Source organism: Paenibacillus glucanolyticus NBRC 15330 (assembly GCF_004000885.1).
Taxonomy (GTDB): Bacteria; Bacillota; Bacilli; order Paenibacillales; family Paenibacillaceae; genus Paenibacillus_AQ; species Paenibacillus_AQ glucanolyticus.
Genome location: NZ_BIMC01000022.1, coordinates 57672 through 115342 on the forward strand (window position 1 = coordinate 57672; position 57671 = coordinate 115342).

A 57671-nucleotide genomic window follows, 5' to 3' on the forward strand; every position below is an offset into this window, starting at 1 on the left:
GGTGTCAAAGAAGTGCATGCGGTTGATGCTGCCGGGGTTCACCCCCTGCTGTTTGCCATTGGCAGCGAACGCTACACCCCCTACCAACAAGTAAAACAGCCGGCAGAGCTGCTCACGATTGCCAATCGGATTCTAGGCACCGGCCAATTGAGTCTGGCCAAATATCTGTTCATTGCCGCTGAAGAGAAACAAGCGTTAAGCACGCACCATATCGAGGGGTTCTTGACGTATATCTTGGAGCGCATCAATCTGCACCGGGACATCCATTTTCAGACCAATACTACAATCGATACCCTCGATTATTCCGGAACCGGACTCAATACTGGCAGCAAGGTTGTCTTTGCAGCGGTTGGGGATAAAAAAAGAGAGCTCTGCCATGAAGTGCCTGAAACCTTGAAGGATCTGCCAGGATTCTCCCCTGCCCGATTGATCATGCCAGGCATTGTGGCTATACAGGGTTCCCCATTTACGAGTTATTCCGATGTGCAGCTGGAAATGGACGGACTAAGCGAGGCTATTCGAGCTAGAGGTCAACTCCCCTCATGTCCGATGATCATTCTATGTGATGACAGTGAATTCATGAGTGCGGCTATCAGCAATTTTCTCTGGGCGACCTTTACGCGAAGCAACCCTTCCCATGACATTCACGGTGTGAACGGCTACTATGAGCACAAGCATTGGGGCTGCGACAATATCATTATCGATGCCCGTTCGAAACCGCATCAAGCACCGCCCCTCATTCCGGATGCCGCAGTCGAACAACATATCAAGCGCTTGTTTACAGACGGCGGCAGTTTAAGCCGCATTCAAATACGCTAGCAGCCGTAAACGTGCTTTGAATCGTATTACCTTCAAATGAAAGCAAACCTAAAATGGGCTGGTCCTTAGTCATTACTGACTTTGGATCAGTCCATTTATTATGCCAGCACCCTCAGCACATCTTCAATCTTCTTCCCATGCGAGATCACCCCATAATTCATCCAGGTCAGAAAATCGACCTCGTACACGCAGCCGCCCTGTACAGCAGGTAGTGATTTCCATTCTGACCAGTCCAGCATACTCCGTTCCTCCCCTTCCCAGGAAGAATGACGCTTATCAAACGTAATGAACAGATGATCGGCATCCAGCAACTTCAACCATTCCTTGGTAAGGCTGGCTATCCTGGCCCCCCGGGACAACTGCAGAACGAGTGGATGCGGGGTCAGACCAAGGTCCTTGTACAGTATAGGTCCCGTATATCCGTGATCAGGACCCGCATAGAGACTGATTCCGAGGGCTGATATTCGAAGACAAGCAACGGTCTGTGTACGGACCGATTGCCTAAGAAGCCTCTTGGCTTCGCTGGCCTTATACTCATACTGTGAAATGATATCCAACACGCGGTCCTTCCTGCCCAACAGTTCCGCCGATTTACGCAGGGTCAGACGCCAATCCTCACCCGGGTGCGGGAACTGATACGTTGGAGCCAACCGTCCCAAACCATCGTCCGACATCCAGCGTTCAAACCCGATATTTATGATAATGCAGTCAGGCTTATGACAAGACAGTACAGCAATATCCTCGTTCTCAATATCAATAACCGGGACGTGCAGCAAACCGAGGTAATCCTGCTTACCCCATCTGGAGTGTGAGCACTGCACGACCGGGGTTATTCCGAGGGCCACCAGAAAATCTTCAAGGAAAGGTGCAAACACTCGCATATTCTCCTGTCGGTAGTGGTTACGGCGATATTGTCCAGGAGAAACACCAACAGTTTGTTTGAAACGACGGTTAAAATAATATTCGCTGTTAAAACCGACAAACTGTGCAATGTCCAGCAGTCGGTCATCGCTTGCCAGCAGCATATCTTTTGCCCGATCTATTCGAATCCCGTTCAGATAATCGAGGGGATACTGGGTCGTAATCTCTTTGAATATACGTGTATAATGCCAGCGTGCAACATTAGCTAATTCAGCCAGTTGTTCCACGGTCCATGGGTTTGCATAATGCTCTTTCAGATGTTCAATCGATAACTCTACAGCATGACGCATATTCAACGTGTAAGAATCGTTCTGATTCTGACGATATAGGAATAGCATGAACGCTTGAAAACAGACGGCTAATTCGAAGGATTCAAGTTCGTTACATGTATGCCGGTGCCGATAAAGGCTTTCCAGATAGTCGATGCATTGGGAGAACGGGCGGCACAACAGTTCCCCCTGCCGCAGAGAAGATTGAGAGCTCCGTACAGGCGCAGTTTGTCCAGGGTCATCTCCCTCACTCCGCCAGAGTTCATAAGTTAAATGATAGAAACACATGCCTTCTGTTTCAGAACGGAGACGTGCTGTCGAACCGGGAGCTATCAGATAACTCTGCCCTCCACGCATAGTGAGCTCTGTTTTATCCAAGACCCATTTCCCGCTTCCGGCCGTCACGATCAGCAGCGTAAACTCGTTGCCCTGCACGAAATCTTCCCGCCAATCGATGTACTCTGAACGAAGCTGAATATCCTTCAACACATAGAACCAAGTGGAGCGGTTTATCCTGCCGTTCTCATTCTTCATCTCATCTTCCCCTGACCAAGAAACTTTTTTCGAATATAGTGCAAAGAAACAGAAAGCTCATCCAGCGCAGCCGGCAGCTTTCTGTTTATATTCTAGTTTACGGACGATCTGCTTATTGGACAAACCATTTCAAGAGATCATCAACCTTCATCATATTAGCGGTAATTGCGCCGGATTGCCAGTGCGTCCGATTGCCTTTATAGACATGTCCATTTTTGACTGCCGGTACCGACTTCCATAGCGGGCTATCAAATACTTGCATCGCTTCTTGGTTCTCCTCCGAGTCCCATCCGCCGTTCGATGGGAATACGATGATATGATCTGCATCCAGCTCAGGAATTTTCTCTTGCGACAAAATGGCCTGATAATCGGTCATGTTTCTCACAAACGGATGAGGGATCAATCCCATCTCTTTATAGATGTTGCCGGTAAAACGGTTTTCGATACCAAACAGAGCAAGCGTCTTATCCCCGATATTCAGCCTGAGGACGGCAACGGTCTCTTCGCCAACGGCCTGTTTCAGCTTCGCTTTGGCGTCAGCGATCTTCTCATTGTACTCGTTAAGCGCACGTTCAGCTTCTTCAGGAATACCGAGCACATCCCCTATCGTTTTCAGGATTTCCGTTGGTTTCTGCAGAATGGACTCCGGCAGCCGATAGGTGGGGGCTATTTTGGAATACAGTTCATATTTTGCTGCATCCACCGCACCGTCAACGATGATCAAATCCGGGCTTGCCTCCAGCAGCCCTTCCATGCTCCCTGTTATATCAAAGGTTGGCACATCCAGATCCAAGTAATCCTGTTTCCCCCAGCTCGGATGATACCACTGAACAACTGGCGTAACGCCGAGAGCCAAGAGATAGTCCTCCACATAAATACCCGCTACCCGTTTCGGATTTACCGGAATTTCGACGTCGCCGAATTCATCCTTCATCACTTTGGTATCAGCCTCTGTCTGATCCATCTTATTTTGAGCCGCCTGCTTGTCCGCCGTGTCCTGCTGATTGCCGCATCCAGCCAGAACCATCATCAGTACAAGTAAAGCTATTATCCATCTGGCGCTCTTGTGATGTGTCCTTATCCCTAACATAAAAACCATTTCTCCCCTTGCCTGTTGTTGATAATCATTCTCATTTCGTTCAGATACATTGTATCCCACTCAATATCACCAAACAATGCACTTTCTCAAAATATTTCTTATACAAACTCAAAAGAAAGGCCTCCTGCTAGGAGCCCCTCTTCTCTTATCCTATGAATATTAATATAATGAATAGTATTCAGACTGTTAATTTCTACCTGGGAGGGAAAGCATGTTTCCACGATTAGAGACAGAACGATTGTTACTGCGAGAAATTCACCAACAGGATGCTAGGGCTCTTTATGATTGCTTCTCGAATGACGATGTTGTCCGCTACTACGGACAAGACAAGCTGACTTCCCTCGACCAAGCGCTACAGCTGGTTGATTTTTTCGCCAAAAACCATGCCGAGAAACGCGGCCTTCGATGGGGAATCGAGCTCCAAGGGACGAGCGGTTTGATCGGAACGATCGGATTTAATCTATGGTCTCCAAGGCACAAGAGGGCCGAAATCGGCTATGAACTTCATCCTGAGTTCTGGGGTCAGGGTTATGCAAGCGAAGCTGCTTCGGCCATCATTGCCTATGGGTTTCACACGCTGGATCTGTCCCGTATCGGCGCCGTTGTTTTGATCCAGAACCAGGCATCCCGGACGCTCCTAACCAAGCTCGGTTTTGAAGCGGAGGGAATTCTTCGCCGATATATTTATCAAGACGGTGTTCCGCATGACACCCAGATGTACTCCCTATTAAGAGAGTAACCGGACGGGCATGATAGGGCTCCCCTATTGTCGTTACGTGTTATTCATCAAGCGATTCCGAAGCATCCAGGAAGGGTTTATTTACAAAATAATACATAAAGCCCATAAGCAGCACGCCTCCAACTAAATTGCCGAGCGTCACCGGAATCAAATTGTGCAGCACACCATCAAATGAAATCGTGCCCGGATGGTTCAGAACCAACGCAATGGCAAACGTACACATATTCGCAATGCTGTGCTCATAGCCGGAGATGAAGAAGCAGAATACAAACAGCATCATCGCGAACATTTTGGCGCCATCGCCCTTCAGTGACATGGGGATAAAAAATGCAAGGCATACGAGCCAGTTGCACAAAATCGCCCGGAAGAACAGCTGCACCATCGGGGTTGTCATTTTTTGCTCAACCACATGCAGCAGGAACCCGTTCACGGACGAATCCATAAAGAGTCCCGTCAAGAAAATCAATAACGCAAACGCGCATGCGCCCAAAATGTTCCCGATGTAACTGAAGATCCACAGTTTGACAACCTCAATCCACTTGAGCTTCTTGCGCAGAGCGGCGTACGTGTAGTAGAAGGTATTCCCGGTAAACAAATCTCCTCCCCCATACGCAATCAGAATGATGGCGGCGCCAAACGTAAGGGCAGCCATCGGGTACGTCAAGGGGGAATGCTCCAGATAAAAAAAGTTCCCTGTCTTAAACGCGACAATGACGCCAAAGCCAATGAACATACTGGCAAGCATGGACCGTGCTAAATATCGAAGCTGGCTTTGCTTAAATATTTTGTGTTTTTTCAGAGCAAGCTGCTCCACTTTGAATAGCGATTTGGTTTCCATAACTCCTCCTGAAGAAAGACGGTTCTATATAGATTACACGATTTTACATATAATTCATATCATCTTGAGCATTATCATATGGAAAATGCCCCGCTTATAATGAATCTTCGATCGGCCTCATCATCTCTTTCCGCAGCCGGTGTACCCGTTTGACGTGTGGTAATCACAGCTTTCTGCAAACCAGCTTCGCTTTTGAGTATCAATTCTGAGACTCCATCTTCATAGAATCGTAACCTAATATTTCTTCGCTTCCACTATCATGGGAGGATAAGTCCGGAATTCATGTTTGATAAACGGAGCATGTGGTAAATACATGTTACAAAGGAGAGGATACAACATGAACATGAAACAGCCAGCTAAAAAAGCAATCGTCACCTTTACCATGGCAGGGGTTGTCGGCCTGAGTGCTTTGGGAGTGAATTATACCGTTTTCCCTATTCACCAAGCAGAAGCGGCCACAACGGCAAGCACCGGTAATTACGCTTCCGAACAGGCTCTTCAGAAACTCAACAGTTTCTATAAACCCGCACTAAAGGGCCAGTTTCCTGGTTCAGTCAGCGGTTTAACAATCGGTAAAAGCACAAAGCAGGATGTTTACAAGACGATTGGCGAGCCTTCTTTACCGGGTAAGGATGCAGACGCCTTTGACTTGTACGGTGCCAACATGGGGAACCCGGGCTATGCCTTCTCCTATAAACTGAACAAAATCCGCGAGATGCGTTATTTTGGAACCAATGTGGAACGACAGACTAATATCGGCGGCATTACGATGAAGATGTTAAAGCAAAACTGGTTTGCTCCGGATGCCACATCCACTTTCAAAAACGGCAAGACCACTCAAACCAAACTCACCTACAATCGGGGTGATTACAAATTAGAGTTTATCTTTAACAGCAGTACGGAACTTGACCATATGAATCTGCTGAAAAAATAATGCAAAAAACCATGATTTTTTTAAAATCATGGTGATTACGTTAAAACCTGGTCTCTGTGAGAGTCCAGGTTTTTTCTTGGTTGCGTTTTCGTTTCATCGCTTAGCCTTACTTCTGCTTACATCAAATATTGATTCAACATGTCGTCCATCCACTCATGACTGTGTTCCAGACGTTTGCATCCTGCAGCCAGCGAACCCACCTGCTCCCTTAACACGTTGACATCATCCGTTCCTTCTATATAACGACTCATAAAGTGCAAAAACACATCGACCATGCGCAAGCGCATGAGAACCGGAATCGCCGTAATTTCTTCCGAACTTAACCGTACACGGCACGCAAAGCCTTCACAGAACCTCTTGATGAGTTCTCGCTCAAACTCAGAACCCAGAAAACCTGAAATCACAACCGCAGGCTCCATTGCTCTCACGTCCCGCGTGCAAAACTCAAAATCAAGCAATGCGACAACTTTGCTTGATTCCTCTGCGTCTACCAGCAGGTTAGAACAATTCAGATCGCCATGAACCAGCTGCTGCGGAAGCTTTTTCAGGGAGTCCAGCCTGCCGCATATATCAACATAGGCCTCTTCTAATATAAGAAGCGCTTCGCGGAGATCGCTTAACGGCTGTGGCGGGCGCTGGCAAACATCAAGAACAAAGGCCTCACTGCATAAAGGATACGATTGAAGCAGCTCATAATACGGCGGATACACCGGGGCCATACCAACTGAACAAACCGCAAGTGCGTTTACAAGCTCCCCCGTCTTCTCCCCGAAAGATAACACGGATTGAATCGAGTCTGCTTCCGGGCGCACTCCTTCAATGTAAGCAAATAGGCATGCGTATCGGTCGCTGCCATCCGATAATTGCACCACATGATCGCCTGATGTGGAGATGATCGGCACAGGAATCTTAAAACTTAGCGGCATCTGCTGCAGCGAGTTCAGAACAGCAAGTTCATACTGGATCTTGCCCTTATCCCGATGTGTATTGTACATACGCATGACAGAACGGCGATTCTCACGAACACGATGGATAAAACAGGTGGTATTGTTCCAGCCCGTAGGACCATTCACCGTGCTGCCGTTCCAGTCAGGCCAGTACGCTTCCATCAATCGTTGAATCATGATTATTACCTCTCCAACTCTTTGTAATCGATTCTTATGGCAGAAATCGGGGCTGGTTCACTTCCGAACCGGATTATACAACTTCAGTGCCATTCTAAAATAGGTTGTGTTGAAATAGGAGCCGGTTCCATGATTTCATTAACATGGGCGAGTCGGCTTTGTGGAGGACCGTTTTTTTGAGCGCCGTTTAATTACTCAGATTCCATGCTCAACATGATGATGAGCTCTCTTCCGTTTTAGCTACCACTACCTTTACACCGGTCTCCTGAATGCGTTTCACCACTTCCTGATCTGCCTTCTCATCGGTAATCAACACATCCAGATCTTCGACAGCACCAGCTTTAGCAAAACCATCCTGACCGATAACATGATGTGTCGCCATTCCAATTCTGCGGCGGGAGACGGCAGAAGCCGCACGTCCAAAAGCGGCTACTTCAGGTGTCGCAACGAAGATTCCCTCATCGGAAATGCCGCCGCCGGTCATAAAACCGATATCAAATTTGAATTGGCGAATAGACTCGCTCGCAAGCACATCCGTCATATTGCCGGATGGTTTAACCCGTCCCCCAATTAGATACGTATCTATCCATTCGCGTTCGCGTAAAGCTTCGGCAACATTCATGGAGTTCGTCACAATTGTCAGCGGCATCTGCTCGGGAAGATGCTTCAGCAGCAAGTAGGTCAGTGAACCGCTGCCGATAAACAACGTATCTTTCCCGCGTATATAGGAGACGGCAAGTTTGGCAATGGCGTTCCCTTCCTGCGTGCCTTCGCCATACCGTAGTTCCGGGGGTTGGGGTGGCTGCCTGACTTTCATGGAAGGAATCGCTCCTCCGTGTGTTTTCTGAAGTAAGCCCTGCTCCTCCATAATCGTCAGGTCCCGGCGAATCGAATCAATTGAAATTTCAAATCGTTCGGCCAATTCCTTGGCAATCACCCGTTTCTCTTGATGCAGCAAAGCAAGAATTTTCTGACGACGTTCCTCGGCAAACATTCCTGATTGATCTTGCATCATGCATTAACCCTCCATATTATTCATTATTTTTCCATTTACACCTCGATTATATTCATTTTTATTCTGTTTTGCAATCCGTTTTTCTCAGTTTTATGCGTTTATATCCGTTTTTGATGAAATGAATTGCCTGGGAAAATGGATGAACGCGGTAGCGTAGGAGCAGGATTGCGACTGCAAGTCCTTAATGCTGCTCTAAGGGCGGGCGTTCCGCAGCCCCAAGTCCTCAAAAGGAACTTGCTGCTCTAAGGGCAGGAATGCCGCGGCTGCATTCCTGAGGAAAAATACGGCAGGACACTTTTTCATAATGAAATTGTGGAAGACATGCCTGGATAACTGCCTTCCACATTATCCTCTCACAACGCGGAAACCGCAGTTCCCCGTTGAGCTGTCGGGCGTATTACCGCTTCTCGCAGCTACTCTATATCGGTTGCAATAGGATTTATGACACAGATACGAACCGCCTCGCATCGATCTGCTGCCGCTTGGCTTCACATAGAATGGGTTGGCTGCAGAGGTCTGTTGATGATAGGCAGGACTGAACCAATCCGCACACCATTCCCACACGTTGCCGGACATGTTATACACTCCGTAACCGTTGGGTTTGTAGGCATCTACCGGCGCTGTACCGATGTATCCGTCGCTGGCGTTATTTTTGACCGGGAATTTGCCCTGCCATATGTTGCATTGATGTTCGCCATCCTGCTTCAGCAGATCGCCCCATGGATAAGTCCTGCCCTCCAAACCGCCACGTGCCGCATACTCCCATTCGGCTTCTGTCGGAAGCCGCACGCCCGCCCATTGGCAATAAACATCCGCGTCATTCCAGGAAACGTGCACAACCGGATGATCCATCCGACCTTCAATACTCGAATCTTTACCCTCCGGCGCTGCCCAGTAGGCTCCTTCAACGACCAGCCACCATGGCACTCCATGCGGGACCTGGACGACGCTTGCCTTTGTTTCTTCCGATGCCAGCAGCTCAAACACATAGGACCATCCATATTTCTCCGCATCCGTCACATAACCCGTTGTTTCTACAAAACGTTGAAATTCCGCATTCGTAACGGTAAATGGCGATATCTCAAAACCAGATACACTTACTCCCCGAGCAGGACCTTCTCCGTCTCGTGGGAACCCTTCCTTCGTATCGGTCCCCATCATAAATTTCCCCTCTGGGATGTGAACCATGTTGGCATGGGGTGCAGCATATGCATCATGCATCTTGGCTCTGCTCAGATTTCCATCCTGTCCCTTGGTTGCACCCGGAGATCCATCCTGCTCTCTAGCTACGCTCAGTTTCCCAGCACAATCCTTGGCCACGTTCGATTTTCCGTCCCGCTCCATGGCTGCACCCAGGTTACCATCAAGTCGATCCTTCCCATTGCTTTCCGCAAGCTGTACCTTTTCCCTGGAACCTGCACAGCAAGCATGATGTTCTTGCATACCTCTGCCTCCTCTTCATGCAAACAACGGGACCTCCACTCTGTCGTGGCTGCCCCGCTGTTCTAACCTTTCTCTAATCCCCTAAGCCAACTCCTGCGGATGGCGGCGTATCAGCTCCGGAACCGCTTCTCCGCGGCCCGTGTTTCTCAAACGCTCGATGTATCGAGGCAGATGACCTTTGGCATGGTAAGGGCCGCCCTCCTTCATCACCGTCCACAGCGGGTCCACGTCAAAAGGCATCGTTGCCATCATATGATCATGCCATTCATTGAGCAGGTATACGGCCTCCCTGCAAAGGTCCGGCCTTTCAGACGCCAGATTGTGCTGTTCATGCACATCCTCGTGGATATGGAACAGCATCTCTTTATCAAACAGATGATAGCCGTCATGATACGTTCGGATGTACAGCCAATCCCCGAATCGCACACTGCGCTGACAAACATGGGCACACTGGGATACCACCAGATAGTCACGGCCGCTCCCTTTCCCGCTTCGCAAACTCTCTGCATAACTGATGCCATCCCAGCTTTGCACGGGTGAAACGTTCATATATTCCGCCATCGTAGGCAGCAGATCCAGATGATAGTGCAGCTCGTTATCCGTTACCCCCTTCATCATGCCAGGCCCCCGGATAATCATCGGAATGCGGCAGGTTCCCTGATCCGCTGTCCCATGCTCGCCATAAATTCCAAGCTCACCCATATTCTCGCCATGATCCGCGGTAATGATGATGATCAGATCATCCCACACGCCTTTGTGGCTTAACAATTCAAAAATAGCGCCGATATGCTCGTCCATATGCCGAATGCCGCAATCATAACCATCCACCATCGTACGTAAATCCTCCATCGACCTGATCTCACCAGGATGGCGCGGATAATCGGGGGATACCTCGCTGTTGTACATGTTAATTTCGTTCACACCGTGCGGGCCCACCTTCTTCTGATGCTCCTGCAGCACATCTTCGGTAATCCAGTCAGGGAGAGGTTCGTGCTCGAAGGGATTTCCCAGCGACTCGGGTGCCCGATACGGTGTATGCGGATCCCAAAAATTCACGTACAGCATCCAGTTCTCCTCATCCGCATTCCGTTCCAGCCAATCCAGCACAACGGGGGATACTTCTTCCGCTGATTCCAAACCGCCCTTGCCGGTGTTATACATTTCATTAAAGCCCGCATAGAAGGTCCAGGCCGAATGCCGTTCCCCGAACGGACTGATCAATGCCGTCTTCAATCCGGCACGCCGGAAAATAGCCGGGAAACTCTCGGAGGCCAGCTTGTCGCGGAAATCCCGGGTAATGCCTTCATGCCTTACGTCAGCAGCCGTTCCTCCATGACCGACAACACCGTTATGAATACCGAACTTCCCTGTCATTAATGCCGTTCTTGAAGGGAAACAAGGCGCATCCGAGGTATAATAATTGTCGAAGCGAACGCCTTCTGCCGCTATCCGGTCAATGTTCGGCGATGTATTCCGGTGATACCCGTAGCAGCCCAGATGGTCCGGTCTGGTAGAATCCAAATCCAGCAATAACACTCTCATATCCGCATCGTTTCCTTCCTCATCTAAATTCGCATATACTCTCTTCAGATCATGTCAGCGTTTACAAATATTCTTGCAGTTGACTGAAATTATAGGCCACGATTCCATGCAGCGTCGATGTACATTTCATTCATTACTTGTACATTTCTATTTCTTTTTTCAACAATCGTCCGATTAAAGCAATGATTTCACTACTCTTGGGGAGCCTGGCTATGCTAGGCTATAGGTATAAAATCACTGTGAGGTGCTGACCATTGATCAAGTTGATGAGTGTGAATTTTGATGACTGCATTCCGAACTGGCGGACACAGCTTGAGACGATTGAATATAACGTCCTTGTAGTTGTGAGAGAAGGCAAAGTAAGGTACGAACTGAATGGGGAAGAGATGATTGCAGAGAAAGACGACGTACTCTTTATCCCGCAATCGACAAGACGCAGCGGAACGAACTGGAACGGCATACCTCATCAGAAACATACCATCCTCTTTATAATGGATCGTCATGAACCTACGGGCATCCCATTCCTGGATGAAGGGAAATGCCTAAAATTCAACCTGTCCCATATTCAATATGCGTATCATCGCTGCGAGCGTTTGTACGAAGAAATGCGGGGAGATAAAAGCTACCGTACCATGATCTGCCTGGGCATTATGCAGGAGCTGATCGGCATGCTGGCCCGTGAACTCGAGAAGACCGAGCTGGCACCAAGCAAACGCAAATACGCGGATACCATCAAATCTTATCTGCTGGAGCATTACCGCGACCCTATCGAAATCGAGTCGTTGGCAAAGTTAATCCATCGCTCTCCCAACTATGCTACTGCCCTCTTCAAGGAGGTGCACGGTCATTCTCCCATTCGGTATATGCATCAGCTGCGCGTGCTGGAGGCCTGCAGCCTCCTGCTTCATTCGGACATGACAATCGCTCACATCGCGCAGTATCTGGGTTATTATGATACGTCCTACTTTTACCGCATTTTCAAAAAATACACCGGCCTTTCGCCCTCCGACTATGTACTGCAAGGTGAACGGCCCGATATTTCCAAGCTATTCACCTGATTCTAGAAATCCCTGGCTTTCATTCACTTAAACGGCTTCTGTCCTGCGAACTGAATGACATGGGACAGACCTTGATGTCCCTGCCCTTCCTGGCGAACGACCTCTCCCATAAAAAAATGCACGATCCGCCAATCTGCAAAGGGATCGAGAATATCCGCTGGCGTGTATAAAAACTGTTGATCTTGCGGTCCCCCGCTTCGATAAGGAATTTGATGAACAGAATAAACCTCGGTAAGGAAGTAGCCTCCCGGCTTCACTGCTTCCTTCACACAGGCCAGAGTCTTCGTTCTCAGTTCCTTCGGAAAATGCCCGAACACACAAATGATTTCATCCCACAGATCCTTCGTCCATTGTGCTTCCTGCAGATCCACAAGCTCAGTGTGAATGCTCACGCCGTTTGCCGCGGCCAACCGTTTGGCTTTATCCAGGCCCGATTCCGCGAAATCCCATACGGTTACCTTCATGCCTTCACGAGCCAAATAAACCGCATTTCGCCCTTCTCCCTCGGCAATAGCGAGTGCATCACCTGAGAGTGCTAGTTTCTTATGCATGTCGGCAATGAATACATTCGCTTCTGTTCCAAATACGTAATCTTCCCCCTGAAACCGTTCATTCCATGGATTCATCGTTTCACACCTCTTTTTTATCGTTCACTTTATCCTCGAGCCTGAATCTGTACCAGCCCTGTACCAATCGAGTCTAATACCATATTACCATGGCTGAGGCAGGGTTGCAGCGAGCCCCCTCATGACCCCGTATTTCTTCTTGTAATGGCTTAAAGTCAAGAGGGGCCATATGTACCGATAGCTGTGATAGTGAGTATAGAAGCTGCCTGGAAGCCCGGCACCCATCGGATAGGAGGCCGTCCAGTCGTCTTCATGAAGCAATTCGAAGAGCCTGTTTATCCCTCTGTTAACGGCAGTGGACGGCTCTGCCTGAACCGCTATAAGTGCATCGAGTGCCCACGCGGTTTGGGATGCCGTGCTTTGGCCTAGAGGCATGTATTGCATCACACGATCGCTGGTGCAGGATTCACCCCAGCCCCCGTCCGGATTCTGTATCTCAAGGAGCCATGCGGCTCCTCTTTGAATCGCCGAATGGTCCGCTGGCAGACCGGCAGCCTCTAAACCTGTCAATGCTGCCCAGGTGCCGTAAATGTAACAGATCCCCCATCTTCCATACCATGATCCGTTTTTTTCCTGATGAGTGATAAGCCATTCGGTTCCTCGTTTGATAAAATCATGCTTCATGCCGAATCCGCAAAAGTTTCCGAGATATTCAAGCGTGCGTCCGGTAAGGTCGGCCCCGGAGGGGTCAATGGCGGCGGATTTCGCACCGTCTATCGCCAGCCACGTCAGCATTTCCTTATCGGTGTTTTTTTCGAAGGCGGGCCATCCGCCATCTTTATTTTGCATCGATAACACCCAGTTCAGTCCCCGATTGGTTGAATGCTGATAAATGGGCGTGGTATGCGACAACGAGTGGATCGCTCTTAAAGCAGCAGTCGTGTCATCCACATCAGGATTCAAGGTATTGGTCTCGGAGAAGCCCCATCCGCCGGGAACCGTATCCCTGTTATGAATGCTCCAATCCGCCGTTTTATCCTGTTGTCTGGATAAGAGATAGGCTGCTGCCCGCTGTGTCGTCTGTTGATCACCATCGACGCCGGACTCCTGCAGCGCATAGGAAATCAAAGCCGTGTCCCAAATCGTCGAGGACGAATTCTGAATCGTGACCTTGCCGTCCACGCGGCACTGCAGCGCGGTCAGCCCTTGAACCGCATTCATGATGATGGGATGCCGTTTATCATAGCCCAGCGCAAGCAGGGCAAATACCATAAGAATGGTGCTGCTCGCATAACTATAGAGGGTGCCGTCCGATTCGATCCGATCCAGCATGAACTTCTCCGCCTTGGTTGAGGCGGCTTCATGGATGAAACGAGGAGTTCCGAGAAGTCTGCTGAGGCCCATACGTATGCTTTCCCCAATCTCCCGATTTTCCTGGGGTAACGAATCATCGTCATCATCGCGGGAATCGTTCAGATCGGACAAATCGGGAGCCGTCTCCGTAGATATGGAGAAATTCCGATCCGCCATAATGAGCATGGGAATGAGATGAATGCGGGAGTACCCTGAGAATTCATATAGATTGATGGGCAGATAGGCAGGAAACAGAATGATCTCCAGCGGTATGAGCGATATGGACGCCGGCCACTTTCGCTGGCCCGTTGCAGCCAGGATCGCTTTTGTCAAAACGCTCTTGGATTTACCCAGCCCGCCTTGCGATTGAATGTATCGTCTGGTATGTTCCATGTGTTCGTCAGACCATTTGCTGAATCCGGAGTAGAGCAGCCCATAATAGGCATCAATAGTAGCCGATAAGCTGCCTCCTTCTTCGTCGTGATACCAGCGCCAACAGCCTTCCGGCTGCTGCTCTGCAAGGATACGATCATGCAATTCTCTGATAAGCTCTTCATTCTGAATCTCCAATATTCGAAAGAGGATTATGACATAGGCATCCAGCGTAATCCCGTTCTCAAAGCAAAAATGCCAGGACCCGTCTTGATGCTGCCGCTGTATGAAAAAATCAATCAGCTTGTTTATTTCCTCTTCTACCGCGCTCTGTACATCATTCATGTTCTCGTACCTCCATCGTAGCCTCATGATGAACATTATATGAGTGCAGGAATAAGGAAATGATGTGCCGCTTAAGGAACGTCAGAAACGATCATGAATCTCCATAGAGACCAGGGTCTGCTTATCATAAAATGTCCAGCCAAATTTTGATGGCCGTCGCCAGGATTAACACGGCTAGAATGATCTGCAGTACCTTGGTATTCATTTTCTTGCCTGCCGATGCCCCCAAAGGGGAAGCAATCAGGCTGGCAATCACCATGATGAGTGCAGGAACATAATCCACCTGTCCTGTTGTCAACTTGCCTATTGCCGAGCCGATCGAAGAGATGAATGTGATTGCGAGAGAAGTGGCGATGGTCATCCGGGTTGGAATTTTCAGCACAACCAGCATAATGGGTACGAGAAGGAAAGCTCCGGCTGCTCCGACGATCCCGGCTCCAATTCCGACGATAAGCGCGAGCACAGCGGCGAGCCACTTGTTGAACGTAACCTGATCAAGCGGTATATCGTCCACTCCTTTGTTCGGAATGAACATCATCACGGCGGCAATGAGTGCCAGGATTCCATAGATGAGATTGATGCCGTCTTCACTCATTATGTTGGAGCCGAAACCGCCGAGGAAGCTGCCCAGCAATATGGCTGAGCCCATATAGATAATGAGCGTTTTGTTTAAATAACCGCCTTTGCGGTATGCCCACACCCCGCCGATGGTTGCAAAAAACACCTGTACAGCACTGATTCCGGACACTTCATGCGCCGTAAATGCCGCTAGCCCGAACAACGGCGGAATGTACAGCAGCATCGGATATTTGATAATCGAGCCGCCGATACCGACCATGCCTGAAATAAACGAGCCAATGAATCCAATGGAAAATATGGTGGTGATGAAGATTGCGCTCAGTTCCATCATGATGCCCCCTTATATCTTAGGAAAAGGGAACCTGTGCCGGTTCCCTTTCCCCATCAATCTGTGTTCATTCATCAAGTTTACTTGATCGAGTCATAAAGTGATCATCCCTCATCACTCTGAATATGGAGTCGTTCAAACGAATGACGATCCATCCAGATCAGCGTACCGCACAGCGGTTAGGCCCGATCTCCATCTCACGCTGCTTGTCGGTGTCCGGCAGCATTTTCCCCATGTTCGTTTGACGAATTTCTTGATAGCTGTTCGGCTGCGGAGGCAAATTCTTCGTTACCAGTGTTCGAAATTCTGCTTCATCGGACATATTCAGGCCGTGGTTATCCCGGTACAAATCGCCCAGTTTCTTCGCAACCGTCCCGTCCTCGTTCAGCTCGTCCATGATCATAAAGTGGGCTGGCAGCACGGTCAGATCATCCGATAATTCGGCGTAACGGGCATAAAGGGTTTCTCGCAAATCGCCAACCCAGTCCTCTGCCAAGCCGGCCAAGTCCGGGCGACCAATGGAATCGATAAACAGAATATCGCCTGTCAGCAGGTACTGATCATCGATGACAAACGAAGTGGAACCGATGGTGTGACCCGGAGAATAGAGCGCTTCGATGCTGATGGTGGTGCTGCCGATTCTTACCTTTTCTCCATCCTGCAGCGGTTTGTACTCAAACACGACCTCAGCAGCGTCTTTCGGAGGAAGCCAGTATGCTGCACCCGTTTGCTCTGCCATCATTCGTCCCCCGGAAATATGGTCGGCATGCAGATGAGTATCCAGCACATGCCTGATTTCAGCATTGATGCTTCGAGCGAATTCAAGATAAACCTCGGTCATACGGGTCGGATCAAACAAAGCAGCCTCACCGTTCGATACCACCATATAAGACAAACATCCTTTTCCTATCCGAACAAACTGATAGAGCTCACCGCCGTCTGCGAGGTTTCCGACCTTCAGCGGAACCAGATGTTCACTCCACGCTTTCATGCCGCCCTTCAGGTAAGCCACATTCCGGCCATGCTCGGCCAGCATCTCAGCCACCATTACCGAGGAGCCTTCCTTGGCGCATACCACGAGCACCTCTTGATCTGACGGAATCTGATCCAGAATATCCTCTACCCCGTCGATCAGATCAAAGTAGGGTATATTCAGATGCTTCAATTGTTCACCTTCAATCTTCCACTCTTCAAAATCCGAAGGATTGCGAACATCCAGAATAAACTGACTTTCTTTATGAATTGCCTTCATGGCAAGTTCTTGTGCTTGCATTTCTCGTACTGTCATGTTGAAATTCCTCCCGTAGATTTATAATGCCTCGCGCCATCAACCTGCATATCCTACGCCCTATCAAACCGTCAGTCTTGCATAGGCACCCAGCACCCTGTGATCCATCAGCTTATTCGTCCAAGCCCTTCGTTGCTCCGCTCCAGCCGCTCATTCCCGGCACTACGTTTAGTACACTTGTAAATCCGCTTGCGGCAAGCTTTTGCGCCGCCATATCACTGCGGGTTCCCGTGCGGCAGATAACGTAAATGAAGTCCTGCCGATTCAGTTCACTCAATCGCTGATCCAGCTCGCCAAGCGGAATGGACACTGCATTCGGAATATGCTTGAAGGCAAATTCCGCCGTTTCCCTCACATCGAGAATCACGACCGATGCGCCGGATTGCAGCTTCTCTTCCAATTGCGCATTAGTAGCCACATGCGGGTAGGATCGTTCCGCCGACTCCTCCCCTGAAGACTTGCGCAGGTAATGCTTCAGCACGTCACCCTCTTCAATCGTTCCAAGATAATGGTGTCCCGTGCTTTCCGCCCACGCTTTCAGGTCGGCCTTGGACCCTTTGTCAGTCGCCTCAACCTCCAGCACTTGGCCACCTTCAAGTTCCTTCATCACTTTTTTCGTACGAACGATGGGCATCGGGCAAGCCAGCCCCTTCGCGTCAAGCTTTACATTGGAATCAATTCCGGCCATATCGTTTCGAGCCTCCATTCTATTTTTTTATACCACCCAGGGTATATTTCATTCCAAAAAAAAGGTGCGGCAAACACACCTGTTACGGTTATACCGAAAACCAGCCTACTCGGTCTTGCCTTCCCATGCGAGCATGCCGCCCGTCATATTGATGACTTGATAGCCCTGACCCTCCAAGTATTCCGTCGCCCTGCCGCTGCGACCGCCGGATCGGCAAACCACAATGTACTCCTTCGACTGATCCAAATCCTGCTTACGAAATTCAACCAAACCAAGTGGAATGTTGACTGCGCCTGGAATTTTTCCTTCTGCGACTTCTTCCGTCTCTCGCACATCGATAATATGCAGGATTGTTCCCTCTTCCAGCTTCTTCTCTACTTCTTTAGGAGAAATCTCTCTCATACCTGTATACACTCCCTCTTCATATTAATATTCAGGACCACGTACTCATACCGCCTTTGACATTCGTTACCTTCTCAAAACCCGATTTCTTCAACAATGTCCCCGCCTTACTGCTTCTCATGCCGCTCTGACAGATCAATACCACTTCCTGATCCTTCAAAAGTGAGTCACTGCTTAACCGAAGTTGATCCAGCGGAATATTACGAAAGCCTCGAATATGATTTGCCTTGAATTCACGCGGTGAACGGACGTCGATGAATTGTTTGTTCCGATCCGCCAGTTCATCCTTGAGCTGGGCTGCCGTAATCTGCCTGACTCCCTTCGCAGGAAGAATTCTCCATAGGATAAATAAAATAATAAGTGCAATGAACACGATATTTAACATATTCACCATGAATTCCCCCTTGATATTGAGGTACAATCGCCCATCGCTCATTAAATGAACAAGTTTACGTTGCCATCCTGGGCATCACCCAGATAACCGGCTACACCCGCATATTCAATATCCTCAAACAGCTCCTCTTTTTGCAAACCAAGAAGATCCATCGTCATCGTGCATGCAACCAGCTTCACGTCTTGCTCCTTAGCCAGTTCAATCAACTGCGGCAGCGGAACAGCATTGTGCTTCTTGATAACGTCTTTAATCATTTTCGGACCCATCCCCGCAAAATTCATTCTGGAGAGTCCCATGTTATCTGCCCCGCGCGGCATCATTTTTCCGAACATTTTCTCCATAAAACTCTTTTTCTTGGGCAGTAAAACCTCCTCATCCTTGCGAAGAGCGTTCAACCCCCAGAAGGTGTGAAATATCGTGACCTCATGATCGTAGGCGGCGGCACCATTCGCAATAATGTAAGCAGCCATCGCCTTGTCGTAATCACCGCTGAATAGAACAATCGTTGTCTTTTTGGCTTCTGTCACCTCGTGATCTCCCCTTGTAATTCATAATGTTAGATTCCACTGCATTTCCTCATACCCCTATGGGTATAATAAAACTCAAAAAAAATTATCCCTTCTTAATCCAAAATTTCAACACATCGCCGTCCTCTTGAAGTTCCAACAATTCGTTGCCAGTCGACTTGGCCCATGCCGTCAAATCGCTCTTTGCGCCTGGATCCGTTGTATGAATCTCCAGCACCTGGCCTGCTTCCATTCCCTTCATCTCCTGCTTCGTTTTCACGATCGGCATGGGACATGCCAAACCTGTGGCATCCAATACTTTATCCACGTTCATCATGATTCCTCCTTACACGTAATGAAAAAGATCTATTTAAATACCCATAGGGGTATACTATCCAGTTATGGACGGTGTGTCAACCCTGCGATCGGGTCCAACCTACTGCTCCAACAAAAAACAACGGCGGTTATCTGCTTCGTACGAGCAGGTTCACCGCTTCAACCACAAGCTTTTCTGTATCTTGTCCGCTTTCTTCGGCTTTCTGTACACATTCCACAAGGTTTGAGCTGACTACGACGCCAATCGTACGATCAATCGCCGTCCGCGCTGCCGATAGCTGGGTAATCACATCCTTGCAGTCCTTGTCCTCCTCCATCATCTTCAGAATGCCCCGCAGCTGACCCTCAATGCGCTTCACCCGATTTTTCATCTGATCATTGTAATTCATCTCAAATCCTCCTGTCTGTATACGAATTCAATTACCCTATAATTCTTATTGATTTACATGACATTAAATATATACCCCTGAGGGTATGATGTCAAGAGTAGGGATATTTCCATCTTCATGATGAAGTTTCATTTGGAATCCATTGAACTTATCCCCTTTTTGATTTTTGTCACACACTTCATGTCTGCTCTATGCTATGATACCCCGTAGGGTATATAAAAAACCATTCATAATATCCACCAATATAGGGAGGAATATACTATGGGCAACAAAATCATCATTGTCGGCGGTGTAGCCGGAGGAGCTTCGGCAGCTGCCAGGCTGCGGAGACTGGACGAGAGTTCGAGTATTATTTTAGTGGAACGGGGAGAATATATTTCGTTTGCCAACTGTGGTCTGCCATATTATATAGGAGAAACGATTAAGGAACGCAGTAAGCTGTTGGTTCAAACCGTACCTGGTCTCAGCAGCCGGTATCAATTGGATATACGGAATTTAAGCGAGGTTACGTCCATTCAGCGGCAAGAGAAACAGGTTACCATTAAGAACCTTAGAACCGGGGATATCTATACCGAAAGTTACGATTATCTGATTCTCTCGCCTGGGGCGAAGCCCATCGTGCCGGATATACCCGGCCTATCGGAATCCCGCAACGTATTCACACTGCGCAATATCCCGGATACCGACCGGATCAAACAATATATAGAGAAAGAAAAGCCGAAGGAAGCCGTTGTCGTTGGGGGTGGATTTATAGGTCTTGAGATGGCTGAGAACCTGGCCGAACATGGTATTCAGGTAACACTCATTGAAATGGCTAACCAGGTCATGGCTCCTCTAGACTACGAGATGGCCTCCATCGTACATTCACATCTGATGGAACAAGGGGTCCGATTAATTCTGGAAGATGGTGTTCGAGCCTTTCACGATGGAGGGAGCCGGATCGAGCTTTCCAGCGGTCAGCTTGTGTCCACCGATATGACGATCCTGTCTATTGGCGTTCGTCCCGAGAATGTGCTGGCTGTTGAAGCAGGTCTGCGAGTCAATGAACGCGGCGGCATTCGTGTGAATGCCCATATGCAAACGTCCGATCCCCATATCTATGCCATCGGTGATGCCATTGAGGTGAATGATTACATTCACCAAAGCCCTGCCATCATTCCTCTCGCAGGACCTGCCAACAAGCAGGGACGCCTTGTCGCAGACCGTATCTATGGGAAAAGCAGCAGTTATAAGGGCACCCTTGGCTCCTCGATTGCCAAAGTCTTTGAACTGACGGTAGCGGCTACGGGTTCCAATGAGAAACGACTCAAGCAGATGAATATCCCTTATCAGGCCATCCACATTCATCCTTTGTCTCATGCCGGATATTACCCCGGGGCGTATCCAATCTCGTTGAAGCTGCTGTTCCATCCGGAAAGCGGACAAATCTACGGCGCACAGGCGGTTGGGACAGATGGGGTGGATAAACGAATCGATGTGATTGCTACAGCGATCAAGGGCAACCTCAACGTGTGGGATCTGACGGAGGTGGAGCTTGCGTACGCTCCCCCCTATTCCTCTGCCAAGGACCCCATCAATTACGCCGGATATGTTGCATCCAACATACTGGATGGGTTGGTTGAAACCGTACAATGGTTTGAAATGAACGACTTGGTCTCAAGCGGCGCCACCTTAATTGACGTGCGTGAACCCAGCGAGCGGGAAGCAGGTTATATTGAAGGCTCTATCAACATCCCGCTGAACGACCTGCGCAGCCGTTTGAAAGATCTGCCGCAGAACGAAACCTTGTATGTAACCTGCCAGGTAGGGCTGCGCGGCTATTTGGCAGCACGCATACTGACTGAGCATGGCTTCCGTGTAAAAAACCTGGACGGCGGCTGGAAAACGTACGCTTCGGTTTATAAGTCATCCTAACCGGGCCCGCCTTGGTCAGGCTATGAAAGAGTATGTAAAAAGCCCCGGTTTCGGGGCTTTTTCCTTAACAAGCATATAGAATCACCTAAATTAACTTATGCGCATACCATTTCTTTCCACGGAATCGCCATAGGAAAATAGCTCCCCGCACACCCCATTCGCAGTTCATCGCGAGCCACACACCGAGAATGCCATAGCCTAGGACAATCCCCATAATATATCCGAGAATGACCCGGAACAACCACATGGTCAGCATCGACGTAATCGAAGTGAATTTGGAGTCGCCCGCTGCCCGAAGCGCCGATGGCAGTATAAAACTAACCGACCATAACGGCACCTGTACCAGCGTATTAATCAGCAGTACGACAAACAGATCGTTCACAATCTCCGGAGGCGGGTTGAACAATCCCACCAGCGGCCTGTACAGGGGCATGAGAATCAGTCCCATAAGGGCGAGCGAAAATGCGCCCAGCCATAAAAAGGATCTGATGAATTTGCGGGCATCCGCAATATTTCCACGACCGATGCACTGACCTACCACGGTTACGATCGTTAAGGACAATGCACTCGCTGGAATTTGGAATACCGCAGCAAGCGAAGAACCGATGGCGTTCGTTGCGATTGCGTAAGTACCCAGGCTAACGATAAATACTTGGGTTAACAATTTCCCCCCGTTAAAAAACATCTGCTCCGCAGCGAACGGGAGCCCGATAAACATAATCTTGCGCAGCATGGATATTGGAAAATGAAACAGGTCGCGCAGGCGGATATGGAGCGTTGCGTCTACTCTGAACAGGTAGTACAGTGCGCAGGCTGCACCGGCAAAGCGGGCGATGTTCACGGCCAGCGTCATCCCCATAACGCCCATATTCAGGAGCGTGATGAATACGATGTTAAGCAGAACGTAGAGCAGGTTCATGATTAACGACAACGCAAGCGACGCCCGGGTCTTGCCGATCCCCCGCAGTGCACCGCAAACCGCCTGCACCACTGCAATCCCGATGAAGGAGGTGCTGCTTCCGATCAGATAAATTCGCGCACTCTCAAGCACTTCAGGTGAGGCTGAGCCAAATAGCAGATTCAGAACAGGCTGGTGAAGCCCAATAATCAACAGTGCAATCCCTAACGCAATCATCGCAACCGAAGTTACCGTAGCCGCGGAAGCCCTTGATACCATCAGGGCATTGCCGCTTCCCTTATACTGCGCCACCACGACGGTTCCCCCGGTGGCCACCGCCACAAACACATTGATCAGGAATATATTCAGGGAATCCACCATGTTCACGGCGCTGACAGCCGCTACCCCCGATGAGCTGATCATGGCCGTATTGACCAAATTCAAGCCAATAATAAACGCCTGATCGATCAGAATCGGGAAGAACAGAGCCAAGATCTGTCGGTAATCCATCGACTCCCCGGATAAATTTCTTTGAAGCAAGCCGTTCATTTGGGTTCGTAATCGAACCAGCATCTGTCATCACATTCTTTTCGCTGTAATATAAAGAAAAAACTCTTCATACGAAGAGCTTCAGGCTAACGGTATATAGAAAATGCCGCCGCAACTGTTCCTCATGGGAGAGCTCACTCCCTCGCCAAGGGGACAGATACGGATGAATTCATTTGATCCCGGATAAACCCCGTCTTTGATTGGAGGATATCACCAGACCCGAGTCCTGTCAACGGATGTGCGCCACAGCAAAAGACCGTAAACCGCTGATATACGGAGCTTCCCAAGAGCCTGCAGGTTGTAATCCTATATAACGCAGCAGAAGAGGGTGCACCCTCCGTTAGTGCGTAGGAGGTGGTATCTTTGGTGCGGTATTTGCGGAAGCGAAGTTAATAACCGGAGAGAAATAATATGGCAGCAGGTTCATTCAAGAATTAGCTTGAATCTACATTAAGCAGATTCTTATTTCTTCAACAGTCGTTGTCATTCTCGGAAAAATATGAATTATACGAAAAACGAGCTGTGTGCCACTGAACTGAACCTTCAACTGTTAGAGTGTATCTAACAATTGGGGAGCAGTTCACATTCGCGGCTTGTTTTTTCAGGTAACTTTTCCTCAATGTACAGTTTTTTAGACATAATATTTGTAGTTGTTGCTGTACTCCACGCCTTCCCGTGGTCGTTGCCCCTTACCATCTCTATCAAAATACATATGATAGATTTAAGGAGGTCTGGTAGCATGACAACCCATCTTTCGTTTGATGCCATTTTCAGTCTCGGATACAACTGTCAAGTCGCTGTTCAGCTTAGAAGAAACAAGCTGCGCAAGATGGCAGGGCCCTGGGATTGGTTCAACTTCGCCTCGACCAGTGAATTTTGCAAAGTCATTAGAAATCAATTCAGCGAATTCATGCTGCGGGATAATCTGGACATCTACGGCAAATCCGTGAATTGTTACTATGTACGGGACAAACACTCTTCCTGCTTGTCCTTTCATGATTTCAAGAACGATCCGGAGGAGCGCCCGCTGTTTGATTACCCTGCCTTTCGCGAACGCCTGGACAGAAGGATCGAACGGTTTAACAGCTGTTTGAATTCTACTCAAAACACACTCCTCGTGCGGATCATCCCGCATAAAAAAGATGCTGAAACGATTGATCAAGCTATTCGTGAAACATACTCAAACCCAAACGTAACCCTGTTATTTGTCATGCTTGGCAATGCTCCGCACATCGTGCAGCTCCCATCGTTCTCTGACCAGGTTCTCATTATTCAAATACCGAAAGGGGCCACTTGGGAGGGGGATTTTGATGCCTGGAAGGCTGTACTTGGAAGGTTTTCACTTAAGTAAGGGAATAAACGTTTGACAAATTCATATTTTTCCCGTATATTTACAAAAAAAGAATCGGAATCTCTTACGAAGGAAGCACCCGTAAGTCTGGCGTCTAACCGCGCCTTTCTTATGGGTGCTTTTTTTGTCGCGGATCCGGCTATCTCTGCGTCATTTACTTGCTGCGCTGGAGATCATCTTTGAATTAAGGAGCGATGTTTATGTTTAGAAGAATGCTGTTTTCATGCCTTGTTATGATTCTGTTGTTTGCTGCTGCTCCCATTCATTTCGCAGATGCGTCAACGATTGAGTTCACCGATTCGGTAAACGCTCAATTTAAAGCCACAGCTGAACGTGCTCCGGGAACCATCGGTTCCAGACTCATCAAGCAGTACGATGATTTTAAATCAGAACGCAAGCAGGCGATGGATTGGGACGATCGAATCTCCGCTCTTCGATATGCTAATGAAGCAAGAACTTCGGAAACACGCAAGCAAATCAATGATATCGACAAGGACCATATCCATAAACTGGAGGAACAGCTCCAGGCAGCCAAGACTAAATACCAACCATTGTTTAATGGATATACCGCCCTGAACAAGCAAATTACCGCAGCCAGGAAACTTAAAGATAAATCGCTGTCCAAGCTGCTGCAATCACAAGCCGACGGAATGAAAATTCTGGTTGGCCTTGGACGTCAGGATATTCGAAACAAACAAGCTGCGCTTACGGCCGCCAAGAAAGAGAGAACGTCCAAAGCCGCTAAGATCCGCTCTATCCTATCCGAGATGGATCCGTACAAAAGCAAAATCAAAGGCGACAAGAGTGCTATATCCACTCCAAACAAACTGATGGAAACCGAGTGGAAAAACTTCAAAGCAGCTGTGAAGGCCAAAGAATCTGCCAGAACCAGCGACACCCTGTCCCGTTTATTAACCCTCTCCGGTCAGATTCTGACGAAGAAGAAAAGCATCTACCAATATGAACAGAAAATCGAGACCATCATCACACGCGCTAATGCACAATTAAAATGAGCCCGAGATACAAAAAAACCTCTGCGGCAGGCAGAAGTTTCACTGGATTGTATGGGTGCCTTGATATAGTTAACGTGCTGTGGCCTGCAATGGGTAATGGACCCCGGCCAGTCTCGACTCATCGAGCAGCGGATAATCATATAACATCCCTTCATATACGATTTCGAACGCCGGATGCTGGAAAAAATCATGCGGCGTTACCGCTGAAGAAGGACGGTCCCACAAGTGGATTCTGCTCTGCTTCATCGCCTCGGCTACAAACTGCGAACAGAAGTAGGAGCGTTCCCGTGTGATATCGAGTCTCATCAGAACACCGATCATTCCGATGAGATTGTAGCCGTAAGCATCCTCTTCATCCTTGTAATGCTGAATCACGCTTCTTGCTGCCTCATATTGCTGACTAGCAACCTGGAGACGAAGGAGAGCACAGCGCGTGCCGGGGAAGTGCCGGAATGTTCCTTCATAGACATCCTCCTCCACAAATCCACCGCTCCAGGGATTGTTGGCACATTTCCGGCCAAAACTGAATACTTCATTCAGATTCTCATCCAATGCCAGCGAAGCATGGTTATATGGTGCGGCAGTAATTCGTTTAATCAATTTGGTAAACATCGTACCTGTATCAGTCAGCAGAACGTATATATTTTTGCTATCGGTCATTTGGCTTTCCCCCACATACATTTACATATTTCACTTGGATCCGGATTTCGTCAAATCCTTCGTTAACTTCATTGTAGTAGAGGCAAGCCATTTTCATAACCGACCATAGGTGTGATTAGGACCTGGACCTAAGTCGAGTTCTATCCCTGACCCAACAACGTAATATAGATAACTATACCCCATATAAGCGACGATAGGAAGATGGTGTCATGCCTTCATGCTCCATAAATCGCTTGTTAAAATAGCTGACACTGGGATAACCCGCTTCCACTGCAATTTGTCCGATCGTTTTTTCCTTGTGATCGAGCAGCCACTGCTTTGCCATTTGAAGGCGGCATCGTGTTACAAAATCCATCGGGGTCATCTCCATCACGTTGCGGAACAATTTGCAAAAATAGTAGGTCGTTACGCCAAGCCTGGCCGCCCACTCTTCCAGAATAAACGGCTGCGCAGCCTCCTGCTGCATGATCGGCAGCAGCTCCAGAATTCGGTTCGCCGAGCTATTGGATTTATTGTCCGATAACGCGGAAGCCTGCTCTACGAATACGGCGAGCAGGGAATAAGTCAACGTGGACAATTGTGCGGGTTTGAGCATACGATGGGTCTCTGCCTCGGTTAATAGAGCTTCATGTGCTTCCTCAAACGCAGACGGCTGACGAATGCTCCATAATTGACTCTTATGAAATCCACGCTCGATAAAATAATTCTGCAAACCGCTTCCATAAAAATGGAACCACCGCACATCCCAAGGGTCGTCCTCGCTGCTGTAATAACGCTGAGCCTGCATAGGAAAATACAGCACGGCTTCTCCGGGACCCAACGTATGAACCACATTATCGATTTCAATACATCCTTTGCCGGAAGCAACATAATGGATGTTAAAATTGTTTAAAGACCCGGCGGCCCGGGTTACGGTATGATCCGGTTCATCCCGGTATATTCCAACCGATTCCGGCAGGCAGAAGAACGGCATTAACGGGAGGGTCAGCAGGTGGCTTTGTCGTTTCATCGCAACGCTCCTTGAATGACAATATTGTTATATCGCACTACAAAATAATATTATATCAATTTTAATTCCTGTCTTTTATAATCACAATATAATCTTAATAAGTCGTATAGGAGCTGATGAACATGAGCCAGAAACTTCGTTGGGGAATACTGGGATGTGCCAGCATTGCCAAACGTTCGGTCGTTCCCGGATTACAGCAATCCCGTCTGAATGAAGTCGCTGCCATTGCTAGCCGAGATCAGGATAAAGCCACACAGGCGGCAGAGGAATTAAATATCCCGACTGCATACGGCAGTTATGAATCCTTGCTAGCGGATTCTTCCATAGATGCAATCTATATACCGCTCCCGAATCATCTGCATAAAGAATGGAGCATCCGCGCAGCGGAAGCCGGCAAACACATTCTATGCGAGAAACCGCTCGCCTTGACTGAAGCTGAGGCAGCAGAAATGGCCGAGGCGGCGGCTAAAGCAGGCGTGCTTCTAGCTGAAGCCTTTATGTACCGTTACCACCCGAGGTATGACATGATCAAAGAGCTTATCACTTCAGGAGCCATCGGAGAGGTTCGGGGCATCCGCAGTGCGTTCACGTTTAACAGTTCAGCCAATCATGGGAACGTCCGGTTTCGCAAGGACTGGGGCGGCGGTTCCATCTATGATGTCGGTTGTTATCCGATCAACGCCGCGCGTATTCTACTGGATAGTGAACCCGAAGCCGTCACCGTCCAAGCCTTTTTCTCGCCGGAACATGATCATGTTGATATGATGGCTTCCGGATTAATTGAATTCGAAGGTGATGTTTCTCTTACGTTTGACTGTGGGATGTGGGCAGCATATCGGAACCCGCTTGAAGTCGTGGGCACGGAAGGCCTGATTGAAGTCCCCTTCGCCTACAGCCTGCCCGAGAACGGTGCTAACTTCTTCTTAACGACCGGAGACGGTCGCAAAGAAATCGAGGTTCCTCATGCAAACGCATACAGTGAGCAGGGTGACCATATGGCCGAAGCCATATTAAACAACAAGCCCCTCCGTTTCCCGACGGAAGATGCCATCCACAACATGAAAGTCATCGACGCTTGCCTGCAATCCGCCCATGAGCGAAAGAGAATAGTGCTGTAATTGTGCTGTAATTGTGCTGTAATTACACCCCCAAGGAGGATATGAATATGAAATATATATCAATCAAGGGATTAGACAAACCGGTCTCTGCACTGATGAAAGGAACGGACTACTTCTATCATGATTCGTATGAGAAAGCCGCTGCTAATCTGGACGCCTATCTCGCTATAGGCGGCAATTCCGTTGACACCGCGCATATCTATTGCGGAGGTCAAAGCGAAGAAGTCATCGGCCGTTATATGCAGGAAAGAGGAAATCGTGATCAGCTCGTCATTTTGACCAAGGGCGCCCATCACGATCAGAACGGACCGCGTGTCAGCAAAAAAGATATTAAACACGATATCACCATAAGCTTTGAGAGACTCCAAACGAATTACATCGATCTGTACGCGCTGCACCGTGATGACCCCTCTGTTCCAGCAGGCGAAGTGATTGAAGCGTTGAATGAATACATTGCGAATGGCAGTGTGGGGGCCATCGGGGTATCCAACTGGACATGGGAGCGTATCCGTGATGCTAATGACTATGCCGCCGCAAATGGACTGGTCGGATTCTCCTTCAGCAGTCCCAATCTAAGTCTGGCCAAGCCGAATGAACCGTTCTGGAAAGGCTGTGTCTCGGCGGACGCCGAAACCTGCGCTTGGCATGAGTCCGAGCAATTCCCGCTCCTCTCCTGGTCTTCTCAAGCCAGAGGATTCTTCACCGGCCGATTCACGCCGGAGATTCGAGACAATGCTGACCTTGTGCGGGTATTCTACAGCGATGAGAACTGGAAGCGGTTAGAGCGGGCCAAACAACTGGCAGCATCCAAAAATGTGACAGCCATACAGATCGCTTTGGCATACGTGTTGAACCAGCCATTCCCAACCTGTGCGCTAATCGGTGCACAGTCAGCAGATGAATTAAAATCCTGTGATGAAGGATCTCTTATTCAGCTGACAAAAGAAGAATTGGACTGGTTGGATCTTACAACGGATCAGATGTCCTGATCACACACAATGTATGGGTCCAACTTTACCGTCCAAATACTAACAACGTTACCCTTGCAATTGAAGATCGTGAAGAGTAATTCCATGTATCCAAACCAAAACTCCAACCCCTATCCAAAGGTTGGAGTTTTTCTGCATCCGGATCATTTCACCTAAAACCACTCACTTAAATCGATACCACTGCTTAAGCGTTATCATGCCTACAGTCATTTGTCCAACGTATGCTTCGAACCAGAACCAAAATTTCTAACGGACTAAGCAGACGTTATTCGAAAATATCCGCCTCTTTTATAAAACTAACGGACACCAGAGTCCTAATTAACAGTAAAAACGGGTATTCAAGGCGGATTATGGTTGTATAGCGTATCTCTGGTCCGTTAGATTTGGAATAGAGCACGATATTAGCATATAACGGCCATGAGGTCCGTAAGATATTCTACTGCCTACTCTGTTGCGTTACTGCTCATCTAGTTGCCCTACTGATCATCCTGTTGCTCGTTTGCTCATCTTGTTACTCTACAGTTTACCTTGTACTCTAATGCCTACACTGTTACTCTACTGCTCACCTGTTGCCCTACTGCTCCCCCGTTGCTCTACGGCTTACCTTGTACTCTACTGCCTATACTGTTACTCTACCTGCTCTCCTTGTTGCCCTACTGCTCCCCCGTTGCTCTACGGTTTACCTTGTACTCTACTGCCTACTCTGTTGCTCTACTGTTCATCTAGTTGCCCTACTGCTCACCCTGTTGCTCGTCAGCCCATCTTGTTACTCTACCTGCTCTCCTTGTTACTCTACCTGCTCTCCTTGTTACTCTACTGCTCTCCCGTTGCTCTAGACTTACCTTGTACTCTACTGCCTCTAATGCTCACCCTGTTACCCTACTGCCCATTCTTTAGCTCTACTTACCTTGTGTCTATTGCTCACCTATTCCTTGTTGCCCTACTGCTTACACTGTTACTCTACGGCTCACCTGATCTCTGCAAAAGCCCCTTCACTCCTCACGCCCCATAATAATCATTCCGAGATCCACAAGGCCAAAAAACCGACCCTGGTTCAGGATCGGTTTCTCTTAATTCTCTTCGCTTACATGGCTTTCAGGCCAAGGACTTCATCCTGAATCCCTCGAGCATTCCTGTTATCACATCCATCGTTTCCTGAAGGCCTCCAGCCGTTTCCGGCATCTGTGCGATCCATAGCGAGCATTCATTTAGCGCCCCTGACAAGGCATGGGTTAATGCATCCACAGGAACCGGCTTCAGAATTTCCTGTTCCTGCATCAAGACCAGCTGCTCTCTCAGATGAGTCATCGAATTCTGCTCGTCCATCTCGCGCCAAGCCTCCCAGCCCACAACACTGGGACCGTCAATAAGCATGATTCGCTTGTTTTGCGGTTCTACCACGGCAGTGATAAAGGCACGACAGCCAAGCAGCAGCTGATTCCAAGGATCCTCTGAGCTAGTCGCTTCCTGCTCTACCCGATCTGCAATTTCCATTTGCACTAACTCAAGCACGGCAAGGAATAAACCTTGTTTATTCTTAAAATGATGGTACAGCGCGCCGCGAGTAACCTTGGCTTCGTCAGCAACCTCCTCCAGTGCTGTATTCGCATAACCCTTATCCGTAAAGTGGGCTCTGGCTACCTTCAGCAGCAGTTGAATGGTCCCATGGGTCTCGCTTTTGCTTCTTCTCATAGTATGCAGGTTCTCTCCTATACAAAAATACTGATATTAAATTCGACGATACCAGCCCTAAGACTCAGACGCAAGCGGCTTTATTTCATCCGATAGAAGATATGCCAGCTCCGTTAACAAAACAATCATGCAGGGATGGACACACTCATTTTCCAGCTCCGCTCTCGTCGGATGACCATACATCCTCGTTGTACTGCTTCAGAAAGGCCTGTGAAGGCGGGATGATCTTGATAACATCGATAAGCACCCCATTCGGGTCGCTGGTAATGAAATGCCGTTGGCCAAACTCCTCGTCCCGAATATCCAGATGAAGCGGCAGCTTCTCATTTATTATAAGCCTTTCGTACTCCGCATCAACATCCGCCACCTCAAAATTAAGAAGCAGTCCTTGTACATTCGCCTGATAAGCGGAAGGAACCGTAGGGTGATCTTTAGACAAAATGGCGAGTTCATAGGAGCTCTTCCCTTGTTCTCCCCATTTCAGGCTTACATACCAATCGGCTTCAAAAACAATCTCAAATCCAAATAGCCGCGTGTAAAACTCTGCGCTTTCGGCTATTTGCTTTGTCATAATAACGGGATAAAATCCTTGAAGCTTCATATGGGAAACATCTCCTTATATTTGGGATGAATCCAATTTAACATACATACTGTATGTATGTAAACAATAATTTTCAATACCTTCGCATAAAAAAAAGAACCTGCAGCGTTAACTGCAAATTCTTCTGCTTGCTACCACAGCAAGCTGACAGCCAATAAATTGAACAATGCAAGCGGTAATATTACATTAGGATTGGGCCCAAAGGGAGGATAACCGGGATAGAATCCTCTGTTTCCTTGTTCTACAAGAATGTACACATTCTTTGCATCTACATTAATGACTGTACCTTCAAAAGCTTCATCATCCATCGTATGGACTCTTACCTTGCGATTCATGACATTTTTCATGGCTGCATGAGCGTTTTCTCTATGCTTCTTCATGGAATGCACCAACTGATGGTCACATTGAAACAGCATTTGCTGTTGATTGGTATAATTGTTCATGATGCTCCTCCTTCATTATCTTCTAATCGCATTGTATGCAAACGGCCCGCCAAGGGTGTTCGCCTACCTGCTATTCCCGTTTAATCCATGCCAAATACGGGTATAGTACAACCAAATATAAGGAGGGCAGAACATCATGGATAAACAAAGTATACAGGCTAGAACCGGAGGTTTTTTTCTTGAAGATAACGGAAAAACAGTAGCGGAAATCTCCTACTCCCCTCAAGGAGAAGGTGTGATCAGCATCGACCATACCTATATTTCACCAGGTCTTCGGGGACAAGGGCTTGCAGACGAGCTTGTCCGCAAGGTCATAGATTATGCGCGCGAGGAAGAGCTGAAAATCATCCCCGCCTGCTCCTATGCCGGGCATTATTTTGACAAAAACCTGGACGATCGCGTATTGCTCTACAAATAGCATCCGGATCGGAACAGCATCCTATCCTATTATATTTCATTGAGAACGGATCTACCTTTTAGCTCGACCTTAGGACCTTAGCCAGCCATAAGATTGCTTCTCTTATCGGTTGGCTTTCATATGTCCATTATTTCCAAGTTCATATTGAAATTTGGGAATATCTATTGCGATAGAGTGATCCTATCCACTATGATCAGATGGTATAAGCTTAGCTCAGGGAGGCAACTGATATCATGACGCACGCAGCGGAAGATTGGGTCTGGGAACAGATGTTTAACAAGCTGCCCCTCGGGGCAATCCTGATTTCTGCGGTTGACGAGCAGGTAGTTAAGGTCAACGACCGGTTCTGCGAACTTATCGAATCGGAGCGTTCTGCACTGCTGCAGCGCAAACCTTCCGAAATCCAAGTGCTATCCGACCTATCCATCAACCAAACAATACTATCTTTAACTAATGACAGAGCATCCCGTCTAAAAAAAGATTGTTTTTTCATTCGTCAGGATGGCAGCAGATTTTCGGTATCCGTGGATATATCGCTGCTTGAGCATCCTTCACCTGGAGAGGCTCCGTGGATATTATGCTGTCTTGGACAAGAAACGGTCCAGGAAGTAACTTCTCTGCCGGTCATCAAGAATGCTGAATTGCTTGCACTCATCTTCAAGAGCGGACAAGATCTAATTTCCATTAGCAGCGAAGATGGAATCATTGAATACATCTCACCCTCTGCAACAGACATACTTGGCTATACCCAAGAGGAAATGACTGGGAAGCATCGAGCAGCCTTCTATCATGAAGTTGATTCTGAACAAATGAAGAAACCCGGAAAGCTATTTTCGGATGACCATAGTTTCATACGCCGTATCCGCCATAAGAATGGCCATTATTTATGGTTTGAAACGTCCTTCCAGCTGATACGGGGAACGAAAGGCGAGATTTCGAAAGTCCTTGCCATCGCGCGCAACATAACCAAGCGTAAAATCGATGAGGACACATTAGCCCAGGCGCAGCGAATCGCCAAGATCGGCTCCTGGCGTTGGGACTTGATCACGCATACGTTAACCTACAGCGAGGAAATGAGGCGAATCTATGGATACCAGATCAGCACTATCGAATCAAATCATGATTCACTGCTGGCAATGGTCATACCGGAAGACCGCGAACGCGTAGAGTCCATCGTAAGAAAAGCTCTTGTCGGTACAGCCGATGAAGTCATCTATCGGATCAAGCTTCATGACGGACATATTCGGACGATCCGAGCGCAGTGGGAGGTCTCCGTTACGAACGATGGCAGGCCCATTGAGATGGTGGGTATGGCCCAGGATATTACCGAGCAGGTATTGATTGAACAGCAGTCGCTGGACAATGAGAACAAGTACAAGCTCATCACCGAAAACTCGCTTGATTTTATATCGAGAAGTACCATCGAATGTTCAACATTTTTATACTGCTCCCCCTCCTGTTATTCTCTCCTCGGGTATCGTCCGGAAGAGATGGTGGGTACGAGTGCTTTTGATTACGTGTACGCCGAGGATATTCCCTCGCTTCAGGAGTATTTTAGCAGCTGCCTGGTCGGGAAATTGCTCACACCGATCACCTTCCGCTATATACATAAGGATGGCAGGCACATCTGGTTTGAAGTCAATTGCAAGTACATTAGCACGCAGGACAATCAGAGGAACGAGATTATCTCGATTGCCCGCGACATATCCGAACGCAAAATGATGGAATTTAAACTAAAGGAGAATGAACAGCGCTACCGCTCTCTTTTTGAATACAATCCATCTGCCGTATACTCCATGAATCTGGACGGCGATTATTTAACGGCCAACCACAACCTGCAGGAGCTGACGGGTTATACATTGGACGAATTAGTCGGCATGTATTTCGGACCGATTGTAGCGGAAAAAGATATAGCTCGCACGCTGTACCATTTTAACCTGGCGAAGGAAGGCAGACCGCAAAGCTATGATCTGACCATTATTCATAAGGACGGCCATCCCATCGAGATCAATACCATTAACATTCCGATTTTTGTGGATGATGAAGTGGTTGGCGTCTACGGCATTACAAGGGATATTACCGAACGTATACGCACCATGGAAGAGATCAAGAAACTCAGCCGGGAGTTATCCCTGCTGCTTAACACGGTATCCGAGGGGATTATTGGACTGGGTATTCACGGTCAGGTCGCATTCATCAATCCGGCTGGTGCAGCCATGCTTGATTACGATCCCCTTACCACCATCGGGAGACCCTGTGATCAGATTGTAAAAGAGATTCGCCATGACGGCACCTTCTATCGGGGCGAGGATTCCCCGCTTGTACAGGCTGTCAGACAGGGAACTCCGCTTTCAAGAGCCGAGATCGTACTCTGGCGCGGAGATGGCACCAGCTTTCTTGCAAATTACCAGGTCAATCCGATCTGGGATCAGGGAGAACGCAAGGGCGCTGTCATGGTGTTCCGCGATATCACCGATGAAAAAGAAATCATCCGGGCTAAGGAGAATGCTGAACGAGCCGATCAAGCAAAAACGGAGTTTTTGACCATGATGAGCCATGAGCTGCGAACACCGATGAACGGAATTATCGGCATGATTGAACTGTTGAAGACAACCGAGCTCGATGAGGATCAGCGTAATTACACGGACATTCTCATGGAAAGCAGCGGCTCCCTGCTGCACATTCTGAACGAGATCCTGGATTTCAGCAAAATCGAAACCGGCAATATGACCCTCAATTCTGAGCCGATCGATGTACAAGCTTTGCTTGAGAGCATTGTCGATTTATTCTCGGCCAAGGCCAAGGAAAAAGGTTTGTTGCTATCGTGCAGCATAAACACCACGGTTCCCGATGTGATCATCGGCGATGGCTTGCGATTGCGGCAAGTGCTTGTTAATCTGATCAGCAATGCAATCAAATTTACGAATGAGGGCAGCATCTCGATGAGTGTCGAGGGATTGCACAGAACGGGAACTCAGGAGTTCACCCTTGCTTTCCAAGTGAAGGACACCGGAATCGGCATACCGGCCGAGCAGCAGCATCAGCTGTTCATGTCATTCTCTCAGCTTCATCCCTCCCTGAATCGTAAATATGGCGGGACTGGACTAGGGCTCGCGATAAGCAAAAAGCTGGTCGAGCTAATGGGTGGTGTCATCGGCGTTGAGAGCCGGGAGCAGCTTGGTTCCTCCTTCTACTTTACCATTCCGACACGTACGCTAAATGAAGATGGATCAGGATAAGTAATATGAGGACTTATTGTCTCCAACCGTACAAAAAGGGTGGTCTACAGCCAATGCAGGCTGTGGACCACCCTTTTATTCAATGAGCGAATATCGCTCTACTCGTATAAGGATTCCAGCTCGTCTACCAGAGTTCCTACATAAGCTACCGCTTTGGAAATCGGCTCGGACGTGGACATGTCCACACCTGCCATCGCCATCAATTCCAGCGGGCTCTTGCTGCCTCCGGCTTTGAGAACCTGAAGCCAGCGGTCTACGGCCGGCTGCCCTTCCTCACGAATCAGCTGCGCTGCCGCTGTTGAAGCAGTCAATCCCGCTGCATACGTATACGGATAAAGCCCCATGTAATAATGCGGTTGTCGCATCCAGGTAAGTTTTGCGCCTTCATCCAGCTCCACTGCGTCTCCCCAGAAGTCCGAGAGCACCGCGCCCTTAAGCTCAGACAGCTTATCTGCCGTAATCGGCTCATCCGCCATCGCATGACGGTATACCCTTCTCTGCATCTCCGCTTCGAGAAGATGTGTCACATAATTATGATAGTACGTGCTCAGCAGTTGAAGAATGATCCACCGGCGCATCCGCTTATCCTCGGATTGACTGAGCAAGTGATCCGCCAGCAGCAGCTCGTTCATCGTTGAAGGTGCTTCGATGAAATACATCGAAGGACGGGCATTCGTGATGCTCTGATTATGGGCAGCCAGCATCAAATGACCTGCATGCCCAACCTCATGCGCCAGCGTAAAGGCATTTCGCATATTGTCCGCCCATGCCATCAGAATATAGGAATGCACACCGTAAACGGAGGAACAGAAGGCACCCGTGGATTTACCGATATTGTCGGCGTAATCCACCCAGCGCTTGGTGAACGTTGACTCAACGATCTCACCGTATTCCGGCCCAAGAACCGACAGCGCTTGAGAGATGGTCGAGCAAGCCTCTTCATAGGTTACGCTTGGATTAAAATCCGGATCCATCGGTGCTTTCAGATCGCAGAACAGCATTTGATCCAGTCCCAGCACACGCTTCTTCAGCTTCATGAGCCTCCGCATATGAGGAGCAAGCTCCGTCAGGATGGTATCATGAATATTGTTGTACATTTCCATTGTCACTTGCTGCGGCTTCAACAGCATATCCGTTACGGAATCGTATCCGCGAAGGCGAGAAAGCACTACTTGTTTCTTCACTTCCGTGGCGTAGGCTTCAGCAAATGTATGACGAGAGCCGTGCAATGATTTCGAGAATGAAGCAAAGGCTTCACGGCGAAGCTGTGCATCCTCGGACATCTCATAAGAATTCTCGTATAAACGGAACGAGACCGGCTTCGTATCTTCGTTCACTTGGATATCATCAAAAGTCATATCCGACAGCTTGCTGCGCAGGTATATGCGGTAAGGCGAACCGAGCACCTCTCCGAGTGATGCGAGCACGCTTTCCGTCTCAGGGCTCAGGCGGTGCGGCTTGGATTCCAGCAGCAGATTCAAGCTTCGGGCGTAAGGAGCGAGCCCCTGGTTGTTTGTTATGTACTGATCGATAATCCCTTCTTCAAGATCCAGCAGCTCCGATTCAATGAATGTCAGGGAGGACTGGATGCGGGATAACACATCACCGGTTTTCGCCGAATTTGCCAAATTAAGCGGGTTGGTTCCATCTTCGGATTGTCGAAGTCTGGCATATGCCCCGACTTTGCTGATGCTCTCCATCAAAACTTCCTGTTCGTTCAGGCATTCCAGAAGAACAGAGGCACCTTCACCTAGCTTGCCTTTAAATCTTGTCAATTCAGCGGCCTGCGATTCAAGCGCTTTTAAACCCGCTTCAAATTCGTTTTGCGAGACAAATAAATCATCCAGATTCCAGGTAGCTTCAATCGGAACCTCACTACGTGTCAGCATTTTTCCCATGGAAACAGCTCCTCATGTCTTATAATCTCATGACCACATATTCCTCACTAAATATTAGTAAAAGAATAACAATTCCATCATATCACAGTTTATTTCTGGAGCGTATCCGATTTTCTATCTTGACTTCCGGACCTGTTTATGGATATAGTTATCCCATACTCTGATCTAAAGGAGAGATTTTGATGTCGGTGGTCGTTCTTAACTAACCAAATTTCATATGGGTCGAAATGGAAAATTATGGACATTCCCTACTTAGGGCTATGTTTATTTTTTGATGGTTATTCATTTCGTCCGTTGAATTAGTTAAGAACTGCGGATATCAATTGAAGCCCCTTTGGGTTTATTCCGATATGATATGGTGATCCGTGCTGAGTTCAGCGCGGATTTTTTGGGTCTCCCCTCTGCTACAACAGGGGTTATTTGGAGCTATCCCATCACACCGTACCCATCAGAATAACGGCCTATGGGCGGAAAGTGAACCTTAGTAGTTCACTTTCCGCCCTTTTTTGCGTTGCATGACACTCATTTCCAGAATAAAGGAGAACCGAAAATCATGAATCCATTTGCATTAAACAAATTAGAATATGAGAATATTCGCACCGATCTCGAACGCTTTGCCGTTTCATACCTGGGTATCGAGTATATACGGAAAATGGCGCCGCTCACCCAAATGAAAGCCATCCGCCATAAATTGAATGAAACCGAGGAAGCAAGAATTCTGCTTCATACCGGAGCGAGCGTACCCATTCCATCACTGGAAGGAGTCGAGATGATTTTAGATCTGCTCGGCACAGGATATGTGCTGTCTGAACGAGATTTCGGGAATATGGTCCAGTATCTGAGAAGCTGCCGGCAGCTCATTCAATATATGAATGCCAAGAGCGGCATCGCACCGACGATAAGCTCCTACGCCTCCTCCATGCATGAGCTGCGGCCGCTGCTGTCCGAAATTGAACGCAGCATTCACGGTGGCCGCGTCGTGGACCAGGCCAGCAAAGATCTGGCTAAAATCCGCAAAAAAATAATCGTAACCGAGGAACGGATCAAGCGGAAGCTCGACAGCCTTATGAGCCGTTATAAAGCGATCATGCAGGAGAGTGTCATCAGCAAGCGAGGAGGACGTTATGTGCTGCCGATCAAGAAGGAGCATCGCAAACTCGTGAACGGATCGATTCTGGACGAATCGGCAAGCGGGCAGACGGTATTCATTGAACCATCTGACCTGCAGGGACTCCAAGTGGAGTTGAACCTTCTTCATTCGGACGAGGTACGGGAAGAAACCAAAGTTCTGAGTGATTTGACCGCACTCACCGAGCAGTATCAATTCGAACTGAGAACCAACGCGGATACGGTCGGGATCTATGACTACATTATCGCAAGGGGCAAATATGCCATTTCCATAGGCGGACGCAATGTCCATTTGAACCAGGAAGGGTTTATCCTCCTGAAATCGGCCGTTCACCCGCTGATCGGCTCTTCCATGGTGCCGCTGGACTTCACCATTGGGAACCGTTACAAAACACTGATCATCACAGGTCCTAATACGGGCGGTAAAACCTCGGCGATCAAGACGGTTGGACTCATTACGGTGATGGTTCAATCCGGTCTGCTGGTACCTGTAGCGGAAGACAGCCACTGTGCCGTCTTTGACGAGGTTTCCGTGGATATCGGAGATGGGCAGAGCCTGGAGCATGCCCTCAGCACCTTCTCTGCACACATTCGCAACATCCGCGACATATTGCAGACGGCTGGCCGCTCAACGCTCGTGCTGCTGGATGAAATGGCATCCGGGACGGACCCGGGAGAAGGTGTAGGCTTATCCATTGCCATCCTGGAGGAACTGCATAAACGTCAGGCTACCGTTGTGGTTACCACCCATTTTACCGAAATCAAAAATTTTGCGGAACGTACGCCAGGCTTTGAGAACGCACGAATGGAATTCGATGCCGAGACGCTGGAGCCGCTCTATCGCCTCCGGATCGGGGAAGCCGGCCACAGCTATGCCTTTGTCATCGCAGCCAAGCTGGGCATTCCTGAAGCCATTATCGCCAGATCACGCGAAATCACGGAAGCGGGAATTTCCAGCGGCAATACAGCCGTTGTACATCGAGAAAGCAGGGATCCCGTAGGCTTGGAGGAATCGAGCTCACCGGAACTCCCTGTCCTTCCCCCAGCCAAGCCGAACGAGTTAACGGACGCCAAGGCGAGTGAGGACGAAGCCTCCTCTTCCTCTCCCTTTCATCTCGGAGATCGAGTCTATGTACCTTATTTGAAACGAAGCGGTACCGTGTATGAAACTATAGATGCAAGGGGTAATGTAGGCGTCTTGATACAGAAGGACAGAATGAGGATTAACCATAAACGCCTGAAGCCTTACATTGCAGCAGAGGATCTGTATCCGGACGATTATGATCTTGACATCGTATTTGAGAGTAAAGAGAATCGGAAGAAACGCAGCATAATGAAACGCAAACACATTGAAGGACTTGAGATTGAAAAAAAGCCCGAGTGACTCGCACTTTGTTATGGCCGACCAGCCATCAGAAGCATACCCCGAACCACGCATCGTGCGCACAGGGAGCCGTGCGCACGATGTTCAAAATTTTAGAGTCGGTGTCGCATCGGATCATCGGAAACGATAAACCATTTTATGTTTTAAGGAGAGATATCTATGAACATTCGGACTGAAACTGGAGCAGATTACGAGAAGGTACACACCCTTCTCACCCGTGCTTTTCCGGGACAGGAAGAAGCCATTCTGGTACAACGGCTGCGTGCCGATAATTCCTTTCAGCAGGAGCTGTCCATCGTTGCGGAAGAAAACGGGAAGATTACGGGGCACATTATGTTTAGCCAGGCCGCGCTTTGGGAGGGAGGTCATGCCCATTCTGTCGCCGCACTGGCGCCGCTGGCTGTGCTTCCGGAATTTCAACGTCAAGGAATTGGCGGCAAACTCATCGAAGAAGGTAAACGGCGGTGTCGGTCGCTTGGCTATCCCCTTGTCTTTCTGTTCGGCCATCCGTCGTACTATCCTAGGTACGGTTTTGTACAGGCCAGGAACTACGGGATGGAGATGACCCAGTTTACCGTTTCGGACGAAGTTTTCATGGTTGCTGAGCTTCAGGAAGGGGCACTCCACAGCCTGCATGGAGAGTTCCGGTTCCATCCAGCATTTGAAGAACTGGGCTAAGCTCTACTCCAAAGACCACATCATGCGAATCGGTTAGAGCGATCCGCCTAATCCTTGGTGGCATTCATCTTCAAATATGTTGTACAATATAGTCTAAATGACTATTTGAAGGATGGTTTTCAACATGTATGTAGCTCAGGATTGGCATGATTACGAGGTTATCGATACCGGGGGCGGGGAAAAGCTCGAGCGCTGGGGAGATGTCATTCTCAGACGCCCGGACCCGCAGATTATATGGCCGATTGAGCAAGAAGACGGACAATGGCGCAGTGTTCACGGACACTATCACCGCAGTTCGTCCGGCGGCGGTCAGTGGGATATGAAAAAGCAGCTGCCGGATCGGTGGACCATCTCGTACGACCAATTGAAATTTCATATTCGACCCACCAATTTTAAACATACTGGTCTGTTCCCGGAGCAGGCTGCCAACTGGCGCTGGATGATGGACAAGATCGCAGCGGCAGGTCGGCCGATAAGCGTACTGAACCTGTTCGCTTACACCGGAGGTGCTACGGTTGCTGCAGCGTCTGCAGGCGCACAGGTGGTTCATGTCGATGCTGCAAAAGGCATGGTCCAATGGGCTAAGGAGAATGCTGCATTATCTGGCCTTGCCGATCGCCCTATCCGTTATATTACGGATGATGTGTTTAAATTCGTACAGCGGGAAGAGCGTCGGGGGAATAAATACGATGCGATTATTATGGACCCTCCTTCCTATGGCCGCGGACCTAGCGGGGAAACGTGGAAGCTTGAACAGAGTTTGTACCCGTTCCTGGAAAGCTGCATGAACATCGTATCCGATAATCCGCTGTTTATGCTGATTAACTCCTATACGACCGGCATTTCCCCTACGGTATTGAACAACATGCTGACCATGACCATGAAACCGAAGTACGGCGGTACGATCAGTGCAGGCGAGATCGGATTACCGATCACTCGAACCGGCATGAACCTGCCTTGCGGCATCCTGGGTCGATGGGAGTCCTAAATCGATGAGCAGACGGGAATCCGCAGTGTACCCGGTCGTACCGATTCTGTTCGAGGATAATCATGTGTTAGGCGTGGCTAAACCGGTGAATGTCCCTTCTCAGGAGGATGCTACCGGAGATCCCGACATGCTGACCATACTAAAACAGGACATCAAGGAGCGCTTTAATAAACCCGGCAACGTATTTTTGGGTCTGGTGCATCGACTTGACCGTCCCGTCGGAGGGGCAATGGTATTTGCCAAGACCTCCAAAGCCGCTTCCCGATTATCCGAAGCAGTTCGGAGCCGCAGCTTCCGCAAGCAATATGTAGCGGTCGTTCACGGCATTCCTTCGAAGCCTTCCGGCCGACTCGTGGATATGCTGTATAAGGATGCTAAGACCAATACCGTCCATGTGACTTCAAAAGGCACTGACGGGGCGAAGGAAGCCATTCTGGACTATACGGTGCTCCAAACCTCGGAAGGCTTCAGTCTTGTCCTGATCGAGCTGCACACGGGCAGACCACATCAGATCCGTGTCCAGCTTAACCATGCGGGGCATCCATTGTTCGGGGATCAGAAATATGGCAGCAAGGTGAATAAAGCGGGTCAGCAAATTGCGTTATGGTCTGTGCTGGTTGGATTTCCTCACCCCGTTACCAAAGAGGACATTTCCATACACTCGATGCCGCCTCCCGTGTATCCCTGGACCTCATTCTCCCTCGATAAACTGGAGCTGGCGTTACAAGCTTACCGATAAAATCACAAAAAACGAAATCCTTCCTAATGGATTTCGTTTTTTTGTCTTACTTAACGATTATGGAAATGAAAGCAATATGTTATTCCTTTACATTGCTTACAGCTTGCCGAAGAATAGGGCAACGTCTCTCCTTACAAGCAAATACCGCATGAAATTTCCGGCACCAGGATGGTTTGCTAGGGTAGGGCTAAACGTGGCTGGCCCCACGCGTGAGCTGCAAGGTGTAGTCTCGCTCAGGGGCTTTTCACTCTATGCTTCTACCAAAACTTCCTGTGGTGCTGTGTTGATTTTTCCTAACAGATAGACAAGCAGTTGTTGATTATGGGATGATATGCGGTTCAGAATTTGGGAAAGATACTCTTCCCTTACCTGCAGCCCCCGCGTATATTCCTCGCGACCTTTATAGGATATCGTAACCCACACGATCCGTCTGTCATGCACGTCCCGCTCTCGTTTGATCAATCCGTTCTTCTCCATCCGGTCCAGCAGCATCGTCACAGCAGCCGGACTTGTTGCCAAGTATGGAATGAAATCGGATGGTTTCATCCGCTTCTGCTCTGCAAGCACCTCCAGCACCATCAGTTGTGGCTCCGTCAATGTGGGTGCTAATCCGGCTTCCATATGGAGTTTATAATCCTTGGCCAGCTTGGACCACACTTTGGCAAATTCGGCAGTATGCATATTATCCCGTCCTTTCCGTTATGTCTGTCAAGATCGATCATCACAAGCGTGTTGTGGTCAAACTCGAAACGATAGAATTCCACCGAAGTCATGCTTTTCATATTAGTTTATAGGATTAACTTTTCGCGGGAGACCTCGCAATATCCTTCTTTTTTCGTTAAAAAATATAATTTCCAATCAAGCGACAAAACCTGATATCCCTTATATGACGGCGTATTTCAAGGTTCACTCAACTTCGACAATGCCAGACATATGTCAAATAGTATAAATGTAAAATGTCCCCTTTCGCAAACGCAGAATATAACAAAAGCACCTCGACAAAATATCATCGAAGGTGCTTATTGTCCATCTTACACTCTCAGGTTTATGCTGATTAGATAATCTATGTTCAACTTTCTTTGCCTGTCTCCGTAATGGGCAGATTGACCAAATCCACAATCTGCCCTTTTTTGCCGACATCGGCAAGAAGCTTGCCAATCGATTTACGTTCTGCGATCGGAACCTGCTCCGTATGAATCGGATAAGCTTGTCCATCTTCGCTGTAAGCCATAATCTGCAGAGGTTCCCGGCAGTAGAATGCCCCGGCAATGGCACTGCCGTTAGGCTTCACCCGCTTGCCTTCCTTGAACTCAAACGTAGCCATCCCTTTGCCGCCACGACTTTGAGCCTGGTAATCCAGCAGCAGACTGCGCTTGCCATAACCCAGATCGGTGATCGTCAGAATCTCACCCTCGTCGTTCTCCACCCATAAAGCTGCAACAACCTCGTCTCCGTCACGGAGCTGGATACCCCGAACCCCACCGGACACGCGTCCCATCGCATTGACTTCCTGTTCATTGAATCGGATGCTCATTCCTTCTTTGGAGATCAGCACAATATCTTTATGGCCATCACTCATGACAACCTGTATAATGCTGTCATCCGCTGCAACCTTGGCAGCAGCGACCGCACCAGCCCGCTTCGTGGCATAATCCTTGAGCTCGGTGCGCTTCACTTGGCCTTTGCGGCTTACAAATACCAGCGATTTGCCTGGATCTTCAAAGTTTGATACCGGTATGACGGATACAATGTTATCCTCTTTTGGCACTTGGATCACATTGACTATGGCGGTGCCGGCATCTTTCCATTTGTACTCCGGAATCTGGTGGACCGGCAGTAAGAAGTATTGCCCCCGGCTTGTAAAGATGAGCAAGTTCTCCAGTGTGTTGACTTCAAACAGACGGGTGATGTAATCGCCATCCTTCACGCCGGAGCTTCCCAGCTCACCGCCGCTGCGCGTAAAAGATAACATGCTGGTGCGCTTGATGTAACCTTCGTTCGACAACGTTACGAGCACATCTTCGGCATTAACCAGCACCTCAAGATTGACCTTGATCTCTTCCACTTCTTCCTGAATGACCGAACGCCGTTCGATGCCGTACTTCTCACGGATTTCGAGCAGTTCCTTGCGAATGACAGCAATCAGCTTTTTGTCGCTGTCCAGAATCGCACGCAAACCCTCGATTTTTTTCGTCAGCTCGTCCAGCTCTTTTTGCAGGGAATGAATTTCAAGGTTGGTAAGGCGGTATAATTGCAAAGTCAGAATGGAATCGGCCTGACGCTCCGTGAAACCGAACATCCATTGCAGGTTGTTCTGTGCATCCTGACGGTTTTTGGAGGCTTTAATCGCCGCAATAACCTCGTCCAGAATGTTGAGGGCCTTAACCAGACCTTCCAATACGTGCGCCCGGTCCTCCGCTTTCTCCAGCTCAAACTGCGTGCGATTGGTGACAACTTCACGCTGGTGCTCGATATAAGCAGTAAGCATCGCTTTGAGCCCCAACTGCTGAGGGGTTTTATTCACGATGGCAACCATATTGAAATTGTACGTAATCTGCAGATCGGTTTTCTTCAACAAATAAGCAAGAATTCCGTTTGCGTCAGCATCCTTCTTCAGCTCAACGACGATGCGCAGCCCTTCGCGGCCGCTCTCATCCCGCACCTCGGCAATGCCCTCGACTTTTTTCTCAAGCCGAATGTTCTCCATGGCGGTGACAAGCCTCGATTTAACGACCTGATAAGGAATTTCCGTGATCACAATCTGCTGCTTGCCGCCGCGAAGCGATTCAATGTCGGTCTTCGACCGCAGATAGACGCGGCCTTTACCTGTGCGATAAGCATCCAGAATGCCTTCGCCGCCCATAATGATGCCGCTGGTCGGGAAATCCGGACCTTTGATAAAGGTCATAATTTCAGCCAGCTCAATCTCTGGCTTTTGCATGACGGCAATACAAGCATCAATCACTTCCCGCAAATTGTGAGGCGGAATTTCAGTGGCAAAGCCTGCGGAAATCCCGCTTGCCCCGTTAACGAGCAGGTTCGGATACCGTGAAGGCAGCACAACCGGCTCCTTGGCCGTATTATCAAAATTGTCCTTGAACAGCACGGTCCGCTTCTCGATATCCCGCAGCAGCTCCATCGCAATGGATGACAGCCTTGCTTCGGTATAACGCATCGCTGCAGCCGGATCATCATCCTGGGAACCCCAGTTTCCGTGACCGTCCACCAGCACATGCCCCATCTTCCAAGGCTGGGCCATACGGACCATGCCTTCATAGATCGATGAATCCCCGTGAGGGTGATAATTACCCATCACATCTCCGACCGTTTTCGCCGATTTACGATATGGTTTATCCGGTGTGTTACCCGAATCGTACATGGCGTACAGAATTCGCCGCTGAACGGGTTTCAGGCCGTCACGAACGTCCGGGATTGCCCGATCCTGAATAATATACTTGGAATACCTGCCGAATCGATCACCTACAACCTCTTCCAGATAAGCCGGTAAAAATTGCTCCGATAAACTCATTCATTCACCTTCTATTCCTCAAACTCCGCGAAGTTTACATTTTCTACAATCCAGCGCTTGCGAGGGTCCACCTTATCGCCCATCAGCGTTGACACGCGACGCTCCGCCTTGGCAGCGTCATCGATCTGCACCTGCAGCAAGGTCCGTGATTCCGGGTTCATCGTTGTTTCCCACAGTTGTTCCGGGTTCATCTCACCCAGCCCTTTATAACGCTGCAGCTCATAATTCTTGAATTCCTTCAGGTAATTAGCCAGCTGCCCTTCTGTCCAGGCATAACGAATCGTTTCCAGTTTCCCGGATTTGCTGGCGATTTTATATAATGGAGGCTGCGCAAGATAGACACGGCCTTCATCAATCAGCGGTTTCATGTACCTGTAGAAGAACGTGAGCAGCAGCACTTGAATGTGAGCGCCGTCCGTATCCGCATCGGTCATGATAATAATCTTCGAATAATTGCTGTCCCCAGCCGTAAATTCCGTGCCGATCCCCGCACCAATCGCAGAGACAATCGCACGATATTCATCATTCTTCAAGATATCGGCAAGCTTCGACTTCTCCGGATTCATCGGTTTCCCTTTAAGAGGCAGAATGGCCTGGATTTTCGAATCCCGTCCTTGCTTGGCAGAGCCTCCTGCGGAGTCCCCTTCCACAATAAACAATTCGGTTCTTGAAAAATCCTTCGATTGCGCCGGGGTCAGCTTGCCGCCAAGGTTCGAGCTTTCACTGCGTTTCTTACCGCTGCGCATTTCATCGCGTGCTTTACGAGCCGCTTCCCGGGCTTTAGACGCCTGAATGGCTTTCTTCAGCAGCGTCTGAGCAACCTGAGGATTCTCTTCAAGGAAAATCTGCATCTTCTCGGTGACGATGCTGTCCACGGTGCTGCGGGCAGAGGCGCTTCCCAGCTGATCCTTCGTCTGACCGACGAATTCAACCTCAGCCATCTTGACGCTGATGACCGTCATCATGCCTTCGCGCAGATCGTTTCCTTCAAGATTCTTATCCTTCTCCTTCAGGAGATTGTTCTTGCGGGCATAATCATTCATCACGCGCGTATAAGCCGTCTTAAAACCCGTCTCATGTGTACCGCCGCCGCGGGTCGGGATAGAGTTTACGAATGAGGCCAGCGTCTCCGTATAACCGGCATTATATTGAAGGGCGATTTCGACCTCGATGTCATCCTTCTCCGCGTAGAAATGAATCACATCGTGCAGTACATCCTTGCCTTCATTCAAAAACTGTACGAACTGGCTTGCGCCGCCTTCATAGAAAAATTCTTCCCCATTTCCGCTTCGCTCATCTTTTAATACAATGCGAAGTCCTGAATTCAGGAAGGCGATTTCCTGCAAGCGCTCTGCAAGCGTGTCGTAATTCAAATGCGTGCCTGTAGTAAATACACGCGCATCCGGTTTAAACGTAATCTTCGTTCCCGTTTTGTTGGTGTTGCCGTGCACTTCAAGCCCGGTTACCGGTTCACCGACATGCTCTTTCCCTTTAGCATCCTGCCAGTATTCGAAGCGCTGGCGATGAACTTTACCTTCGCGGTAAATTTCAACTTCCAGCCATTCGGACAACGCATTCGTAACCGATGCGCCAACTCCGTGAAGACCGCCGGACTTCTTGTACCCAGAGCCTCCGAACTTACCCCCGGCATGCAAAATGGTAAATACAACTTGCGGGGTTGGTATGCCTGTCTTGTGCATTCCTGTTGGAATTCCGCGCCCATTATCGTATACCGTCGCGGAACCGTCCTTATGCAATGTAATTTCAATTCTCGAGCAGTACTTGGCCAAATGCTCGTCTACGGCGTTGTCCACGATTTCCCAAACCAGATGATGCAAGCCTGACGAGCTTGTGCTCCCTATGTACATGCCTGGCCGTTTGCGTACCGCAACAAGGCCTTCGAGCACTTGAATGTCGTCAGCATCGTATCCTGAACGGCTGTTACCGCCATTCTTTGATGACTCTGCAAACATATCGATCTGTTCGACCATTCATGCTCCTCCTTCAATTTCACGTATCGAGTGTATTTCTTCGTTCAATATTTTAGAAGAACGCTGTTCTCTAAAAAAATGCAAACAAATGTTTCATGCTTTGTCCATTTTAATTCAAGATATCCCTTCTCGTAAAGACACTGAATGAAACAATAACCGCACAAGCCGCCCAGAGGGCCAATACGATAAGAGAAAAATTCAATGTCATCCCTTCAATCGGCGGCAAATTACCTGCCAAATAATTTGTCAAATTCAGGTTCACCATGAACAAATATTTCGCACTGCTCCAGGCCGAGGCCATATTGGTCAATATATTGCCCGCAATCAGAGCCGCCATCATAATCACGATGCTGGCCGCCGTACTGCGCACCAGCACCGACACCATAAAAGCAAGCATACCTATACAGATGCCAACGAACCACACCAAACCGCCCTGCATCAGCAGGTACTTCCACTGGGGCACGGCATGAACTCCTGACATATCCACCTCAGAGCCAACGATCTGGAAGCCAGTGAATACCGGTATATCAAATCCCTTGTACCCGAAGGCAAGACCGGATATCAGATAAGCAATAATATAAGTGGACAATACAATCAGAGATGTAAACATGATCAGGGCGATCAGTTTGCTCAGCAGCACCTTCCAGCGCTTGACTGGCCTTGTAAGCAGCATCTTGATGGTTCCTGTCGTCCGTTCGCCGGATACAATATCCGATGCAATGGCCATAATGAGCAGCGGGATAAACAGGGATATCGCATTGTTCAGGAACTCCCGCGTGAATGTAACCCCGTTTGGTTGATTAGGATTCACATCATGCTGCAAATAATACTGCATTTGCTGAATAAAAATCAGACGATATCTTTTCCACTCATCCGGCACCCTGTCACTGCTGAGTGAATTCTCATTATCCGTTATCCGCTGCTGAAGCTCAAGCCGCCAGTCACTGTTGAACTTCTCCTGGCTCCGCTCCGCCGATTTCATCTGGGCATAAGTAAACATGGGTACAAGAGCAAGCAGAACAAGCAGGACAACATAGAAGCGCTTCCGTTTTATGATCTTAATGCACTCATTCTTGATCAGAGGCAAAAGACTACTCAATGCTCTCACCTTCCGTCATTTGCAGGAACAGCTGCTCCAGCGTAGGATTGATCCGGTGAACTTCCCGGACCTGTACACCCCCGGATACCAAGCGTTCCACTGCCCTTGACGTATTATCCGAGCTGATTCGGGTCACAACAGCTTCCGGCGACATGCCTGCCAGCAGATTATCGTCAAGCACTTCCTCCGGATGATTAACGATCTCACAATAATCCAGTTTTTGCAAAATCCTCTTCCCTTGCACTGCCGGATTAAGATCCCAGATCACATGATCACTATTGCCTGCAATCAATTCGTCAACCTCACCGACCGCCAGCACTCTTCCACTGCTGATGATCGCCACACGGCTGCACAGAAGCTGAATCTCGCTCAGTAGATGACTCGATACAAACACCGCCAGCCCTTCCGCGGCTAATTGGTGGATGAACTGCCGCATCTCTTTGATCCCCTTCGGATCAAGACCGTTGGTCGGCTCATCAAGAATAAGCAGTTTGGGCCTGCCAAGCAGTGCCTGTGCAATCCCCAGGCGCTGCCTCATCCCCAGGGAATACGTGCTCACCTTGTCGTGAATCCTTCGGTCCAGCCTCACGGTGTTTACAACTTCCTCAATCCGGTGCTGATCGATGCCGGGCTGCATCCGTGCAAAATGCTCGAGATTTTCCCATCCCGTCATGTAGGAATACATTTCAGGATTCTCTACAATGGATCCAATATAACGCAGTGCCTGTTCCTGCTGACGGTTGACGTCATACCCGCATACCCTGATCATACCAGATGACGGCTTAATCAAATCTACCAGCATGCGGATTGTGGTTGTCTTTCCAGCCCCGTTAGGACCGAGGAATCCAAAAATTTCTCCTGCACGGACGTCAAAGGAGACATCATGTATAATCCATTTTCGACCGATTTTCTTTTTTACATGCTGGACGGATAGTACGATTTCTTGCGCTTGTTCATTCATCGATTCCAACTCCCCATATGACATGTCTCTGTGACTAGAGCATTCCCTGCACAATTCGATCCGCTATAGCCTGATATCCTGCACCATTCGGATGAAAGTGATCCGACGACAGATATTCGCCTAGCTTGTGCTGGAACAGATCAAATGTCGGGACCAACGTCATATTGGGATCCCTGTTCACGATTTCCATGGCCGCTTGATTCCATGCAGAAACAACGATATTGCCGGGTATCAGCAATTCTTCCAAATCGGAAAAGGGATGATACAAACCGACATAGACAATTCTTGCCTCCGGGTTGATCAAACGTATCTTTTCCAAAATCGCCTGCAAACGTTCGGAAGCCATTGGCAATGCCCCCATTAACTTCGCAGGATCAAGCTCCAGCTCATCGGGGCTGGTCGCCTCCTCCATTAAATCGCTCCCCTGAAAAATATCATTGCCGCCGATGGAGAGCATGATGACGTTTGCTTGCTTCAACGCGTACTGTATTCCTTTATCGTCCAGCTTCGGCAGGAGCCCCTCGGTTGTCATTCCGTTGATAGCCAGATTAGCCAGAAGTTTGGCTGTTCGCCCGTCACCGTTCATCTGATCGACGCTTCGACGTACAAACCCGCTTCCGGAGTTGTCACCTGTTCCTTTGGCAAGCGAATCTCCGATGGCTGTTACCTTCAGATCTTTCGGCAGTGCAGGAAGGGATGGCCCTTGATCTGGTTTCGCCGGTGCTGCCTCTTCGTCGGATATCTCTGGTTCGCCTCCGGATAACAAAGGCTCGCCTTGCGGATTATTAATATCCTTGAAAGCATACACAAAACCCAGAATGAGTACAATCGTTACAATAACCGAAACGGAGGCAGTAATACGCCATATCCATGCAGATGATTTCATGACATTCCCCCTACAAAATTCCTCATTACATTACCTTAAGACTTCTATAAAAAATTTGCAAATCGCAACACGCAAATAAGACTGCCCCGGACGCAGTCTGACGACGTGCTCGGGGCAGTCCTGATTCATATAAATGATATTAATTGCTTATTGGCTAATGAATTCTTGAACCCAGTATCCGTTGTAGTATCCTACACCGATCATGGTGAAATTCGGAGAAAGGATATTCTCACGGTGTCCTTGGCTGTTCATCCAGGAGTTCATCACTTCTTGTGGTGTGCGCTGTCCCTTGGCAATATTCTCTCCAGCATAGCCGAAGGAAATACCGTAAGCTTTCATCATATCAAATGGCGAGCCATGCGTCGGGGACGTGTGGCTGAAGTAATTGTTGTCACTCATGTCTTTTGCTTTATCAACGGCTACCGTAGTCAGTTTTGCATGTACGGTCAGCGGCTTCAGACCTGCATTTGCACGTTCTTTATTCACCAACGTCACAACCTCGGAAGCAAAATTGGATTGCTCCGTGGTACCTGTCGACTCGGAAGGCTTGGACGGTGTAGTAGATGGATTGCTTGTTTCCGGTTTGCTAGCCTCTGGTGTGCTCGTTTCCGGTTTGCTTGTTTCTGGTTTGCTTGTCTCTGGTTTACTTGCTTCTGGTTTGCTTGCTTCTGGCTTGCTTGTCTCTGGTTTGCTTGCTTCTGGAGTTTCAGCAGCTGGCTTGTCTGTCTGAGGTTTTTCCGTTTGCGGCTTCTGAACTACGCATTTGAATTGTGATTCATAACCTTGGCTCTCTAGAAATTTTTGAATCTTTTGCTGCCAGTTTAAATAATTATTGCTCTCAGCAGGTGCGGCAGACGCCGTAGTTGGAAGCATAATGCCAACAGCCAGTACAGCAGCAATACTTCCACCCGCGATTTTCTTTATCCACTGGTTATTCATGAATACTCATCTCCCTATGCTCGTAGTTGTAGAGTTTGCCTGACCGTCCATTCTTTGGTGTGAACTTCTTAAGTGTAGGACGATCAAACAATAGTTACATTTTTGTAATCAGGTACGAACACATTGTAACACATTTGATACCTTCAGCAATCCTACAATTGTTGGAAAAGAAGCCTTTGATTCCTACTTCCTATTAATCCGCTTTTGTCACACTCAAGTCCTGGTTCCTGATTGAATCCTGTGTCTTATGAACGAAACTATTAATATGATCTTATATCGGATACATGCCGTAAAAGTTTAAGTCACCAATCAAGAAAAAACCCATCCCGGGGAGGGATGGGTTTAATGAAAAGACGAGGTTACAGTTTTTTGCTAAACTGGTATCCAGCCTTTTCAAATCCAATATGTTCATAAAATGCATGTGCGGGAGCAAGTTCTTCCCGGTTGCCGCTTGTGAGAAACAAGAGGTGGCTACCATGCTGTCTTCCCCATGTCTCTGCACCGCGTATTAGTCGTTTGCCAATTCCTTGGCCGCGGCAGCTTGAGGTTACAATAACCGAAGTGATTTGAGTGACCGGTTCGGTCATAGTGAAGGATTTGACTTGACGAAGCATGATCATACCAACAACAACGCCATTAACCTCTGCAATCAGATTGCCGTATAACGGATTGTCGTTCATCGCTTCCATCCGTTCGCGCATAACATTAAGCGTGGTCGGATAATTAAGTTCTCGCATCAAGGATGTGACAGCTTCCAAATCATTCTTCTCAAAGTTTCGAATCAGCAGTGCAGGCGCAGATAATACGCTTTCGATGCTCATTATACCCTCATGCTTCCCTTCTTCTATGAATTCTGAGTAAACTCTATATCTATTTTGTAAGTTTATGAAGAAGATTGCAAGTATCAAGCGACATTTTTTTTACATTTGTGTCGGTTTTGTTAAACCTTTGTTAAGCCGTTTTTACAAAAATCGGTATTGAGCTTCAATCAACCCATGGTAAGTCCCCTGCTTCTGCATAAGCTGGCTGTGATTTCCTTCTTCAATGATCTCGCCATGGTCAAGCACAACGATATGATCGGCATGCCGAATTGTTGATAAACGATGCGCCACAATGAAGGAGGTTCTGCCCTGAAGCAGCACTTTCAAGGCTCCCTGAATTTTCAGTTCCGTCTCGGTATCGATACTGGCTGTTGCTTCATCGAGAATCAGGATCCGCGGATCGGCAAGCAGTGCTCTGGCAAAGGACAGCAGCTGCCGCTGACCCATGGACAGCATGTTTCCGCGTTCTTCCACCTCGGTTTCATATCCGCCAGGCATCTGAACGATAAATTCATGAGCACCGACAGCCTTGGCGACTTCCTCAATCTCTTCGTTCGTGGCATCCAGACGACCAAAGCGGATATTCTCCCGAATGGTTCCCGAGAATATAAACGTATCCTGCAGCACGATACCAATCTGGTTTCGAAGGCTTTCAACCGTCACCGACTGAATATCATACCCGTCAATCGTCAGCTTGCCATCCGTTATATCATAGAAACGGCTAAGCAGATTGATAATGGTGCTCTTGCCCGATCCCGTATGGCCGACCAGTGCTATCGACTGACCTGCCTTCACATCGAGGTCGATGCCTTTAAGGGCCTGGCGTCCTTTTTCATACTCAAACACCACGTTCTCCAGCTTGATATCCCCTTTAATCGTGGGCAGTTTCTTTGCCCCGGGCTCATCATCAATGCTGGGCTTCTCGTCAATAAATTCAAAGATACGCTCAGAGGAGGCCATCGCCACAAGCAGCTGGTTGTACATTTGCCCAAGCCGATTGATCGGCTCCCAGAAGTTTCCTACATATTGAGTAAAGGCAATTAACAAACCAATGGTCAGCTCGCCTTGTTGAATCAAGGTCGCACCGAGCCAGAACAGGATCAGTGAGCCGAAGCCACCGGTAATTTCGATGAGCGGCCCAAAGCCCTGGTTCATAGCAGATGCTCTATCCCAAGACTTCTTGCTGTCCATATTCATGTTATCAAAAAACTTCATATTCTCTTCTTCCTGCGTGTAGGCCTGGGTCACGCGGATACCCTGAATCGATTCATTCAAATGGGAGTTAATCCGCGAGTTCCGAATCCGTACATCCTGCCATGCACGCCGAATGCGTACACGGAGTTTGGTCGAGATGAAGAACATGATCGGTACGGTAACAATAACAGCTAGACCAAGCTTCCAGTTTATTAACAGAAGAATGACCACAATACCTACCAGCTGCACGCAGTCGATGATCAGATTGACAACCCCGTTAGTAAACAAATCCTGCAAGGAGTTAACATCATTCGTAACCCGGACCAGAACCGAACCAGCTGGGCGCTTGTCGAAGAAATTAAAGGACAGACGCTGAATGTGCCGGAACAGATCTGCTCGCAGGTCATAGATCACTCGCTGACCGATGATATTCGTAAACTTGATCCGGAATATCCCTGCAACCCATTGAATGATATACATCACCAGAACGGCTATCGTAATCTGATACAGCAGGGTTAGACTCGGGTTCCCGTTCTTGGGTTCGATAGCCCGGTCAATGGCCAAACTGGTTAAGAACGGTATGGCAAGCTTCGTTATGGTGCCGATGACCATCATCAGTCCGATCAACGGGAGAATCTGTTTGGCATAAGGTTTCATATACGAGATCAGCCGAGTCAGCTGTGTCCAGTTAAACGGTTTTTCAATCGCATCATCGTCCTTGTATACAAAACGCTCATTGGTTTCTTCCGAGTTTTTCTTCATCCTGGGAATCTTTTGCTTCTGATGCGGTTCAGTATTTACATTGGAGTTCATGCTTGCACCTGCCCTTGCGTACCGCCTGATTGAGCTTGCTTGGCGATAAGGTCCGCATATTGTATTTTATATACATCCTGATAAGGTCCTGGCACTGCAATCAAATCGTTATGCTTGCCGCGCTGCACAACACTCCCCTCATCCAGAACGAGTATTTCATCCGCATGGCGTAAAGAGGAAATCCGGTGAGCGATAATAAACGTCGTTCTGCCGTTCATGACTTCCTGGAAGCCGGATTGAATTTCGTGCTCGGTTTCCATATCCACTGCGCTGGTCGCATCATCCAGGATCAGAATTTTCGGATCCTTCAGCAGAGCCCGGGCTATTGCGATCCTCTGCTTCTGTCCACCGGAGAGTCCCATTCCCCGTTCGCCAACAATCGTATCGTAGCCGTCCTTCATCTCCATGATGAACTCATGAGCTTTGGCCAGCTTGGCTACCCGGATGATCTCTTCCATACTGACGTTTTTCATCCCGTAAGAAATATTGTTTCGAATACTGGACGAGAACAGGAATGTCTCCTGGAATACCGTGGCGATCTGACCCCGTAAACTTCGCACCTTGATATCATTAATGTTGACTCCGTCCAGTTTAATGCTGCCTTGATTTACATTGTAGGCATGCATCAAGAGCTGAATGATTGTCGATTTGCCAGAGCCCGTTCCGCCAAGCAAACCAATAACGGAGCCGGGACGCGCATCCAGATTAATATCTTTCACGGCAGCCATCTTATTGCCATAAGCGAAGGTGACGTTATCAAATACGACGTGTCCCTTCACTTCGCTTGGCACCAGGTCTACCGCACGCTCGCGGTCTTCCACATCAATCGGCTGATTCAGCAGCTCCAGCACACGTTCTCCGGAAGCCTTGGACTGCGTATAGTTGTTAATGTGGAAGCCAATTCCCCATAAAGGGCCGATTATGTACCAGATCAAGGTGAAGAATGCTGCCAGCTCCCCCACGGTCATGGAGCCTTTGATAACCATGCCACCGCCGACTGCAAGCAGAATGACGACACTGATATTCGCAAACAGCTCCATCATCGGGAAGTAGCGTGCCCATAGTGAAGAGGCAAATATCTGGTTGGTTTTGTAGCGCTCATTCCGTTCGGAGAACTTCTCCACTTCGTGAGGTTCGCGTGCAAAGGATTTAACGGTTCGAACGCCCGTAATATTCTCCTGAACCGCGGTTGTCAGCGAGCTCAGCGCAAGACGCATTTCCTGGAACGCCGGATGGATCCTGGATTCGAACTTCAGGGCTGCCACAACCAGGAATGGCATCGCTACCAAAGTAACCAGCGTTAATTGCCAGCTGATGGTAAACATCATGATGGAACCAAAGGTCACCATCAATACTAAGTTAAGAAGCTGGGCAAAGCCGAACCCGATAAACATCCGGATTGCTTCCAGATCCCCCGTAAGCCGCGACATCAAATCCCCGGTCCGAGCCGTGTCATAATAGCGAAATGATAGAAATTGCAGTTTTTCATAGCAGGCGTTTCGCAGCGAGTATGCCAGGTAATTACCCAGCCTCCCTCCAAAGAATCCATGCAAAAACTGCATGAAGGCTTTAAGGATGACCACACCCAGCACTGTAAGTGCGAGCTGCGGTACGATCCCGTAATTCTCCAGCTTGATTGCATCGTCGATCAGCACTTTCAACAGCTGCGGATAGACGAGTCCCAATGCGGTTGCAATCGCCAGACACAGCATGGAAAGAAAAAGATAACTTCGTTTTTCCCAAAAGAAGCCCTGCAGTTGCCTGAGAACATTCATGTTTATCCTCCTTTGGATTATTTTCGTTCAGGTTATGTAGCATTTATGAAGTTTATCATCGACCCGAACCCGCGGCAAAGAGGGAAAACCGTCATAAATGAGCCAAAAGGACCTAAAGGCGGCAAATAGTATAACTTATCTTTGTTTCATGATTAAATCATCGGGAATTCTCATAAATACTAGGGGATATAATCACATTGTCAGTCCCTACAACCATCAGGCTTCATCCACTCTTTTCGACTTTTTTGAACATGCTTACAAAAGGGTAAAATCCTAACCTGCTTTCATCCTAGTGACGAACGCTGGAACGGATAAAAAGACGCGATCCCATCCCCTTGACATGCCTCTGCTAATCTTGGAAATCTAATTTAATTAGGACAAAAGACGCCCCGCCAAGATGGCATACGGGACGTCTTTTTAGAGAAAACATGTAAATTTGGGGTTCGCAACAGACAGAGATCCGCGAAAGAGCACAACGGCTATTCTTGTGGGACTTTTATTGAACCGGAAGAATTGCTATGCACTCTTAGTCAGACGATTAACCTGATCAGGTCCGCTCATGCTGCACAGTCGCGGACAATGCATCCAATTCGTCAGCCAGTTTTCTCCACATCATCGGGGATTGACCATCCTGCAGGGAACTGATGATGGCAGCCATGGATTCATTAAGCTGCTCCTCCAATACCGATACCTGATGCTTCAATGAAAGGGCGCCCATCTGTACATAGTGATCCGTTAGCTGTTCTTCACGCATGGCGACTACATCCGCTATCGCTTCCTTTACCTTCGGTTCGGCTGCTTCACGAAGTTTGGAGCTGCCGCTGCCTTCAAAGAAATGCTTCGGGTTCTTAAACAGCGACCAGTAGGATAACCAATCTCCTTGAATTTGGAGCTCCGTTTCTCCAAGTGCCGGCGCTTCCCAGTCCGATTCCCGCCGAATCCCAAGCGACAAGCCCTCGGCCATGCCATTCATATCGGCTGCTGCCTTGGCAGCCGCACCTTCGGTTAATGTGCGGCCGGCCTGCTCCAGACGAAGCGTTGTCGCCCACAATTCCTGATCCAGCTCAATGGAC

At 48.6% G+C, this 57671-nt stretch carries 50 protein-coding genes (2 of these 50 cut by a window edge); 15 read left to right on the forward strand and 35 right to left on the reverse strand.

Features of this window, described 5'->3' with window-relative positions; genetic code table 11:
* On the forward strand, positions 1–819 hold the end of the coding sequence (locus tag PGL02S_RS23785) for a UbiD family decarboxylase (protein WP_036637518.1). The gene continues 1020 nt to the left of window position 1, outside the view; only the last 819 of its 1839 coding nucleotides appear in the window; its start codon lies beyond the left edge, outside the window; its stop codon occupies positions 817–819.
* Between the two features lie 98 nt (positions 820–917).
* Here the strand turns inward: PGL02S_RS23785 and PGL02S_RS23790 are convergent, their stop codons facing one another.
* Together PGL02S_RS23790 and PGL02S_RS23795 are read right to left on the reverse strand one after the other, a co-directional pair.
* Positions 918–2543, reverse strand: a complete 1626-nt coding sequence (locus tag PGL02S_RS23790; protein WP_051449103.1) for a helix-turn-helix domain-containing protein — start codon at positions 2541–2543, stop codon at positions 918–920.
* Positions 2544–2655: 112 nt separating this feature from the next.
* Positions 2656–3573, reverse strand: coding sequence for an ABC transporter substrate-binding protein (locus PGL02S_RS23795; RefSeq protein WP_234972848.1), 918 nt, complete (start codon positions 3571–3573; stop codon positions 2656–2658).
* A gap of 280 nt (positions 3574–3853) precedes the next feature.
* Between PGL02S_RS23795 and PGL02S_RS23800 the strand changes: the two genes are divergently transcribed.
* Entirely contained in the window at positions 3854–4381 is a 528-nt protein-coding gene (locus tag PGL02S_RS23800) for a GNAT family N-acetyltransferase (RefSeq protein WP_036637516.1), read from the forward strand.
* A gap of 40 nt (positions 4382–4421) precedes the next feature.
* Here PGL02S_RS23800 and PGL02S_RS23805 read toward each other — a convergent pair whose 3' ends face one another.
* Positions 4422–5219: a formate/nitrite transporter family protein gene (locus PGL02S_RS23805; RefSeq protein WP_036637514.1), complete on the reverse strand. Its 798-nt coding sequence runs from the start codon at positions 5217–5219 to the stop codon at positions 4422–4424.
* A 337-nt stretch (positions 5220–5556) separates the two neighbouring features.
* Here PGL02S_RS23805 and PGL02S_RS23810 point away from each other — a divergent pair, with 337 nt between their 5' ends.
* A complete protein-coding gene (locus PGL02S_RS23810; protein WP_036637513.1) occupies positions 5557–6153 on the forward strand; it encodes a YjgB family protein in 597 nt (198 codons plus the stop codon).
* 116 nt (positions 6154–6269) lie between these two features.
* Here the strand turns inward: PGL02S_RS23810 and PGL02S_RS23815 are convergent, their stop codons facing one another.
* The 4 genes from PGL02S_RS23815 to PGL02S_RS23830 form a co-directional block, all read right to left on the reverse strand.
* Positions 6270–7277, reverse strand: a complete 1008-nt coding sequence (locus PGL02S_RS23815; RefSeq protein ID WP_036637512.1) for a phosphotransferase — start codon at positions 7275–7277, stop codon at positions 6270–6272.
* A 208-nt stretch (positions 7278–7485) separates the two neighbouring features.
* Entirely contained in the window at positions 7486–8271 is a 786-nt protein-coding gene (locus PGL02S_RS23820) for a DeoR/GlpR family DNA-binding transcription regulator (RefSeq protein ID WP_036637568.1), read from the reverse strand.
* Positions 8272–8637: 366 nt separating this feature from the next.
* Positions 8638–9513, reverse strand: coding sequence for a formylglycine-generating enzyme family protein (locus PGL02S_RS23825; RefSeq protein WP_081742706.1), 876 nt, complete (start codon positions 9511–9513; stop codon positions 8638–8640).
* Between the two features lie 303 nt (positions 9514–9816).
* Positions 9817–11277, reverse strand: a complete 1461-nt coding sequence (locus tag PGL02S_RS23830; RefSeq protein ID WP_036637510.1) for a sulfatase family protein — start codon at positions 11275–11277, stop codon at positions 9817–9819.
* A 266-nt stretch (positions 11278–11543) separates the two neighbouring features.
* Between PGL02S_RS23830 and PGL02S_RS23835 the strand changes: the two genes are divergently transcribed.
* Positions 11544–12335, forward strand: coding sequence for a helix-turn-helix domain-containing protein (locus PGL02S_RS23835; protein WP_244892255.1), 792 nt, complete (start codon positions 11544–11546; stop codon positions 12333–12335).
* A gap of 23 nt (positions 12336–12358) precedes the next feature.
* Here PGL02S_RS23835 and PGL02S_RS23840 read toward each other — a convergent pair whose 3' ends face one another.
* From PGL02S_RS23840 to PGL02S_RS23885, 10 genes are all read right to left on the reverse strand, one after another.
* A complete protein-coding gene (locus PGL02S_RS23840; RefSeq protein ID WP_036637508.1) occupies positions 12359–12961 on the reverse strand; it encodes a class I SAM-dependent methyltransferase in 603 nt (200 codons plus the stop codon).
* A gap of 84 nt (positions 12962–13045) precedes the next feature.
* Positions 13046–14971, reverse strand: coding sequence for a squalene--hopene cyclase (gene shc / locus PGL02S_RS23845; protein WP_036637506.1), 1926 nt, complete (start codon positions 14969–14971; stop codon positions 13046–13048).
* Between the two features lie 124 nt (positions 14972–15095).
* On the reverse strand, positions 15096–15878 hold the full coding sequence (locus PGL02S_RS23850) for a sulfite exporter TauE/SafE family protein (protein ID WP_036637504.1): 783 nt from the start codon (positions 15876–15878) through the stop codon (positions 15096–15098).
* 160 nt (positions 15879–16038) lie between these two features.
* Positions 16039–17166, reverse strand: coding sequence for an MBL fold metallo-hydrolase (locus tag PGL02S_RS23855; RefSeq protein WP_036637502.1), 1128 nt, complete (start codon positions 17164–17166; stop codon positions 16039–16041).
* A 112-nt stretch (positions 17167–17278) separates the two neighbouring features.
* A complete protein-coding gene (locus PGL02S_RS23860; RefSeq protein WP_036637500.1) occupies positions 17279–17854 on the reverse strand; it encodes a sulfurtransferase TusA family protein in 576 nt (191 codons plus the stop codon).
* 105 nt (positions 17855–17959) lie between these two features.
* Entirely contained in the window at positions 17960–18256 is a 297-nt protein-coding gene (locus tag PGL02S_RS23865) for a rhodanese-like domain-containing protein (RefSeq protein WP_036637497.1), read from the reverse strand.
* Positions 18257–18287: 31 nt separating this feature from the next.
* A complete protein-coding gene (locus tag PGL02S_RS23870; RefSeq protein ID WP_036637566.1) occupies positions 18288–18647 on the reverse strand; it encodes a rhodanese-like domain-containing protein in 360 nt (119 codons plus the stop codon).
* 44 nt (positions 18648–18691) lie between these two features.
* Entirely contained in the window at positions 18692–19177 is a 486-nt protein-coding gene (locus tag PGL02S_RS23875; RefSeq protein ID WP_036637495.1) for a DsrE/DsrF/DrsH-like family protein, read from the reverse strand.
* A gap of 85 nt (positions 19178–19262) precedes the next feature.
* Positions 19263–19490, reverse strand: coding sequence for a sulfurtransferase TusA family protein (locus PGL02S_RS23880; RefSeq protein ID WP_006209597.1), 228 nt, complete (start codon positions 19488–19490; stop codon positions 19263–19265).
* Positions 19491–19620: 130 nt separating this feature from the next.
* Positions 19621–19881, reverse strand: a complete 261-nt coding sequence (locus tag PGL02S_RS23885) for a metal-sensitive transcriptional regulator (RefSeq protein WP_036637493.1) — start codon at positions 19879–19881, stop codon at positions 19621–19623.
* A 261-nt stretch (positions 19882–20142) separates the two neighbouring features.
* On the opposite strand from PGL02S_RS23885, the gene PGL02S_RS23890 reads away from it, so the two are divergent.
* Positions 20143–21795, forward strand: a complete 1653-nt coding sequence (locus tag PGL02S_RS23890; RefSeq protein WP_036637492.1) for a CoA-disulfide reductase — start codon at positions 20143–20145, stop codon at positions 21793–21795.
* Between the two features lie 85 nt (positions 21796–21880).
* Here PGL02S_RS23890 and PGL02S_RS23895 read toward each other — a convergent pair whose 3' ends face one another.
* Complete coding sequence (locus PGL02S_RS23895; protein ID WP_006209595.1) at positions 21881–23266, reverse strand: MATE family efflux transporter; 1386 nt, start codon at positions 23264–23266, stop codon at positions 21881–21883.
* Positions 23267–23981: 715 nt separating this feature from the next.
* On the opposite strand from PGL02S_RS23895, the gene PGL02S_RS23900 reads away from it, so the two are divergent.
* Both PGL02S_RS23900 and PGL02S_RS23905 read left to right on the forward strand, forming a co-directional pair.
* Positions 23982–24593 carry a DUF1796 family putative cysteine peptidase gene (locus PGL02S_RS23900; protein WP_036636989.1) on the forward strand — a complete coding sequence of 204 codons (612 nt, stop codon included), beginning with the start codon at positions 23982–23984 and terminating at the stop codon, positions 24591–24593.
* 233 nt (positions 24594–24826) lie between these two features.
* Complete coding sequence (locus PGL02S_RS23905; RefSeq protein WP_255308665.1) at positions 24827–25606, forward strand: hypothetical protein; 780 nt, start codon at positions 24827–24829, stop codon at positions 25604–25606.
* 69 nt (positions 25607–25675) lie between these two features.
* On the opposite strand, the gene PGL02S_RS23910 is transcribed toward PGL02S_RS23905, so the two are convergent.
* Positions 25676–26266 (reverse strand): hypothetical protein, encoded by a 591-nt coding sequence (locus PGL02S_RS23910; RefSeq protein ID WP_036636984.1) that lies wholly within the window; start codon positions 26264–26266, stop codon positions 25676–25678.
* Between the two features lie 172 nt (positions 26267–26438).
* Positions 26439–27275 carry an AraC family transcriptional regulator gene (locus tag PGL02S_RS23915; protein WP_036636981.1) on the reverse strand — a complete coding sequence of 279 codons (837 nt, stop codon included), beginning with the start codon at positions 27273–27275 and terminating at the stop codon, positions 26439–26441.
* Between the two features lie 122 nt (positions 27276–27397).
* Between PGL02S_RS23915 and PGL02S_RS23920 the strand changes: the two genes are divergently transcribed.
* Positions 27398–28393 (forward strand): Gfo/Idh/MocA family protein, encoded by a 996-nt coding sequence (locus PGL02S_RS23920; RefSeq protein WP_036636979.1) that lies wholly within the window; start codon positions 27398–27400, stop codon positions 28391–28393.
* A gap of 47 nt (positions 28394–28440) precedes the next feature.
* On the forward strand, positions 28441–29382 hold the full coding sequence (locus tag PGL02S_RS23925) for an aldo/keto reductase (protein ID WP_036636976.1): 942 nt from the start codon (positions 28441–28443) through the stop codon (positions 29380–29382).
* A gap of 1095 nt (positions 29383–30477) precedes the next feature.
* Here PGL02S_RS23925 and PGL02S_RS23930 read toward each other — a convergent pair.
* From PGL02S_RS23930 to PGL02S_RS23940, 3 genes are all read right to left on the reverse strand, one after another.
* Positions 30478–31074: a TetR/AcrR family transcriptional regulator gene (locus PGL02S_RS23930; protein ID WP_036636974.1), complete on the reverse strand. Its 597-nt coding sequence runs from the start codon at positions 31072–31074 to the stop codon at positions 30478–30480.
* A gap of 145 nt (positions 31075–31219) precedes the next feature.
* On the reverse strand, positions 31220–31675 hold the full coding sequence (locus PGL02S_RS23935; protein WP_036636972.1) for a VOC family protein: 456 nt from the start codon (positions 31673–31675) through the stop codon (positions 31220–31222).
* Positions 31676–31806: 131 nt separating this feature from the next.
* Positions 31807–32118: a hypothetical protein gene (locus PGL02S_RS23940; protein WP_006209584.1), complete on the reverse strand. Its 312-nt coding sequence runs from the start codon at positions 32116–32118 to the stop codon at positions 31807–31809.
* 136 nt (positions 32119–32254) lie between these two features.
* Between PGL02S_RS23940 and PGL02S_RS23945 the strand changes: the two genes are divergently transcribed.
* Complete coding sequence (locus PGL02S_RS23945) at positions 32255–32536, forward strand: GNAT family N-acetyltransferase (RefSeq protein ID WP_006209583.1); 282 nt, start codon at positions 32255–32257, stop codon at positions 32534–32536.
* Positions 32537–32769: 233 nt separating this feature from the next.
* Positions 32770–35775 (forward strand): PAS domain-containing protein, encoded by a 3006-nt coding sequence (locus PGL02S_RS23950; protein WP_036636969.1) that lies wholly within the window; start codon positions 32770–32772, stop codon positions 35773–35775.
* A gap of 98 nt (positions 35776–35873) precedes the next feature.
* Here PGL02S_RS23950 and pepF read toward each other — a convergent pair whose 3' ends face one another.
* Positions 35874–37673, reverse strand: coding sequence for an oligoendopeptidase F (gene pepF / locus PGL02S_RS23955; protein WP_036636966.1), 1800 nt, complete (start codon positions 37671–37673; stop codon positions 35874–35876).
* A 553-nt stretch (positions 37674–38226) separates the two neighbouring features.
* Between pepF and PGL02S_RS23960 the strand changes: the two genes are divergently transcribed.
* From PGL02S_RS23960 to PGL02S_RS23975, 4 genes are all read left to right on the forward strand, one after another.
* Entirely contained in the window at positions 38227–40185 is a 1959-nt protein-coding gene (locus PGL02S_RS23960) for an endonuclease MutS2 (protein WP_036636964.1), read from the forward strand.
* Positions 40186–40344: 159 nt separating this feature from the next.
* The gene (locus PGL02S_RS23965; protein WP_006209578.1) at positions 40345–40863 is read left to right on the forward strand and encodes a GNAT family N-acetyltransferase; all 519 of its coding nucleotides are present in this window, start codon (positions 40345–40347) and stop codon (positions 40861–40863) included.
* Between the two features lie 124 nt (positions 40864–40987).
* On the forward strand, positions 40988–41851 hold the full coding sequence (locus PGL02S_RS23970; RefSeq protein ID WP_036636962.1) for a class I SAM-dependent methyltransferase: 864 nt from the start codon (positions 40988–40990) through the stop codon (positions 41849–41851).
* A gap of 4 nt (positions 41852–41855) precedes the next feature.
* A complete protein-coding gene (locus tag PGL02S_RS23975) occupies positions 41856–42590 on the forward strand; it encodes an RluA family pseudouridine synthase (protein ID WP_036636960.1) in 735 nt (244 codons plus the stop codon).
* Positions 42591–42839: 249 nt separating this feature from the next.
* On the opposite strand, the gene PGL02S_RS23980 is transcribed toward PGL02S_RS23975, so the two are convergent.
* The 11 genes from PGL02S_RS23980 to PGL02S_RS24030 form a co-directional block, all read right to left on the reverse strand.
* Positions 42840–43271 (reverse strand): MarR family winged helix-turn-helix transcriptional regulator, encoded by a 432-nt coding sequence (locus PGL02S_RS23980; protein ID WP_006209574.1) that lies wholly within the window; start codon positions 43269–43271, stop codon positions 42840–42842.
* 388 nt (positions 43272–43659) lie between these two features.
* Complete coding sequence (gyrA, locus tag PGL02S_RS23985; protein ID WP_006209573.1) at positions 43660–46119, reverse strand: DNA gyrase subunit A; 2460 nt, start codon at positions 46117–46119, stop codon at positions 43660–43662.
* Positions 46120–46130: 11 nt separating this feature from the next.
* On the reverse strand, positions 46131–48110 hold the full coding sequence (parE, locus tag PGL02S_RS23990; RefSeq protein ID WP_006209572.1) for a DNA topoisomerase IV subunit B: 1980 nt from the start codon (positions 48108–48110) through the stop codon (positions 46131–46133).
* Between the two features lie 109 nt (positions 48111–48219).
* Entirely contained in the window at positions 48220–49209 is a 990-nt protein-coding gene (locus PGL02S_RS23995) for an ABC transporter permease (protein WP_006209571.1), read from the reverse strand.
* Positions 49202–50170: an ABC transporter ATP-binding protein gene (locus PGL02S_RS24000; protein WP_006209570.1), complete on the reverse strand. Its 969-nt coding sequence runs from the start codon at positions 50168–50170 to the stop codon at positions 49202–49204. The genes PGL02S_RS23995 and PGL02S_RS24000 overlap by 8 nt, the downstream gene beginning before the upstream one ends.
* 34 nt (positions 50171–50204) lie before the next feature.
* Complete coding sequence (locus tag PGL02S_RS24005; RefSeq protein ID WP_036636958.1) at positions 50205–51056, reverse strand: GDSL-type esterase/lipase family protein; 852 nt, start codon at positions 51054–51056, stop codon at positions 50205–50207.
* 147 nt (positions 51057–51203) lie between these two features.
* The gene (locus PGL02S_RS24010; RefSeq protein ID WP_036636956.1) at positions 51204–51995 is read right to left on the reverse strand and encodes a CAP domain-containing protein; all 792 of its coding nucleotides are present in this window, start codon (positions 51993–51995) and stop codon (positions 51204–51206) included.
* A 359-nt stretch (positions 51996–52354) separates the two neighbouring features.
* A complete protein-coding gene (locus PGL02S_RS24015; RefSeq protein ID WP_006209567.1) occupies positions 52355–52816 on the reverse strand; it encodes a GNAT family N-acetyltransferase in 462 nt (153 codons plus the stop codon).
* A gap of 141 nt (positions 52817–52957) precedes the next feature.
* The gene (locus PGL02S_RS24020; RefSeq protein WP_036636954.1) at positions 52958–54823 is read right to left on the reverse strand and encodes an ABC transporter ATP-binding protein; all 1866 of its coding nucleotides are present in this window, start codon (positions 54821–54823) and stop codon (positions 52958–52960) included.
* Complete coding sequence (locus tag PGL02S_RS24025; RefSeq protein WP_036636952.1) at positions 54820–56598, reverse strand: ABC transporter ATP-binding protein; 1779 nt, start codon at positions 56596–56598, stop codon at positions 54820–54822. The genes PGL02S_RS24020 and PGL02S_RS24025 overlap by 4 nt, the downstream gene beginning before the upstream one ends.
* A gap of 547 nt (positions 56599–57145) precedes the next feature.
* Positions 57146–57671 carry part of the coding region annotated (locus PGL02S_RS24030) for a dynamin family protein (protein WP_174806179.1) on the reverse strand (this coding region is incomplete at its 5' end). The annotated region continues 1344 nt past the right edge of the window, so 526 of the 1870 annotated nt are shown.

Excerpts from the sequence above, each read along its gene's own strand:
- PGL02S_RS23970 (WP_036636962.1), top strand. The coding sequence starts at position 40,988 with ATGTATGTAGCTCAGGATTGGCATGATTACGAGGTTATCGATACCGGG.
- PGL02S_RS23975 (WP_036636960.1), top strand. The coding sequence starts at position 41,856 with ATGAGCAGACGGGAATCCGCAGTGTACCCGGTCGTACCGATTCTGTTC.
- PGL02S_RS23945 (WP_006209583.1), top strand. The coding sequence starts at position 32,255 with ATGGATAAACAAAGTATACAGGCTAGAACCGGAGGTTTTTTTCTTGAA.
- PGL02S_RS23980 (WP_006209574.1), bottom strand. The coding sequence starts at position 43,271 with ATGCATACTGCCGAATTTGCCAAAGTGTGGTCCAAGCTGGCCAAGGAT.
- PGL02S_RS23880 (WP_006209597.1), bottom strand. The coding sequence starts at position 19,490 with ATGAACGTGGATAAAGTATTGGATGCCACAGGTTTGGCATGTCCCATG.
- PGL02S_RS23920 (WP_036636979.1), top strand. The coding sequence starts at position 27,398 with ATGAGCCAGAAACTTCGTTGGGGAATACTGGGATGTGCCAGCATTGCC.
- PGL02S_RS23965 (WP_006209578.1), top strand. The coding sequence starts at position 40,345 with ATGAACATTCGGACTGAAACTGGAGCAGATTACGAGAAGGTACACACC.
- PGL02S_RS24020 (WP_036636954.1), bottom strand. The coding sequence starts at position 54,823 with ATGAACTCCAATGTAAATACTGAACCGCATCAGAAGCAAAAGATTCCC.
- pepF (WP_036636966.1), bottom strand. The coding sequence starts at position 37,673 with ATGGGAAAAATGCTGACACGTAGTGAGGTTCCGATTGAAGCTACCTGG.
- PGL02S_RS23835 (WP_244892255.1), top strand. The coding sequence starts at position 11,544 with ATGAGTGTGAATTTTGATGACTGCATTCCGAACTGGCGGACACAGCTT.
- PGL02S_RS23935 (WP_036636972.1), bottom strand. The coding sequence starts at position 31,675 with ATGAAGCTTCAAGGATTTTATCCCGTTATTATGACAAAGCAAATAGCC.
- PGL02S_RS23810 (WP_036637513.1), top strand. The coding sequence starts at position 5,557 with ATGAACATGAAACAGCCAGCTAAAAAAGCAATCGTCACCTTTACCATG.
- PGL02S_RS23950 (WP_036636969.1), top strand. The coding sequence starts at position 32,770 with ATGACGCACGCAGCGGAAGATTGGGTCTGGGAACAGATGTTTAACAAG.
- PGL02S_RS23815 (WP_036637512.1), bottom strand. The coding sequence starts at position 7,277 with ATGATTCAACGATTGATGGAAGCGTACTGGCCTGACTGGAACGGCAGC.
- PGL02S_RS23825 (WP_081742706.1), bottom strand. The coding sequence starts at position 9,513 with ATGCATGATGCATATGCTGCACCCCATGCCAACATGGTTCACATCCCA.
- PGL02S_RS23790 (WP_051449103.1), bottom strand. The coding sequence starts at position 2,543 with ATGAAGAATGAGAACGGCAGGATAAACCGCTCCACTTGGTTCTATGTG.
- PGL02S_RS23805 (WP_036637514.1), bottom strand. The coding sequence starts at position 5,219 with ATGGAAACCAAATCGCTATTCAAAGTGGAGCAGCTTGCTCTGAAAAAA.
- PGL02S_RS24000 (WP_006209570.1), bottom strand. The coding sequence starts at position 50,170 with ATGAATGAACAAGCGCAAGAAATCGTACTATCCGTCCAGCATGTAAAA.
- PGL02S_RS23905 (WP_255308665.1), top strand. The coding sequence starts at position 24,827 with ATGATTCTGTTGTTTGCTGCTGCTCCCATTCATTTCGCAGATGCGTCA.
- PGL02S_RS23930 (WP_036636974.1), bottom strand. The coding sequence starts at position 31,074 with ATGAGAAGAAGCAAAAGCGAGACCCATGGGACCATTCAACTGCTGCTG.
- gyrA (WP_006209573.1), bottom strand. The coding sequence starts at position 46,119 with ATGAGTTTATCGGAGCAATTTTTACCGGCTTATCTGGAAGAGGTTGTA.
- PGL02S_RS23910 (WP_036636984.1), bottom strand. The coding sequence starts at position 26,266 with ATGACCGATAGCAAAAATATATACGTTCTGCTGACTGATACAGGTACG.
- PGL02S_RS24010 (WP_036636956.1), bottom strand. The coding sequence starts at position 51,995 with ATGAATAACCAGTGGATAAAGAAAATCGCGGGTGGAAGTATTGCTGCT.
- PGL02S_RS23960 (WP_036636964.1), top strand. The coding sequence starts at position 38,227 with ATGAATCCATTTGCATTAAACAAATTAGAATATGAGAATATTCGCACC.
- shc (WP_036637506.1), bottom strand. The coding sequence starts at position 14,971 with ATGAATGATGTACAGAGCGCGGTAGAAGAGGAAATAAACAAGCTGATT.
- PGL02S_RS23795 (WP_234972848.1), bottom strand. The coding sequence starts at position 3,573 with ATGATGGTTCTGGCTGGATGCGGCAATCAGCAGGACACGGCGGACAAG.
- PGL02S_RS23940 (WP_006209584.1), bottom strand. The coding sequence starts at position 32,118 with ATGAACAATTATACCAATCAACAGCAAATGCTGTTTCAATGTGACCAT.
- PGL02S_RS23885 (WP_036637493.1), bottom strand. The coding sequence starts at position 19,881 with ATGAATTACAATGATCAGATGAAAAATCGGGTGAAGCGCATTGAGGGT.
- PGL02S_RS23925 (WP_036636976.1), top strand. The coding sequence starts at position 28,441 with ATGAAATATATATCAATCAAGGGATTAGACAAACCGGTCTCTGCACTG.
- PGL02S_RS23890 (WP_036637492.1), top strand. The coding sequence starts at position 20,143 with ATGGGCAACAAAATCATCATTGTCGGCGGTGTAGCCGGAGGAGCTTCG.
- PGL02S_RS23830 (WP_036637510.1), bottom strand. The coding sequence starts at position 11,277 with ATGAGAGTGTTATTGCTGGATTTGGATTCTACCAGACCGGACCATCTG.
- PGL02S_RS23800 (WP_036637516.1), top strand. The coding sequence starts at position 3,854 with ATGTTTCCACGATTAGAGACAGAACGATTGTTACTGCGAGAAATTCAC.
- PGL02S_RS23865 (WP_036637497.1), bottom strand. The coding sequence starts at position 18,256 with ATGAGAGAGATTTCTCCTAAAGAAGTAGAGAAGAAGCTGGAAGAGGGA.
- PGL02S_RS24025 (WP_036636952.1), bottom strand. The coding sequence starts at position 56,598 with ATGAATGTTCTCAGGCAACTGCAGGGCTTCTTTTGGGAAAAACGAAGT.
- PGL02S_RS23850 (WP_036637504.1), bottom strand. The coding sequence starts at position 15,878 with ATGGAACTGAGCGCAATCTTCATCACCACCATATTTTCCATTGGATTC.
- PGL02S_RS23840 (WP_036637508.1), bottom strand. The coding sequence starts at position 12,961 with ATGAATCCATGGAATGAACGGTTTCAGGGGGAAGATTACGTATTTGGA.
- PGL02S_RS23860 (WP_036637500.1), bottom strand. The coding sequence starts at position 17,854 with ATGGCCGGAATTGATTCCAATGTAAAGCTTGACGCGAAGGGGCTGGCT.
- PGL02S_RS23915 (WP_036636981.1), bottom strand. The coding sequence starts at position 27,275 with ATGAAACGACAAAGCCACCTGCTGACCCTCCCGTTAATGCCGTTCTTC.
- PGL02S_RS23820 (WP_036637568.1), bottom strand. The coding sequence starts at position 8,271 with ATGTTTGCCGAGGAACGTCGTCAGAAAATTCTTGCTTTGCTGCATCAA.
- PGL02S_RS24015 (WP_006209567.1), bottom strand. The coding sequence starts at position 52,816 with ATGAGCATCGAAAGCGTATTATCTGCGCCTGCACTGCTGATTCGAAAC.
- PGL02S_RS23855 (WP_036637502.1), bottom strand. The coding sequence starts at position 17,166 with ATGACAGTACGAGAAATGCAAGCACAAGAACTTGCCATGAAGGCAATT.
- PGL02S_RS23895 (WP_006209595.1), bottom strand. The coding sequence starts at position 23,266 with ATGCTGGTTCGATTACGAACCCAAATGAACGGCTTGCTTCAAAGAAAT.
- PGL02S_RS24005 (WP_036636958.1), bottom strand. The coding sequence starts at position 51,056 with ATGAAATCATCTGCATGGATATGGCGTATTACTGCCTCCGTTTCGGTT.
- PGL02S_RS23900 (WP_036636989.1), top strand. The coding sequence starts at position 23,982 with ATGACAACCCATCTTTCGTTTGATGCCATTTTCAGTCTCGGATACAAC.
- parE (WP_006209572.1), bottom strand. The coding sequence starts at position 48,110 with ATGGTCGAACAGATCGATATGTTTGCAGAGTCATCAAAGAATGGCGGT.